Annotated in this window: 49 protein-coding genes (1 of these 49 only partly in view); 12 read left to right on the forward strand and 37 right to left on the reverse strand. The window is 61.0% G+C overall.

The annotated features are described in order from the left end of the window. Positions 1 to 316 precede the first annotated feature (316 nt). On the reverse strand, positions 317 to 763 hold the full coding sequence (locus tag CQ012_RS05055; RefSeq protein WP_105657580.1) for an NUDIX domain-containing protein: 447 nt from the start codon (positions 761 to 763) through the stop codon (positions 317 to 319). Between the two features lie 807 nt (positions 764 to 1,570). On the opposite strand from CQ012_RS05055, the gene CQ012_RS05060 reads away from it, so the two are divergent. Both CQ012_RS05060 and CQ012_RS05065 read left to right on the forward strand, forming a co-directional pair. Beyond that, positions 1,571 to 1,816: a hypothetical protein gene (locus tag CQ012_RS05060; protein ID WP_105657581.1), complete on the forward strand. Its 246-nt coding sequence runs from the start codon at positions 1,571 to 1,573 to the stop codon at positions 1,814 to 1,816. Next, complete coding sequence (locus tag CQ012_RS05065) at positions 1,813 to 2,802, forward strand: SRPBCC domain-containing protein (RefSeq protein WP_105657582.1); 990 nt, start codon at positions 1,813 to 1,815, stop codon at positions 2,800 to 2,802. The genes CQ012_RS05060 and CQ012_RS05065 overlap by 4 nt, the downstream gene beginning before the upstream one ends. Before the next feature lie 102 nt (positions 2,803 to 2,904). Here the strand turns inward: CQ012_RS05065 and ychF are convergent, their stop codons facing one another. The 3 genes from ychF to CQ012_RS05080 form a co-directional block, all read right to left on the reverse strand. After that, positions 2,905 to 3,990, reverse strand: a complete 1,086-nt coding sequence (ychF, locus tag CQ012_RS05070) for a redox-regulated ATPase YchF (protein ID WP_105657583.1) — start codon at positions 3,988 to 3,990, stop codon at positions 2,905 to 2,907. 72 nt (positions 3,991 to 4,062) lie between these two features. Next, on the reverse strand, positions 4,063 to 5,154 hold the full coding sequence (locus CQ012_RS05075; RefSeq protein WP_105657584.1) for a 4-hydroxy-3-methylbut-2-enyl diphosphate reductase: 1,092 nt from the start codon (positions 5,152 to 5,154) through the stop codon (positions 4,063 to 4,065). A 100-nt stretch (positions 5,155 to 5,254) separates the two neighbouring features. Continuing rightward, positions 5,255 to 6,448 (reverse strand): SH3 domain-containing protein, encoded by a 1,194-nt coding sequence (locus CQ012_RS05080; RefSeq protein WP_166650720.1) that lies wholly within the window; start codon positions 6,446 to 6,448, stop codon positions 5,255 to 5,257. A 277-nt stretch (positions 6,449 to 6,725) separates the two neighbouring features. On the opposite strand from CQ012_RS05080, the gene xseA reads away from it, so the two are divergent. Both xseA and CQ012_RS05090 read left to right on the forward strand, forming a co-directional pair. Beyond that, positions 6,726 to 7,988: an exodeoxyribonuclease VII large subunit gene (gene xseA / locus CQ012_RS05085; protein ID WP_105657586.1), complete on the forward strand. Its 1,263-nt coding sequence runs from the start codon at positions 6,726 to 6,728 to the stop codon at positions 7,986 to 7,988. A gap of 28 nt (positions 7,989 to 8,016) precedes the next feature. Beyond that, positions 8,017 to 8,247: an exodeoxyribonuclease VII small subunit gene (locus CQ012_RS05090; protein WP_105661534.1), complete on the forward strand. Its 231-nt coding sequence runs from the start codon at positions 8,017 to 8,019 to the stop codon at positions 8,245 to 8,247. Between the two features lie 17 nt (positions 8,248 to 8,264). Here CQ012_RS05090 and CQ012_RS05095 read toward each other — a convergent pair whose 3' ends face one another. The 4 genes from CQ012_RS05095 to CQ012_RS05110 all read right to left on the reverse strand — a co-directional run bounded on the left by CQ012_RS05095 (position 8,265) and on the right by CQ012_RS05110 (position 12,161). After that, positions 8,265 to 9,128, reverse strand: coding sequence for a PPK2 family polyphosphate kinase (locus CQ012_RS05095; protein ID WP_105657588.1), 864 nt, complete (start codon positions 9,126 to 9,128; stop codon positions 8,265 to 8,267). A gap of 303 nt (positions 9,129 to 9,431) precedes the next feature. Next, complete coding sequence (locus CQ012_RS05100) at positions 9,432 to 10,652, reverse strand: pyridoxal phosphate-dependent aminotransferase (RefSeq protein WP_105657589.1); 1,221 nt, start codon at positions 10,650 to 10,652, stop codon at positions 9,432 to 9,434. Between the two features lie 92 nt (positions 10,653 to 10,744). Continuing rightward, complete coding sequence (locus tag CQ012_RS05105) at positions 10,745 to 11,650, reverse strand: glycine betaine ABC transporter substrate-binding protein (protein ID WP_105657590.1); 906 nt, start codon at positions 11,648 to 11,650, stop codon at positions 10,745 to 10,747. A 40-nt stretch (positions 11,651 to 11,690) separates the two neighbouring features. After that, a complete protein-coding gene (locus tag CQ012_RS05110; protein ID WP_105657591.1) occupies positions 11,691 to 12,161 on the reverse strand; it encodes an NUDIX hydrolase in 471 nt (156 codons plus the stop codon). Positions 12,162 to 12,273: 112 nt separating this feature from the next. On the opposite strand from CQ012_RS05110, the gene CQ012_RS05115 reads away from it, so the two are divergent. After that, entirely contained in the window at positions 12,274 to 12,780 is a 507-nt protein-coding gene (locus tag CQ012_RS05115) for an Lrp/AsnC family transcriptional regulator (RefSeq protein ID WP_105657592.1), read from the forward strand. A gap of 68 nt (positions 12,781 to 12,848) precedes the next feature. Here the strand turns inward: CQ012_RS05115 and CQ012_RS05120 are convergent, their stop codons facing one another. Together CQ012_RS05120 and CQ012_RS05125 are read right to left on the reverse strand one after the other, a co-directional pair. After that, a complete protein-coding gene (locus CQ012_RS05120) occupies positions 12,849 to 13,682 on the reverse strand; it encodes a hypothetical protein (protein ID WP_105657593.1) in 834 nt (277 codons plus the stop codon). A gap of 180 nt (positions 13,683 to 13,862) precedes the next feature. Next, complete coding sequence (locus CQ012_RS05125) at positions 13,863 to 14,483, reverse strand: GNAT family N-acetyltransferase (RefSeq protein WP_105657594.1); 621 nt, start codon at positions 14,481 to 14,483, stop codon at positions 13,863 to 13,865. An 85-nt stretch (positions 14,484 to 14,568) separates the two neighbouring features. On the opposite strand from CQ012_RS05125, the gene CQ012_RS05130 reads away from it, so the two are divergent. Continuing rightward, entirely contained in the window at positions 14,569 to 15,183 is a 615-nt protein-coding gene (locus CQ012_RS05130) for a 5-formyltetrahydrofolate cyclo-ligase (RefSeq protein WP_105657595.1), read from the forward strand. Positions 15,184 to 15,244: 61 nt separating this feature from the next. Then, positions 15,245 to 15,955, forward strand: a complete 711-nt coding sequence (locus CQ012_RS05135) for an RcpC/CpaB family pilus assembly protein (RefSeq protein WP_105661535.1) — start codon at positions 15,245 to 15,247, stop codon at positions 15,953 to 15,955. Positions 15,956 to 15,959: 4 nt separating this feature from the next. Here the strand turns inward: CQ012_RS05135 and CQ012_RS05140 are convergent, their stop codons facing one another. The 11 genes from CQ012_RS05140 to CQ012_RS05190 form a co-directional block, all read right to left on the reverse strand. Then, the gene (locus tag CQ012_RS05140) at positions 15,960 to 16,277 is read right to left on the reverse strand and encodes a hypothetical protein (protein ID WP_105657597.1); all 318 of its coding nucleotides are present in this window, start codon (positions 16,275 to 16,277) and stop codon (positions 15,960 to 15,962) included. Further along, on the reverse strand, positions 16,277 to 20,500 hold the full coding sequence (locus tag CQ012_RS05145) for a DUF4011 domain-containing protein (protein WP_286134193.1): 4,224 nt from the start codon (positions 20,498 to 20,500) through the stop codon (positions 16,277 to 16,279). Before CQ012_RS05145 ends, CQ012_RS05140 begins: the two co-directional genes overlap by 1 nt. Before the next feature lie 185 nt (positions 20,501 to 20,685). Beyond that, positions 20,686 to 22,272, reverse strand: a complete 1,587-nt coding sequence (gene guaA, locus CQ012_RS05150; RefSeq protein ID WP_105657599.1) for a glutamine-hydrolyzing GMP synthase — start codon at positions 22,270 to 22,272, stop codon at positions 20,686 to 20,688. A 146-nt stretch (positions 22,273 to 22,418) separates the two neighbouring features. Beyond that, complete coding sequence (locus CQ012_RS05155) at positions 22,419 to 22,883, reverse strand: DUF3817 domain-containing protein (protein WP_105657600.1); 465 nt, start codon at positions 22,881 to 22,883, stop codon at positions 22,419 to 22,421. Between the two features lie 50 nt (positions 22,884 to 22,933). Beyond that, entirely contained in the window at positions 22,934 to 23,743 is an 810-nt protein-coding gene (locus tag CQ012_RS05160) for an SURF1 family cytochrome oxidase biogenesis protein (protein WP_105657601.1), read from the reverse strand. Positions 23,744 to 23,917: 174 nt separating this feature from the next. Continuing rightward, the gene (locus tag CQ012_RS05165; RefSeq protein WP_105657602.1) at positions 23,918 to 25,069 is read right to left on the reverse strand and encodes a GuaB3 family IMP dehydrogenase-related protein; all 1,152 of its coding nucleotides are present in this window, start codon (positions 25,067 to 25,069) and stop codon (positions 23,918 to 23,920) included. 174 nt (positions 25,070 to 25,243) lie between these two features. Beyond that, on the reverse strand, positions 25,244 to 26,560 hold the full coding sequence (locus CQ012_RS05170) for a BtrH N-terminal domain-containing protein (RefSeq protein WP_105657603.1): 1,317 nt from the start codon (positions 26,558 to 26,560) through the stop codon (positions 25,244 to 25,246). Positions 26,561 to 26,831: 271 nt separating this feature from the next. Then, positions 26,832 to 27,764: a 3,5-dioxohexanoate:acetyl-CoA acetone transferase gene (gene kce / locus CQ012_RS05175; protein ID WP_181148847.1), complete on the reverse strand. Its 933-nt coding sequence runs from the start codon at positions 27,762 to 27,764 to the stop codon at positions 26,832 to 26,834. Between the two features lie 11 nt (positions 27,765 to 27,775). Then, positions 27,776 to 28,561, reverse strand: a complete 786-nt coding sequence (locus tag CQ012_RS05180; RefSeq protein ID WP_286134194.1) for an SDR family oxidoreductase — start codon at positions 28,559 to 28,561, stop codon at positions 27,776 to 27,778. Positions 28,562 to 28,589: 28 nt separating this feature from the next. Then, positions 28,590 to 29,912, reverse strand: coding sequence for an MFS transporter (locus CQ012_RS05185; RefSeq protein WP_286134195.1), 1,323 nt, complete (start codon positions 29,910 to 29,912; stop codon positions 28,590 to 28,592). Between the two features lie 76 nt (positions 29,913 to 29,988). After that, entirely contained in the window at positions 29,989 to 31,050 is a 1,062-nt protein-coding gene (locus CQ012_RS05190) for a LacI family DNA-binding transcriptional regulator (protein WP_286134196.1), read from the reverse strand. Between the two features lie 292 nt (positions 31,051 to 31,342). Here CQ012_RS05190 and CQ012_RS05195 point away from each other — a divergent pair, with 292 nt between their 5' ends. Continuing rightward, the gene (locus CQ012_RS05195) at positions 31,343 to 32,677 is read left to right on the forward strand and encodes a short-chain fatty acid transporter (RefSeq protein ID WP_105657684.1); all 1,335 of its coding nucleotides are present in this window, start codon (positions 31,343 to 31,345) and stop codon (positions 32,675 to 32,677) included. Between the two features lie 24 nt (positions 32,678 to 32,701). Beyond that, positions 32,702 to 33,469 carry an SDR family NAD(P)-dependent oxidoreductase gene (locus CQ012_RS05200; protein ID WP_105657607.1) on the forward strand — a complete coding sequence of 256 codons (768 nt, stop codon included), beginning with the start codon at positions 32,702 to 32,704 and terminating at the stop codon, positions 33,467 to 33,469. Between the two features lie 81 nt (positions 33,470 to 33,550). Here the strand turns inward: CQ012_RS05200 and guaB are convergent, their stop codons facing one another. Together guaB and CQ012_RS05210 are read right to left on the reverse strand one after the other, a co-directional pair. After that, entirely contained in the window at positions 33,551 to 35,056 is a 1,506-nt protein-coding gene (guaB, locus tag CQ012_RS05205) for an IMP dehydrogenase (protein WP_105657608.1), read from the reverse strand. A gap of 121 nt (positions 35,057 to 35,177) precedes the next feature. Then, positions 35,178 to 37,331 (reverse strand): acyltransferase family protein, encoded by a 2,154-nt coding sequence (locus CQ012_RS05210; RefSeq protein WP_146112273.1) that lies wholly within the window; start codon positions 37,329 to 37,331, stop codon positions 35,178 to 35,180. Positions 37,332 to 37,629: 298 nt separating this feature from the next. On the opposite strand from CQ012_RS05210, the gene CQ012_RS05215 reads away from it, so the two are divergent. Further along, positions 37,630 to 38,232 carry a TetR/AcrR family transcriptional regulator gene (locus tag CQ012_RS05215; protein WP_286134576.1) on the forward strand — a complete coding sequence of 201 codons (603 nt, stop codon included), beginning with the start codon at positions 37,630 to 37,632 and terminating at the stop codon, positions 38,230 to 38,232. A gap of 40 nt (positions 38,233 to 38,272) precedes the next feature. Here the strand turns inward: CQ012_RS05215 and CQ012_RS05220 are convergent, their stop codons facing one another. The 4 genes from CQ012_RS05220 to CQ012_RS05235 form a co-directional block, all read right to left on the reverse strand. Further along, positions 38,273 to 39,274, reverse strand: a complete 1,002-nt coding sequence (locus tag CQ012_RS05220) for an NADP-dependent oxidoreductase (protein WP_105657611.1) — start codon at positions 39,272 to 39,274, stop codon at positions 38,273 to 38,275. A gap of 207 nt (positions 39,275 to 39,481) precedes the next feature. Next, positions 39,482 to 41,083, reverse strand: coding sequence for a chaperonin GroEL (groL, locus tag CQ012_RS05225; protein ID WP_105657612.1), 1,602 nt, complete (start codon positions 41,081 to 41,083; stop codon positions 39,482 to 39,484). A gap of 33 nt (positions 41,084 to 41,116) precedes the next feature. Next, entirely contained in the window at positions 41,117 to 41,413 is a 297-nt protein-coding gene (gene groES / locus CQ012_RS05230; protein WP_105657613.1) for a co-chaperone GroES, read from the reverse strand. Between the two features lie 204 nt (positions 41,414 to 41,617). Beyond that, a complete protein-coding gene (locus CQ012_RS05235; protein ID WP_483561937.1) occupies positions 41,618 to 43,159 on the reverse strand; it encodes an amino acid permease in 1,542 nt (513 codons plus the stop codon). A 455-nt stretch (positions 43,160 to 43,614) separates the two neighbouring features. On the opposite strand from CQ012_RS05235, the gene CQ012_RS05240 reads away from it, so the two are divergent. Then, positions 43,615 to 44,856: a THUMP-like domain-containing protein gene (locus CQ012_RS05240; RefSeq protein WP_105657615.1), complete on the forward strand. Its 1,242-nt coding sequence runs from the start codon at positions 43,615 to 43,617 to the stop codon at positions 44,854 to 44,856. A gap of 155 nt (positions 44,857 to 45,011) precedes the next feature. Further along, positions 45,012 to 46,154: a glutamate--cysteine ligase gene (locus CQ012_RS05245; RefSeq protein WP_105657616.1), complete on the forward strand. Its 1,143-nt coding sequence runs from the start codon at positions 45,012 to 45,014 to the stop codon at positions 46,152 to 46,154. Between the two features lie 27 nt (positions 46,155 to 46,181). Here CQ012_RS05245 and CQ012_RS05250 read toward each other — a convergent pair whose 3' ends face one another. The 10 genes from CQ012_RS05250 to CQ012_RS05295 form a co-directional block, all read right to left on the reverse strand. Then, complete coding sequence (locus CQ012_RS05250; RefSeq protein ID WP_105657617.1) at positions 46,182 to 46,856, reverse strand: FadR/GntR family transcriptional regulator; 675 nt, start codon at positions 46,854 to 46,856, stop codon at positions 46,182 to 46,184. Further along, a complete protein-coding gene (locus CQ012_RS05255) occupies positions 46,853 to 48,124 on the reverse strand; it encodes an MFS transporter (RefSeq protein WP_105657618.1) in 1,272 nt (423 codons plus the stop codon). Before CQ012_RS05255 ends, CQ012_RS05250 begins: the two co-directional genes overlap by 4 nt. Positions 48,125 to 48,338: 214 nt before the next feature. After that, positions 48,339 to 49,919 (reverse strand): glycoside hydrolase family 32 protein, encoded by a 1,581-nt coding sequence (locus CQ012_RS05260; protein WP_181149017.1) that lies wholly within the window; start codon positions 49,917 to 49,919, stop codon positions 48,339 to 48,341. Between the two features lie 8 nt (positions 49,920 to 49,927). Further along, on the reverse strand, positions 49,928 to 50,875 hold the full coding sequence (locus CQ012_RS05265) for an ABC transporter ATP-binding protein (protein ID WP_105657619.1): 948 nt from the start codon (positions 50,873 to 50,875) through the stop codon (positions 49,928 to 49,930). Continuing rightward, complete coding sequence (locus CQ012_RS05270) at positions 50,872 to 51,789, reverse strand: ABC transporter ATP-binding protein (protein ID WP_105657620.1); 918 nt, start codon at positions 51,787 to 51,789, stop codon at positions 50,872 to 50,874. The genes CQ012_RS05265 and CQ012_RS05270 overlap by 4 nt, the downstream gene beginning before the upstream one ends. Then, on the reverse strand, positions 51,786 to 52,760 hold the full coding sequence (locus CQ012_RS05275) for an ABC transporter permease (RefSeq protein ID WP_105657621.1): 975 nt from the start codon (positions 52,758 to 52,760) through the stop codon (positions 51,786 to 51,788). Before CQ012_RS05275 ends, CQ012_RS05270 begins: the two co-directional genes overlap by 4 nt. Before the next feature lie 5 nt (positions 52,761 to 52,765). Next, positions 52,766 to 53,743 carry an ABC transporter permease gene (locus tag CQ012_RS05280; protein ID WP_105657622.1) on the reverse strand — a complete coding sequence of 326 codons (978 nt, stop codon included), beginning with the start codon at positions 53,741 to 53,743 and terminating at the stop codon, positions 52,766 to 52,768. Positions 53,744 to 53,816: 73 nt separating this feature from the next. Then, entirely contained in the window at positions 53,817 to 55,493 is a 1,677-nt protein-coding gene (locus CQ012_RS05285) for an ABC transporter substrate-binding protein (RefSeq protein WP_105657623.1), read from the reverse strand. A 44-nt stretch (positions 55,494 to 55,537) separates the two neighbouring features. Beyond that, a complete protein-coding gene (locus CQ012_RS05290) occupies positions 55,538 to 56,563 on the reverse strand; it encodes a LacI family DNA-binding transcriptional regulator (RefSeq protein WP_105657624.1) in 1,026 nt (341 codons plus the stop codon). 370 nt (positions 56,564 to 56,933) lie between these two features. Beyond that, a protein-coding gene (locus CQ012_RS05295; protein ID WP_286134199.1) for a LacI family DNA-binding transcriptional regulator crosses the window boundary here: on the reverse strand, positions 56,934 to 57,671 show its 3' portion. The gene runs 291 nt beyond the window's last position; the window shows 738 of its 1,029 coding nt (coding positions 292-1,029); its start codon lies off the right edge, out of view; its stop codon occupies positions 56,934 to 56,936.

Below are 57,671 nucleotides of genomic sequence, written 5' to 3' on the forward strand. Positions count from 1 at the left end.
AGTAAGAGCTCTAGAGCGCACGGCGGAGTCCGACCGGAATGCCTCGCGGATCCGGCTCCCAGACAGTCGGTTAGATCGCCGTAACGCGGGGCCTGGTGCCTTAGCCTGCTTGCGGCGTTGCCCCATAAGGGAAATGGCCCATGCACCTTGAACGGCATCGCTAATGTGGAGGAGCTTTCCTTCCGGCGCCACTTCGTGATGAATCAAGGGCACGATGCAAAAAATCGCCCCCGGCTCCAAGAGAAACCGAGGGCGATTGAGACATGAGAATTACACGTTGAAGCGGAACTCCACCGAGTTCTGGCACGAAGTAACCTTAGAGATCGCCATCGATACCGATGCTGCCAAGTCGCGCGCCAAAGCCAGCACAGAGAACGTGGGCATCGCTCAGCTTCATCCACCAGCACGTCCAGCTGACCGGTTGCCCGCCGTCAGATGCATCGTTCTCACCGCACTTCCACCTAACTTGAACGTCCGAGTCCACCAGCTCAAGTTGAAAGAAGTGCCGTTCGTGCACCTCAGGCTTCGCAGGCCACATGTCGTACGACTCGACGCCCAGCGAGCGAACGATCCTGGCTGCGAGGCCGGTCTCTTCCCCCACCTCGCGCACGACGGCATGCGCAGGCGACTCGCCCTCGGCGATTGACCCAGCGGGCACCTGCACACCAGTGACTTCCACCGGGTAATCGTCGTGTGTGAACACGAGCAGGTTTCCGTCGTGGACGACGTACCCGACTGCCTTTTTGACCGAACGTCTACTCATGCTCACGATGGTACAGCTTGTTGTACGGCAGACCACACCGTGCGTTTGAATCCCCTAGATTTGGGGCAGCCTTTGTTCTCGACTTCCGATTTACCCGACGATACGCGTTGGACTCTGAGATCAGACCAGCGAGAGTGGGATCACTTCATTCGCCTGCTAGGCAAAGCACTGTCGGAGAATCTCAGACATTCGGCTTTCGATGCAGCGGGCGTTCCAGGGAAAAACGACACGAGCCAGCATCCATTCGGGACTATTGGACGTCTTCAAGAACTCATGACCATGAATCATGTGACTCCGGAACAAACGGAGCGGGCTGTCACGCCTCGCAAGTTGGTGAGGTCGGCTCGCCAGAAACCGGCGCACGCGCTACGCAAGAACGTGACTGACCGCACTCTAGTTCGGAAGTAGGCGGATCTGCTCCGATTCGTAAATGAAGTTCTGGTCAACATACGACAGTGGCTATCGAGTCAACCCAAGAATAAGGACTGGGAAGAAAACTGGCCGGACGCTAACGACTACTTCCTCTGACGCCTTCAGCCAGCGATCAACGCCGATCTTTGGCACAGACATGGCGCAAAGGGCAGTTTGACACATTTATTTTGTGTCAAACTGCCCTCAAAAAGCGCGGGATTGCGCGCAACTACACGTTGAAGCGGAACTCAACCACGTCGCCGTCCTTACCAACCTCTCAGTACCCGGCGAATCCCCGAAGCGTCGACCCTCTCCTGGCCCAGCGAACACCAAACTCGCCGAGCAATTAGGCAACCCAGGTTGACATCCGGCCACTTAGCAACATAGGTTGACGACATGGAGTCTCCGCGGATCGCAGCAGTAGCAGCCGATACCAGCGACCCGAAAGCAGGATTGCGGGCCGTAGCGTCCTTGCGCGTGCTCGCTGACACCTTGGAACTCCGGCAGGTCGAGGCCGCGTTGCGTTCGGGCATGAGTTGGCAGGAGATCGCCGACGCGCTCGGAGTGACGCGACAAGCTGCCCACAAGAAGCACTCCAAAAGAATTGACCCCGCGATCTCGACACCCAGGAGGAACAAATGAACAAACTCGTCCGCGCCGCTCAGACCAGCCAATCGCTTTCCCTGGCCGCCATGGAGGAAGCATCCCGGCTCGGGCTCCGCGAAGCCGACATCGACCACCTGTTCCTCGCATTGGTCATCAACGACCAGTCTGCCGGCTGCGCACTGCGCGAGCTGGGTATCGACATTGACAGCGCCCGTCTCGCCGTCGAGGACCAACGTGATGCACAGCTGACTTCACTCGGCATCGAGGCGTCGTTCCCCGAGGCCGGGCGCATCGTGTTCCATGAGACGGATGGGTACGAGTGGACTCGTCGCGCTCGGGACCTCATCGCGAAATCCAGCAGCAAAGGCAAGTCGGGCGACGCTGCCGCCGTTCTCCGGGAACTCGTCGCAGAGCCCAGCGGCCTGATCACGGATATCCTCGGCCGCCTTGGCACGACATCCGATGCGCTCATCGAACGCCTCGATCGGGCCGTCTCGCCCTCTATGAAGTCCATGCCCCTCGCAGCGAAAGTGAAGGGACGGACCACGGGAACGATTGAGACTTTCGTATCCGCACCACTGGACGAAGTGTGGGCGTACCTCACAGATCCCGCACGTATCCCCGACTGGGAACCGAGCATCGGCACCCTCGACCAGACCGCTCAAGAAGCGATGCCGGGTACGGTCTGGGAGGGCACGGCACCCGCAATCTATCCAGACGGCAAACCTGTGAAGATCAAGCCTCAGTTTCGTCGACGCAGTGTTGAGCTCATCGCAATTCACCAACCGGACAGGATCGCATGGAGCTTTGGCTATCCCGACGTCGCGCAGGGTAATTCGATTCTGACTGAATTCACCTTGGCGAACGCGACCGGTGGCACACAGCTGCGGATCAGCAGGTCCTGGTCGCGACGCCAAGGGTGGCGAGGACTTGTCGCATGGCCGCTGCGTCCAGTCCAGAAGTTCCTGGTGTGGATCACCCTGTTCCAGACCGGCAGCGCGATCAGCCGAACATTTCGCTAGTCCCAGGCACGGCGACTCGCCTGCTGGTCGCACATAGATCAAGTGCCCGGATCTCCACAGGGAGATCCGGGCACTCGAGCGGGACACTGAAGCGGAACGCGACTACACGTTGAAGCGGAACTCCACGACGTCGCCGTCCTTCATGATGTATTCCTTGCCTTCGATGCGGGCCTTGCCCGCAGACTTGGCATTAGCCACCGAACCAGCGGCAACGAGGTCTTCGAAGCCGATGACCTCGGCCTTGATGAAGCCGCGCTGGAAGTCGGTGTGGATGACACCGGCTGCCTCAGGCGCGGTGGCGCCCTTGGCGATGGTCCATGCGCGGGTTTCCTTCGGGCCAGCGGTCAGGTAGGTCTGCAGGCCCAGGGTGTCGAAGCCGACGCGGGCCAGCTTGCCCAGGCCGGACTCGACGATGCCGGCATCTTCCATCATTTCGGCCGCTTCGTCTTCTTCCAGTTCAGCCAGTTCGGATTCGAACTGGGCATCCAGGAAGATCGCCTCGGCAGGGGCAACCAGCTCGGAGAGCTTGGCCTGCATCTCGGTATCGGCCAGGCCAGCCTCATCGGTGTTGAACACGTAGATGAATGGCTTGGTGGTCATCAGCTGCATCGGCGCGAGCTCTTCAAGGTCCACGCCCTTGGTCTTCGCGGCGGCGAACAAGGTGATGCCTTCTTCGAGCACCTTCTGCGCGTTGAGCACTGCGTCCAGGAACGACTTCTCGATCTTCTTGGTGCGCAGTTCCTTTTCCAGGCGAGGCAGCTGGTTCTCGATGGTCTGCAGGTCCGCGAGGATCAGCTCGGTAGCGATGGTCTCGATATCCGAGGCCGGGTCCACCTTGCCGTTCACATGGATCACGTCGTCATTCACGAATGCGCGGGTGACCTGGCAGATCGCATCAGCTTCGCGGATGGTCGCCAGGAACTTATTGCCCAGGCCTTCGCCTTCCGAAGCGCCCTTGACGATGCCGGCGATATCCACGAAGGAGACGGTCGCAGGCAGGATGCGCTCGGAATTGAAGATTCCGGCGAGCACCTTCAGCCGCGAGTCAGGCAACGGCACGACACCCACATTGGGTTCGATGGTTGCGAACGGGTAGTTGGCTGCCAGCACCTGGGCACGGGTCAGCGCGTTGAACATGGTGGACTTGCCGACGTTTGGCAGTCCGACGATTCCGATAGTAAGAGCCACGGGAGGAAATTCTACCTTTTACTAGTGATGAGCGCGCAATGGTGTACTGGCGCTTGAATTCTTATGGAGAAATCAGGCCTGCGGGCGGGCGTGTCCGCCCAGGGCACGTTCCTCGTCCCCGGCTTCCTTGAGCTTTCCGCGGATTTCCTTGGGCAGCGAGAAGATGATGTCTTCCTGCGCGGTGGTGACCTCGGAAACGTCGGTGAAGCCGTACTCTGCCAGCAGCGCCACGACTTCGCGGACCAGCACCTCTGGCACCGAGGCACCGGAGGTCACGCCGACGGTGGAGACGCCCTCGAACCAGGCCTCGTCCACTTCGTTGGCGAAGTCCACGCGGTAGGAAGCCTTTGCCCCGTGGTCCAGTGCCACCTCGACCAGGCGCACCGAGTTCGAGGAGTTCGCCGAACCGACCACGATCACCAGATCCGACTGCGGCGCAATGTTCTTGATCGCGGCCTGGCGGTTGGTGGTTGCGTAGCAGATGTCATCGCTGGGTGGATCCTGCAGGTTCGGGAAGCGCTCGCGCAGCCGGCGCACGGTTTCCATGGTCTCGTCCACGCTCAGGGTGGTCTGCGAGAGCCAGATCAGCTTGTCCGGGTTCTTCACCTGGACGGTGTCGGCTTCCTCGGGGTTGTTCACGATGGTGGTGACCTCCGGGGCTTCGCCGTAGGTGCCCTCGACCTCTTCATGGCCTTCGTGGCCGATCAGCAGGATCTCGTAGTCGTTCTTGGCGAAGCGCACGGCTTCGCGGTGCACCTTGGTGACCAGCGGGCAGGTGGCATCGATGGTCTGCAGGTTGCGGTCCGCCGCGGACTGCACCACGGCCGGGGAGACGCCGTGGGCGGAGAAGACCACCAGGGCGCCCTCGGGCACTTCCTCGTTCTCCTCGACGAAAATCGCGCCGCGGGATTCCAGCTCGGAGACCACGTGCAGGTTGTGCACGATCTGCTTGCGCACGTACACCGGCGGGCCGTAGTGCTCCAGCGCCTTTTCAACGGCAACCACTGCCCGGTCCACGCCTGCGCAGTAGCCGCGAGGAGCGGCCAGCAGGACCTTGCGCTCGGTGACCGTTGGGGAGGCAGCTGCAATCTCGGCCGGGGTGCGGCGCACCCGCGGGATCCGAGGCATTGACAGCGAGACCGTAGTGGAAGTGGAAGTAGCCATACCTCTAGTCTACGAAGTGCATGCAAGTTAGCCCATGCTCATATGATGCGCGCCACCCTCCGGGGACTGTGAGATCTGCCTCCGAAGGGTGCATGCCGGTTCAGCAGGGCAGCGAACTGGGCAGCAGCACCGGGGTGCGCACCACCGCGCCGGTGCCATCGGACCCGCGGTAGGCCCGGCACACGCCCACCGAGCGGGCGCCGAGGTTCGCCTTGATCTGGCGCAGCGCATCGGGCGAGAAGCCATACCACTGCATGTGCATCAGCACGGTGTCCCCGGGCACCGCGGCCGAGGCCCGCGAGATGGTGATCGACTTGGATTTCACGTCCCAGTCGCGGGTGTCGCGGGACCAGGTCCAGATGGCCATCCCGCGGCTGTCGTAGCCGCAACGCACCGAAGCGTCGATGGCTCCGAAAGGCGGGCGCCCGAAATTCGTGTGCACTCCGGAGCCGCCCAGTTGCGCACCGGCCTGCTGGCAGGACAGCGGGCGCAGATCCGGGTGGCTGATCGAATGGTTGATCACCCATTGGCCCTTGGCCCGGGCCAGCGCGGCCAGGTCCACGCCGTAGCGCGACTTGAACGAGCCGAGGCAATCGCCGGTGGGAGCGATCACCAGGCCGATGTTGCTGCTGGCGGCGTAATCCATCACCGAGGTGAAGGCGCTCAGCGTGCGCGGGCAGTCATCGAAGGTGAGCACCACCCTCGATGTCCGGTTGGGACCGGTGGACTGCGGTGCGGAGGGCGGCTTCGGATAGGTGGTCACGTAGCTGCCGCTGACCCAGCCGGTGTACCCTCCGTAACTGGCCTTGTACCATCCGTTGGAGGCGCGGGCGTACGCGGGCACCGTCTTCCCTTTCGGGATACTCAGCAGGACCCGGTAGCTGGTGGATGTGCCGGTGCGCAGATTCAGGTCATCGAGCGTGCGCACCGAAGCGGCGACCACGTAGTAGCCGCTGACGTACCCGGTGTACCCGTTGTAGCTGACCTTGTACCAGCCGTTGGAGGCACGCCCGGATACCGGAACCGAGGTCCCCGTGGGTATCTGCACCAGGATCCGGTAACTGGTCGAGGCGCCGGTGCGCATATTCAGATCCGCCGTGGTGCGCACCCGGACCGGCAAGTCGATGGATATGGCACTGGCAACGTGCACCGTTGCGGCCGGCACTGCCGCAGCCGCCAGCGCGGGCATCGAGGCCGCGGCGGAGAGCGGAATGGAACCGGCCAGCAAGCTGAGCGCTGCCACCCAAGTCCACCCCGAACGCGCAATATTCTTATTCCCCAATGCCCCACGCATGGCCCTGCATCCTTCTCGAGTGCTTCCCCAATGCTCAATAGTGTCCACCCGCACATTGCCCCTCGCAATGCCCGCAGGCAGGCTTGTCCCAATTGTTGGAAAACCCCGTTTCCCCGGGTCTTGCGGGGCCAATCGGGTATGAAAATCGCCCATTGCGATACCTGCGCTCCACCTACCGCGGCCTAGCCCCAGCCCCCCGGGGATCCGGCCAGCCGTCGGTGCCATGCGGTAGTCTCACAGATGCACCAGAGATTCGACTTTCCAAGGAGCGGCACCGATGGATCCCCAAGCCCCCGCCAGTTTGCCGGCGACCGCCGGGCAGACCACCGCGGACAATCCTTGGCCGCTGCGGCTGCTCTCGGAGAAGCTGAAAATCCATATCGAGAACTCTCCGGTGGTTTGGGTTGAAGGCCAGTTGCTGGAAGCCAATGTGCGCAACGGCCACGCCTACCTCACCCTGCGCGATGTCGATGCGGACTTCTCTTTCTCGGTGACCATTTGGGCCTCGACGATGCGCAAGCTGGATGCCACCCCGCAGGTGGGCTCCCGCGTGGTGGCCCAGGTGAAACCGAGCTTCTACGCCAAGACCGGCCGGCTTTCCTTGAATGCCACGGACCTGCGCCCAGTTGGCTTGGGCGAGCTGCTGGTGCGCCTGGAACGATTGCGCCAGGCGCTGGGAGCAGAAGGCCTCTTCTCCCCTGAGCACAAGCGCCCGCTGCCGGTTCTTCCCCACCGCATCGGCCTGATTACCGGGCGTGATTCGGATGCGGAGAAGGACGTGCTGCGCAATGCCAGCCTGCGCTGGCCATCCGTGCAATTCAAGGTCATCAATACCGCCGTGCAGGGAATGGATGCCGCCAACCAGGTCATCGCAGCCCTGCAGCAGCTGGATGCGGACCCGGACATCGATGTCATCGTCATCGCCCGTGGCGGCGGGGCCCTGGAAGACCTCTTGCCCTTCTCCAATGAGGATCTGGTGCGTGCGGTCTTCGCCGCCCAGACGCCGGTGGTTTCGGCCATCGGCCACGAAGCGGACCGCCCGATCCTGGACGATGTGGCCGATCTTCGCGCGTCGACCCCCACCGATGCAGCCAAGCGCATTGTCCCGGATCTGCAAGAAGAATTCGCCGGCTTGGAAATCGCCCGCAATCGCTTGGACCGTTCCATCAACAATCTTCTCCAGCGCGAAGCCCAGCTGCTGGCCTCGGTGCGCGAACGCCCGGTGCTGGCCAACCCGCAGGTGATGGTCACCTCCCGTGCCGAAGACCTGGAGCGCTGGAAGCAGCGCTCGACGGATCTGCTGCGCCACCGCGTGATGCGCGCCAACGACGAGATCAACCATCTGAAGAACCAGATGCGTGCCCTGTCTCCGCAGCAGACCCTGGACCGCGGCTATTCGGTCACCCAGCTGGAGGACGGAAGCATCGTGCGCGAGGCAGCCCAGGCGCCAGCAGACAGCAAGGTGCTCATCCGGGTGGCTTCCGGGCAGCTGGTTGCACGAACCCTTGAATCCCTCCCTGCCGGCGACAACGCAAGCTAATCACCACGAATACCAATTTGGAGTAATCATGACTGCACAAATCCCTGACGACATTGCCAAGCTTTCCTACGAGCAGGCTCGCGAAGAACTGCTGGCCGTGGTCAACCAGCTCGAGACCGGCGGAGTTGCGCTGGAAGCCTCGCTGGCATTGTGGGAGCGTGGCGAAGCACTGGCAGCCCACTGCGAGAACTGGCTCAACGGTGTCTCTCAGCGTCTGGAGCAGGCTCGCGCCAAGCACGAGCAGGCCGCCGGCGACTAGCCTGTCCTCACCCGGACCTACTTCGCGGCCGCCAGCCGGGCCTTCTCCTGCTCCACATCGAAGGTGGCAACGGGCCAGTCCGGAGCGACACGCTCCAGGGTAGCCAGCAGCAGCTCAGCGACGCACAAGCGGGCCTTCCACTTCTGGTCAGCGGGAACGATATGCCATGGTGCGCCCTGGTTATCGGTGCGGTTAATCGCCACCTCGTAGGCGGACTGGAAGTCATCCCACAGCAGGCGATCATCGACATCGCCCGGCGAATACTTCCAATGCTTGTCGGCACGCTCCAGGCGTGCCGAGAGGCGCTCGAATTGTTCTTCTCGGCTGATATGCAGCATCACCTTGATCGGGTGGATGCCCTGCTCGATCAGCTGCTTCTCGAAGTCGACTATTTTCCCGTAGCGGGACTCGACCGCATCCGGGGTGGCGAAGCCCTTCACTTTGGCGACCAGAACGTCTTCATAGTGGGAACGGTCAAAGACTCCCACTAGTCCCCCGGCGGGCAATTGCCTGGTGATGCGCCAGAGGAAGTCATGGGCTGCTTCTTCCTCGGTTGGCGCCTTGAAGGCATGGTGCTTGACGCCCTGCGGATCCAGCATGCCAAGGACGTGGCGAACAGTCCCTCCCTTGCCGGACGTATCCATTCCCTGCAAAATGAGCAGGACTGCTGGGCCTTGTCCGCCAGCTACCGAGGCGGCGAAGAGCCTCTCTTGCAGATCCGAGAGCAGTTCAGCCAGCTGCACCATGCGCTTCTCGGCGGCCTTCTTATCCTGCGGGGCGTCCCCGGGCCACCAATCAGCATCCTTGGTTGCGCGCTCTGAAAGCTTCACGCCCGGTTCTGCACGTAGTGCTTCTAACAGGTTGGCAGGGTAGGCGCTCATCATTAAGTCCTCACGCGTGTGTCGAAGTGATGCGATTCGTTGTTGCCAGCCTACTGCCACTGCAGGCGCCGTGAGAAGCGGTATTCGTCAACGGCGAAGCACCCATCACGGCTCGATGCTCAGGATCGCTGAGCCCCGCGAAAACGCAATTCTTCGGCTGCAGGACACCAAATTCTCCGATCGCAGTCGCTGGCAGGCGATACCCCTGAAGTTCCCGGGACCGCATTCCCCGGTGGCCGCGTTAACGCACAACCGGCCCAGAATCACGTGGGTGATTCTGGGCCGGTTGCGCATCCGGGCAGCCTATGCGCGAGCGCGCCAGTCCTCCAGGAACTGTCCGATGCGTCCAACCGCATCAGTCAGGTCGCGCACGTTGGGCAAGGTGACCAAACGGAAGTGGTCCGGACGGATCCAGTTGAAGGCGGTGCCCTGGGAGATCAGGATCTTCTGCGCCTTGAGCAGTTCAAGGGCGAAGGTCTCATCATTGTGGATCGGGTAGACCTCGGGATCCAGCTTCGGGAACATGTAGAGCGCGCCCTTGGCCTTCTGGACGCTCACGCCAGGAATCGCGCTGAGCAGGTTGTAGGCCGCATCGCGCTGTTCAAGCAGCCGTCCGCCAGGCAGGATCAAGTCATTGATCGACTGGTACCCGCCCAAGGCGGTCTGGATTGCGTGCTGCGCCGGCACATTGGCGCACAGGCGCATGTTGGTCAGCAGGTTGATGCCCTCGATGTAGTCGCCGGCCTGGTGCTTGGGACCGGAAATGGCCATCCACCCAGCACGGAAGCCGCACACGCGGTAGGCCTTGGACAGGCCGGAGAAGGTCAATATCAGCACGTCATCTGCCAACGAAGCGGTGTTGATATGCACGGCGTCTTCGTAGAGGATCTTTTCGTAGATCTCGTCCGAGAACACAATCAGGTTGTGCTTGCGCGCCAGCTCGAGGATTCCCTCCAGGGTTTCCTTGGGGTACACCGCACCGGTCGGGTTATTGGGGTTGATGATCACGATGCCCTTGGTGCGATCGGTGATCTTCGCTTCCATGTCCTGAAGATCAGGAAGCCAGCCCTCTTCCTCGGTATTCATGTAATGCACCGGGGTGCCGCCAGCCAGCGAAACCGAAGCGGTCCACAGCGGGTAGTCAGGGGCGGGAATCAGGATCTCGTCGCCGTTATTCAGCAGCGCATTCAACGAGAGGGTAATCAGCTCGGAGACACCGTTGCCCAGGTAGACGTCATCCACGCCAATGGTCTGGATGCCACGGGTCTGGTAGTACTGCGAGACGGCGGTACGTGCCGAGAGAATGCCGCGGGAGTCCGAGTATCCTTGGGCGTTAGGCAGGTTGCGAATCATGTCAACGAGCACCGCGTCGGGCGCCTCGAAGCCGAACGGCGCGGGATTGCCGATGTTCAGCTTCAGGATGCGATGTCCTTCGGACTCCATGCGCGTGGCGTGCTCAAGCAGCGGGCCGCGGATGTCGTAGAGGACGTTGTGCAGTTTCGTTGATTGTTTGAATTCTGCCATGGTTACACTTTCTCACGTCAGGTGCGATCGACACACCTTGTTACTCGACCGCTATGGTCAGCGGTCGAAATCCTGGGAGAGCTGGCTGGGGCCTACTCTTCGATGATCCATTCCCAACGGGTGGCCGCTTGCTCTGGGCTCAGTCCGTCGGCCTGGCTGACCATCCGGTTCAGGTCCACGAGGGACTGCTGCGAGAATTCGCCGGTGACCTTGTCCAGTTCTGCCCGGGCCTTGTCATCCACGTCGCCGTTGGCCAGCACCATGTACTGCTCGGCGTTGAAGAAGGCGGCGCTTCCCGGAATACTGTAGAAGCCTTCATCTGACATGACGGCATCTCCCGACCCGAGCGCCACTGCGCTGTCCACCGAGGCACGCAGCTTGCTGGCCAGTTTCGCCGGCTCCTCAGCCACGACCTTCGGCTTCCCGCAGCCAGCGTCCTCCAATGATGCCTTCAAGGATGCGGCGTTGGCTTCATCGCTAATGATCGTCAGATCTGTGCAAGCCGCAATCAGGGTTTCCACCGAATCGACCTTGTGCAAGGTTGCCTGGGCCTGGCTCATGACCAAGACCTTTCCCGCATCAGCTGGGCTGAGTTCCAAGGCAGAGAGCTCCCCCTCAGCGTCATTGATGGCGCTGCGCAGGTTCTTGGATTCCTCGACGCTCAGCAATTGATCTTCACCAGTGATGGCCGCCGGGTCAGCAACCAGGGGCAGCGCCTTGGCCGCTTGGTCCACCGCCAAATCGGCTTTTCCGTCGACCACCTGCTGGTAAGGATCAGCACTGGGCTTGTTCAACGACACCTTATAGCCTTCGGCTTTCAGCGCATTGGCATAGACATGGACCAAGGCCTGGTCTGCAGGTTGAGAACCGGCAGCAATCTGCAAGGTGATGGCCTTGCTTGGCTCGGCCGTCGGCGTTGCCTCTTCGGTGCAAGCAGACAGGGTTAGCAGCAGGGTTGCGCTGAGTGCGCCAACGGTGATGGTATTTCGCAAGTTCATGTCCCTATTGATTCTAGGGCAGGCCAGCGGCGATCCGCCGCTACTTGCCGGGTGCGGTCAGTCGCAAGATGCTCTCAACGCGTTCAATGCAGTTCAGCTTGGCGATCTCCTCGCGGGTAAACCAGGCGGCCTGGCTGGTAGAACCGTTGACTTCATGGCGCAGTTCTCCACCGGTCAGTTTGGCCCGATAGGTGACCGCCACCGTTTGCATGGCATGGCCTTCGCCCGAGTAGCGCTTGGAACCGGGAATAACTCCCGTGCTGACATCCAGGAGCCCCAGCTCGCCCACCGCGTAGCCGGTCTCTTCATAGACTTCACGGCGCGCGCCTTCTTCTATAGGCTCCCCCAAGTCGATGCCGCCGCCGGGAAGGGACCAGCGCGGGGTGAAGCGTGGATCGCGATGACGCATATCCCAGAGCGTAAGCAGTACCTTTCCTTCGTGTTCCACCAAGCAATAGGCCGCCAGCCTGGTATCAAAGGATTCACCGGTGTGCTCAGAACGACGTGTCATATCCCCAATATATCCGTTTGTTCACCGATTATTTACTCGTACGCGGACGGCATACACCGATTTTTCTGCCAAAGATCCCACTGATATCTCGCGAATATGATGAAATATTCTTATGGCCCAGCAATCAGAGCTTTCATCAAACGTCGATCTGGACGAAATCGATCGAATCATCATCGACGAATTGGTCGCTAATGCACGTATCTCCAATGCGACCCTCGCACAGCGTGCGGGCATCGCTCCATCCACCGCACTGTTGCGCACCCGTTCGCTGGTCGAGCGCGGCATCCTCACCGGCTACCACGCCGAGGTATCGCTGGGCGCTGTAGGCCGTACCGTGCAGGCACTGATCTCGGTCAAGCTGCGCGCCCACGACCGCGAGAAGATTGACGCTTTCGTGGCACGCATCCCGCAGCTGCCCGAGGTGCTGTCCATGTTCCATGTTTCCGGCGGCACCGATTACCTGCTGCATATCGCGGTCGGTTCCACCGATGCACTGCGTGACTGGGTGCTGGACAACCTCGCCACCGACGAGTCGGTGGGCCATACCGAAACCACCTTGGTCTTCGCGCACCACCGCGGCAACCGCGGCCCGCTGCCATTCGATGACATGATCAGCTAGCAGCGCTTAAGCGACTTGTGGCCTGGACCTCGCGAGGTCCGGGCCACAAGTCTTTGTGCTTGGAATGCTTATGCGCGGCGGCGCTGCATGACCGCGTCCAGGTTCAGGCGAGGCTTGGTACCCGCGGCAGCCACGGGTGCGGCTTCCGGTGCGGGGGATGGCGCTGCAACGGTTTCCTTGGCAGCTGGTGCGCTCTCGGTACGCTTGGCAACTACCGAAGCGACCGCTGCGCGCTCTTCGGCCGAAACTTCGGTGGCCAGGCGCTTTGCATCTTCCGATGCCTTCAGGCTGATCTGTTTGCTCGGACGCAGCGGTTCTTCCACCGGCAGTGCTGCCTTGTGGGTCCGCTTGGCACCCTGTTCAGCTGCCAGCTCCGCGGTCTTGGCGATGCGCTCGCTGGCTTCCACGTAAGTTGGCTTGGGCACGTGCGTTGGTTCCCAAGTACCTGGCTGCTTTACGCCGCCATAGCCGTGAGCAACTCGCAGCGCTTCGGCGCGCAGCTCTTCAGCGGTAATCGCTGGAGCGCGGCGGGACGAACCCGGGCGAGCGTCGAAGACCTCGTCATCCTCATGCTTGCGCGAGATGACCTGGTTAGCCGCGTCGTCAAAAGCGGGAGTCCGCAGCGCCTGCTGCCGGGTGGCTTCGAGGTGCTCGAGCAGCTTGCGGTTGCGGTCGCGGACAGCCAGCCCGCGCAGGGTGGCGAAGGATGCTACAGCAATCAGCGCGAACAGGCCTACGGTGCCGAAGGTCAGAGCAGTGAAAGGAGCCAGAATGAGACCGAAGACGGTCGCGAGGACTGCCAAGGCACCGACGAGCGCGACGGACAACCGGCCATAGCGCACACGAATCTTGAGTTTGGTCGCAGCACTTTCCTGCGAAGCGCTCTGTGACGTGCCAGCCATGTGGGTCCTCCATCACCGATTGAGTCGGTCAAATCCTCGTGGAACTAAATATGGTTCCTTCGAATCAACACTATGCAACCTTGGGTGCGCGCTCATGCACATCCCTTGGCGTGTCTGCATGTTTTCAATGCAGTTCTCTCATATCAGAGCTCGATTGAACGAAATAGCACGAAATCCGCCTCAGTATTCGTAGATGCGTTCGAGCAGCGTCGTTTCCACCTCTTCACGGGTCAACGCAAAGGTGCGGTGATCCCGCCACTGCCCATCGATGTGCAGATAGCCTTTGCGCAGCCCTTCATCGCGGAACCCGAGCTTGTCCACCACCCGCAGGCTGGCCGAATTCTCCGGACGGATGTTGATTTCCAGGCGGTGCAGCTGCAGTTGCTCGAAGCAATGGTCTATGACCAAGGCGCAGGCTTCGGGCATCAGGCCGAAGCCGGCATGGTTGCGATCCAGCCAGTAGCCGATGGACGCTGTGCGCGCGGCACCATATTGCACCGACGCCACGGAAACCTGCCCGATTAATGGCGGGCGCCCCTTGTGCAGCTGGGGAAGAGCCAAGGCCCAGGTGAATCCGCTGCCGTCAACTGCTGATTCATCCTTGGCCCTGAGCATCTCGCGAAAAGTCATGGCTTCTGGCGGGCCCAAGGGACTGGTGGGATCCCATGGCTTGAGCCATTTGGAATTGGCGTAGCGCAGATTGATCCACTCGGCTTCGTCACTGGCAGTCAGTTGGCGCAACAACAGCCGTTCCGAGGCCAGATCCGGAACCAGGCGCTTTGCTCGACGAGAGAAGAACATGTGCACATCGTATTACTTCGTCATGCTTGCAGCTGGCAACAGCGCTAGCAGGCAGCGTTTCGTTTCTTGCACGTAAGCTGTAGGCATGAATCCCACCGCTGATCTGAATTCTGGCGCCGGCAAGAAGGCCGCGCGTGCCGCTGTGCGCACTTGGCGCAGGGCACTTGATCCGAGCAAGCGTGAGCAGTTCGGACTGGATCTGGCGCACACGGTGATTGGCTATCTGAGCCAGAGCACCGGTGTCGTCCAGAAGGTCGCGGCCTATTGCTCGGGTCCGGATGAACCGTCCACCGAGGCGCTCTTGGATGCTTTGGCCAAGGAAGGCATTGAAGTCTACCTGCCGGTGTGCGAACCGGAGTACGCGCTCTCGTGGGTTGAGTACTCCCCCGGCATGGAATTCCAGCCAAGTACCTTGGCCCCGGTGATGGAGCCGGTGGGCAAGCGGATGGGCACAGAGCTCTTTGACGAGATCAATACGCTGATCATGCCTGCGCTGTCCATCGATTCGAACGGGCTGCGTTTAGGCCAAGGCGGTGGCTACTACGATCGCTTCCTGCCCTTGATCGACGATGCGCCGGTCCGTGTGGCGGCCGTGGTTTATGAGCACGAGTATGTTCCGGCCGGTTCCTTCCAGATCGATGAGCATGACCAACCCGTGGACTTGGTGTTCACTCCGCAGCAGGTGCATCAGATCATCTGATTTACACACAGCTCGCGGGCAGCTCGCAGTGTGCCGCTGGACCTGAAGGTTGCATGGGGTTATGAGCTTCTTCTCCAGACCGCATGCTGCCTCCCGGCCCCCGGTGATTCCCAAGCCGAAGATCCGTCCCGTGCGCAACCGCAATGAGTTGTTGCGCCGCTACCGGAAGCCTTTGGCCATCGCCTGCGCGCTGCTGGCCTTGGCGGGCGTGCTCAATGTGTTTTCCTCCGGGCAATTAGCGCAGCGCGAGGTCGTGGTGGCGCTGAGCGACATTCCTGCCGGGTCCTGCATATCCGCCAACCAGCTGACGGTGCAAACGGTGCGGCTTGCCCCGGAAGATGCCGAAGTCTTTGAAAGCATCGATGCCATCTCGGGGCAACGGGCAGCCGTGGCACTGACTGCCGGAACGGTGCTGCGCAACTATTCCTTGGTGGGGCCACAACTTTTGACCGGTTCGCCGGAAGGCACCGTGGCCGTTCCCTTGCGCTTGAGCGATCCTGCCACCGTGACGCTGCTCCATCCAGGGCAACTGGTGGATATCGTATTGACCACCGGAGATGGCTTTGAAAAGGACATCAGCTCGCAGACCATCGCCAAGGCGGTGCCGGTGCTCTGGGTTCCGGATAATGCCAGCAGCTCCGAATTCGGCATGCTCAGCGGCGCGGCTCCGACCGGTGAAGGAATTGTGGTGGTCGCGGCTGCCAGCAGCCTCTCGGATGATCTGGCCGGGGCAGTATCGCGCGGCAAGGTTTCAGCCGTCTTGGTGAATTAGGAGATCAGCCCCAGTGCGGCGGCTTCTCGCGCTTCATCATTTCAGCCAGGTCTTCCTTGGCGTCGCCCCAGTTTCTCGGGTCCTGGTCTTTGGCCAGCAACTCGGACAGCGGATCGGCGGCCGGCTGTTTGGCGCGGGACGCCGTCGCCGCAGCAGAAGTCTCGGCGGGCTGGTGGCCGGCTAACGCCCGGTTCACGGAGTCTGAATGCGGCACTGGCGCGTAGCTGCCAGTGAGTTCAACGCGAGCAGTCAGATGCTGCGGGGGTGCGACAACGCGCGGCCGCTTGCGGCGGCCGCGCGTTGGTTCTTGCTCAGAAGTCATTACTTCTTTGGCTCCGGATCCTCGTTCTTGCTGGTAGCCGGGACAGGGGCTGGAGTCAGCGGCTTATCCGCGCTGTCCTTTGCAGGTGCTTGGGCAGCTTCAGCTTTGGCACCGCTTTCAGCAGCTGGCGCTTCCTGCTTGGTCTCGGCCTTTGGTTCCAGTCGTGCCTTGGCCGACTTGAGCAGATTGGACTTTTCCTTCGGCGTTTCCGCCTCGGTGGTGACTTCACGGGCAGACACCGGCCGAGCGGCGGCCACACCGGTACGGGTCGAAGCCTGGGCTGGGGCCGCAGGCTTTTTCAACCCCAGTGCATGGGCCAGGCGATCGGTGACAGCCCCCGGATCGGTGAAGACGTCAATGGTCCACAGCGGAACATAGCGCCAGCCGTGCTTCTCGAAGAATTCCGGGCGCAGTCGGCTGCGTTCACGCACGGTCAGTCCGGCATAGTGCTCGGTGCCGTCGTAGACCACAGCCAATGGGCGGATGCCGCTGTGCGCAGAGTCGTAGGCGTGAGCCGACAGGTCCAGCACACCGCGGTAGTCCTCGGAAACGATGGCACCGCTTTCGCGCAGGCGGCGGGCCAGATCGGAGACCAATGGATCGAAGCGCGGATTGCGCATCGAGCTGACTCCGGAATCCCCTGCCTGCACGCGTCCGAACAGTTCGAAGAACTGTCGGGCACCACGGTAGACGCGGCTCAGGTCCACGTCTTCGGGCAACAGGCTGGACACCAAGGTCATGCGGGTCCGCGATCGGGTCATGGCGGCGACGAACAGCTGTTCGCCGCCCTCGCGGGACAGTGCACCGAATTCGTGCAGGGTCTTGCCGTGCGGAGTACGTCCGTAGCCCCAGGCGAAGATGACCGAGTCCCGGCGCAGGCCGATCAGCCGGTCCATGGTGGTCACCACGAATGGTTCGCGCTTGGAGCGCAGGTGCTCCATCGCGTACTTGTGGTTTGGCAGCTGGACACGGATCGCTTCGGCGATGGCCGAGGCATGGCTGCGGTTCGAGGCAATGACTGCCAGCGATTCGCCCCCGTGGTTCTTGAAGTGGCCGAAGACCAGATCCACCACGCGCGCCACTTCTGCTGCGGTGGTCTGCACACCGTCTTCGCTGCTGGACAGTGAGCCGGTGGCATCTGGCACGTATTCGCCGCGCAGCAGCGAGGAGTCGCCGGTGAGGTTCACCGCCATTGGCAGGCGCGAGAGCGCCGAATCGTAGTAGGTGGCGGACAGCTGTTCCACCAGGCCTTCGTCAATGCCGCGGTACACGGTGGACAGCGAACCGGTCACCAGGACCTTGTTCAGGGCTTCCAGCGCGGAACGGTCCACGCTCTGCTCGCGAACTCGTGCGGTCGGGTCTACGGAGACCTCGAAGCGCTTCGGACCGCCCAGCATTTCATCGCCAATGGCAATGACCTGGCCGGAGCGGCGGATCGCATCCAGGACTTCACGCAGGGTGAGGTAGTTGGCTTCCAGCAGGATGACCGCATCGAACTTCGTGTCCTCCGGCAGGGCGCTGCCCAGCAGCAGCGGAGCCGAGACGATGACCGGGGTCAGCGAATTGGCCAGCGGTGCTCCAAGATCCAGCAGCCCGGCAATGCTCGGGGTTCCGCCCTTGAGCATCTCGCGCAGCGCGCGGGAACCGGCTCGGTGGTCAGCCAGCGCTGCCTTCCAGTTGCGAGTCAGCGCCCAGCGGATGCGCTGCGGGCCGGCAGCGATGTGCGCGCCGTCAGCCAGTCGGTAGTCAGCCTCGATCTTCTCCAGCTTGGAGCCGTCATTCATGGCCAGGAAGTCGTCACCGGAGATCATGGCATCCAGCACGGACTGCCACCAGGCAAGCTCCAATTCGCTGTCTACCTGGTCGGCGTCGATCTCGCGTTCGGCGAAGTCATCGAGCAGGTCGCCCAGCCCGGCTTCAGCCAGCTGCTCGGAGATCAACGTGCGCTCGGGCAGCTCGCCCAGGTCCTCGCGGCGCTCGACCAGCGCTGCAATCACCGAGAGCAGCTCCTTGATGGGCATTTCGCGCAGGCGCGAGCCCAGGGAGGACGGCAGCATTTCGGCCAGCTTGTCGATGCGGGCACCGGCGTCGTGGTATCCGGCTTCAACATCCAGCAGGCCGCCTGGGACCTGCGGGTTGCGCTGGCTGGTGGCAATGGCTCGCCAGGCATCGCGCTGGACCGCCACCGCCTGCAGAGCGGACTGCAGGTCAGCTACGTGCATGCCCGGGCGGACGTATTCCTTGGCAATCTTGCGCAGCCGGGAACGGACAATGGAGCCCATCTCCACGCCGTGCTCGCGGCGCCATGCGCTGGTTGCGGTAGCGGCGATCAAATCATCGATGTCGCCCTCGAAGATGTCGGCCTCGAACTTGTCCAGCGATCCGCGGACGGCGACCAGCAACTGCAGCTGGTCTCCCCACTTGTCGTAGCTTTCTTCCAGGCGGATCTGCGAACGCTCGGCGATCTGCAGCATGTGCTCATGCAGGATGGGCAGGTCGCGGCCCAGCCCGCTGGCCAGGTTCAAGGCCTTTTCGGTGGCTTCGGTGTTGCGCAGCGGTGCACCATGCCATGGGCTGGTGGTGTGCATCTTGGAGAAGGCGCCAAGCTGCGCTGCGCGCTTGAGCTGTGCGGCAACATGTCCGCGCTGGCCCATGGAATCCAGCACCGAACGCTTCAGGCGCACGGTGGTGGATGGCGCTGGTTCCAGTGCGGAGAGACGTGCCAGTTCCTGCATTGCCTGGTATGGCGAGCAACCCCAACGGCTGCGCACCGAGTGCAGCGACTTCACGTGCTCGTGCAGTGCGTGGCGGGATTCGCGCAGGCGCTTGAACATGGAGCCCAGCTGCGGCTCGGCAGCGCGTTCGTTGCGCAGAATTGCCTTGGTCATCATCGCGCGCAGCGCTTCTGGATCCTCGTTGGGTTCCAGCAGCATGCTGCCTGCATCCAGGTGCTCGTTGAAGCGGGTCACGAATTCTTCGGCGGCAGAACGCTGTTCCGCAACCACCAGTACTCGCTTGCCCTGGGCGGCCAGCAGCGCGGCTGCGTTCAGCGCGGTCTGGGTAGCACCGGTACCGGCAGCGGCGTTGATGGCCACCGATTCACCGGCAGCGATGTAGTCAAGCATCTTGGACTGGGACTCATCCGCGTCCAGCAAGAACAGTTCATCTTCCGGATCACGGTCATCAGAAGACTTGGCAATGGTGGTGGTTCCGGTGTGGACCTTGCGGGCAGAAGATCCTTCGGAGGCAAGGCTCTGCTTACGCGAGCGCGCGGTTTCCTTGAGAATGTTCTTCACGCGGCTCAGGCGGGAGCCGGCAGCTTCATGGCCCTTGGCATCGGCGGCCTGCGCTTCAGGCTGCTCTTCGTCCTGCTTCTTTTCAGCGGCAGACTCGTCCTTGGCTTCTTCAGGCTTTGAGCCCTCGGTTTTGGAAGCGCCCGGCTTGGAAGCGACCAGGTTGGCCAGCGCTTCGGAGGTCTTGCTGCTTTGGCTGTTCCCAGCCTGCTTTTCCGCGGAGTCGTGACGAATTAGCGCCTCGATGACCGGGTGGGACCCATTGAGCTTGGCCGGGTCAGCTGGGTCCATCAGCTCGGAGAAGGTGGAGAGCAGCAGGCGGTGGCCCACCACTACGCCGGGAACCTCGGACATCTGGTGGCGCAGGGCATCCATTCCGCGGACCGGGTCGAAACGGGCGATGGAGTACGCTTCGGCGTCCACCGCGGCGACATCGACCTTGGCGTTGTGGTCGGCTTCGAATTGGCGCACGAAGGCCGGGGATACGGTGGCGCGGCCGACCAGCTGCAGGTCGTAGTCGTCAGCATCAACGTGCTTGGTCAGTGTGATGCGGCCGAGCATGATGGGAGCCGAGACAGGCTCGCTCTTGCCATCGTGGACCGCGCGCCAGTTGGCGACACCGGCGGCCAGGTAGCCGACGTCGATGCCGCGTTCTTCCCACAGTTCATTGATCTTGGCCGAGAGCGCACGGGCAGTGCGGCGCGCGGTAGCGTACTGGTCCGCATCGTGCAGCAGCGTGGACAGGCGGGTACGCCGTCCGGCAAGGAACTGGGCCAATCCCGATGGATTGGCATGGGTTATGTCGATGCTATTGGAGGTCGACGGAGCAAATCGCAGGGTGGTATCCGCCCCGGCACTCTGTCCCAGGGATTTCACCCAGGCAGCTACACGCTCGGCGGCAGCATTCTGTCCACTAGTCACGACAGTCATTCCCTTCACTGAACCGACCACATTCGGGCGCACCACAGGTGCAGATACGCCTCTTTCTAACGTAGTGCACGCACCGTGCAGAACCGGTGCGCGAAACACGTTTTAACTGCGGGAAGCGGAACCGGCGTACCGGATCCGCTTCCCATTCACCCGCCAAAGCGCAGTGAATTAGCAGTCTTGGGGATTTACTCCCACTCGATGGTTCCAGGTGGCTTGGAAGTAACGTCCAGCACCACGCGGTTCACCCCATCTACCTCGTTGGTGATGCGGTTGGAGATCTTCGAGAGCAGATCGTATGGCAGGTGCGACCAGTCAGCGGTCATGGCATCCTCGGAGGAAACCGGACGCAGCACGATTGGGTGGCCGTAGGTGCGGTGATCGCCCTGTACGCCTACCGAGCGTACGTCAGCGAGCAGCACTACTGGCATCTGCCAAACTTCGTCATCCAGTCCTGCAGCAGTCAGCTCGGCGCGAGCGATCGCGTCAGCCTTGCGCAGGATGGACAGGCGCTCTTCGTTGACGGCACCGATGATGCGGATGCCCAGGCCTGGGCCAGGGAATGGCTGGCGGCCAACGATTTCCTCAGGCAAGCCGAGCTCGCGGCCCACTGCACGGACCTCGTCCTTGAACAGGGTGCGCAGTGGTTCAACCAGCTCGAAGTCCAGGTCCTCTGGCAAGCCGCCCACGTTGTGGTGGCTCTTGATGTTCGAGGTGCCTTCGCCACCGCCGGATTCGACGATGTCCGGGTACAAGGTGCCCTGGACCAGGAACTTCACTGGCTCGCCCTCGGAAGCGGCCTCGGCGATGATCGCCGCTTCCGCTGCTTCGAAGGCGCGAATGAATTCGCGGCCAATGATCTTGCGCTTGGTCTCCGGGTCGGTGACACCGTCCAAAGCAGTCAGGAAGCGCTCGCGCTCGTCGGCAATGTACAGCTTGGCGCCGGTGGAAGCTACGAAGTCCTTCTCAACCTGCTCGGCTTCGCCTTCGCGCAGCAGGCCGTGGTTGACGAACACGCAGGTGAGCTGGTCGCCAATGGCGCGCTGCACCAGGGCAGCTGCAACAGCGGAGTCCACGCCGCCGGACAGGCCGCAGATGGCCTTGCCGGTGCCGACCTGGGCGCGGATGCGCTCGATCTGCTCGTCAGCGATGTTGTCAGCGGTCCAGTCGCCCTTCAGGCCAGCACCGTTGTACAGGAAATTCTCCAGGACATCCTGGCCGAACTCGCAGTGCTTCACCTCTGGGTGCCACTGCACGCCGTACAGTCGCTTTGCTTCATTTGCGAAAGCGGCAACCGGAGCACCAGCGGTGGTGGCCAGCACTTCGAAGCCTTCTGGGGCCTTGGAGACGGAGTCGCCGTGGCTCATCCAGACGGTAGGGGCCTGAGCGGCGCCTGCCAGGATGGAGCGGGCATCGCCCTCAAAGTTGGTTGCGGTGCGGCCGTACTCGCGCAGGCCGGTTTCGGCCACGGTACCGCCCAAGGCGTTAGCCATGGCCTGGAAGCCGTAGCAGATGCCCAAGACCGGCACGCCGGCTTCAAACAGGTCAGCCCCGACGGAAGGGGCGCCATCGGCGTAAACGCTGGAAGGACCACCGGAGAGGATGATCGCTGCAGGGTTCTTGGCCAGGATGGCTTCGGTGGACAGGGTGTGCGGAACGATCTCCGAGTACACACGGGCCTCACGTACGCGGCGAGCGATAAGCTGCGCGTATTGGGCCCCGTAGTCGACGACCAGAACCGGCTTATGTTCTGGATTGAGGGGAGCAGTAGTCACCGTTACAGTCTACGCGGTTCACTGCGCGCGAAACAGCCAAGGTGATGTCATCAGCGTCACCTAGTGGATTTTTGGCAAAGGCAAAGGGCAGATCTGTTCATTTTCGATGAACGGATCTGCCCTTTGGCAATGAATGCGGCCACGTGTCAGTAGCGCTTGGCGGCCTTTGGATGCGCGGCCAGCTCGCGGTCTACTTCTGCGTGCACCTTGGCTTCGGTCCAGAAGGAAAGGAACGGAACGACGCCGCCGAGCGCGATCGTAATGAAGCGCATGAATGGCCAGCGCATCAAGGTCCACAGGCGGAAGTCGGCAAAGAGGTACACCACGTATAGCCAGCCGTGGGCGATCAGGATGCCCAGCGAGAGGTTCAGTCCCCCGGCCACCTCGGCGCGGTTGTACATGCCGACGGCGTTGGAGGTGCCATCTACCAAGGTGCCACCCACGAAGAGTTCCAGGGACCAGAAGTACTTGAAAATCATTTCCAGCACGAGCAGCAGCAGCATCACGCCGGTGATGTAGGCGAAGACCTTGTAGAAGGTTGCGGCTGCACGGATCTGCTTAGGGGTGCCGCCGAATTTCCGGGGCTTCGGTGCCGGGGTGGTGCTGGACATCGTTAGTGATTCCTTCCGATTTCGGTAAGAAGTGCGGTGTGCGTGAAATGCTATTCGTTGCTGTTTCCAGCTTGGGTGGCGTTGCCGCCCTTGATATGTGTTTCGGCAGCGAGCTCAGCAATCTCGTCAAGATCCCGCTGGTAATCATCGCGCACCATGCGGTACCAGAGGAAGATGGCGAACCCTGCGAAGAGGACCCATTCCAAGCCGTAGAAAACGTTCAGCCAGTTGATCTGCGCTTCCTGGGGCTGCGGACCGACGTCGACAATTTCCAGGCCCGGCTGCGCTACGGTCTCGCCCTTGGCAGTGGTGATTTCGTGGGCCGTGACGAATCCTTCAAAGAGGACCGAATCCCAGATGTTCGCCAGCTGTGCCGAGGCGAGAGTTGGCAGCGTTGCGCTGCGCAGGTCTTCGCGGAATTCCGGGCCTTCGCTAGGCAGCAGGCGCCCGGTGATCTCCAGTTCGCCTTCAGGTGCCGGAGCTGGCTTGGTTGCTTCAGGCTGCCAGCCGCGTACCACCGCAATACCGGCGTCCTGGGCCGCGCCCTCGACCTTGAATTGGGTGATGACCCAGACACCGCGCTGATCGCCATTAAGCCGAGGCGCAATCAGCTGATCGGTGCCGGGGACGAATTCGCCCTCCATGGTGACGATCTGGTCTGCCTTGATGCCCAGCAGCTCCTTACCGACTTCCTGATGCTCGATCAGCGCGACCGGCTTCTCGGTCTTGTCGATCTTGACCGGCGGCTCGGTTTCGGAGGCGCCGAACTGCCATCCGGACAAGAGAACGAATCCGGTGGCGAGAGCTAGCGCGGCAAAGAGGGCGCCGATCCATTTGGGCTTCAGAGCGGTTTTAAGCACACTCTAACGGTACTTCTATTTGGCGTAGAACTCGAAATGCGATGGCGTGAGATTAGCCCTGTTGCCTTATTTTCCGCTGGTGGAACCAACTTGCTTATTCATTCGTTGAGACCAAGCGCTTAAACGACACTGGCCCCACCCTTCGAAAGAAGAGCAGGGCCAGATCAGGATCCGCTAGAAGCGATCGGATTCGTACGGGGACAGCACGACGTCGACGCGCTGGAATTCCTTGAGGGTCGAGTAGCCGGTGGTGGCCATCGAGCGGCGCAGTGCGCCAACCAGGTTCGAGGTGCCGTTGGTCTCGTGCGATGGGCCGTGCAGGACCTTCTCCAGCGAGCCGACGGTGCCGACCTTGGCGCGGTCGCCACGTGGGCTGGCCTCGTGAACTGCTTCCATGCCCCAGTGGTAGCCGGCGCCTGGTGCTTCATCGGCACGGGCCAGTGCGGTACCGAGCATCACTGCGTCGGCGCCCATGGCGATGGCCTTGACGATGTCGCCGGAGTTCCCCATGCCGCCATCGGCGATGACGTGGACATAGCGTCCGCCGGACTCTTCGATGTAGTCGCGGCGTGCGGCTGCAACGTCGGCGATGGCAGTAGCCATCGGTGCGTGGATGCCCAGGGTGCGGCGGGTGGTGGAGGACGCGCCGCCACCGAAGCCAACGAGCACGCCGGCTGCACCGGTGCGCATCAGGTGCATGGCCGGGGTGTATCCTGCTGCGCCGCCCACGATCACTGGGACATCGAGTTCGTAGATGAACTGCTTGAGGTTCAGCGGTTCGGTGGTCTTCGAGACGTGCTCAGCCGAAACGGTGGTGCCGCGGATGACGAAGATGTCCACGCCGGCAGCGACAACGGTCTTGTAGTGCTCCTGGGTGCGCTGCGGGGTCAACGAGCCTGCAACGACAACGCCGGAGTCGCGGATCTCGGAGATGCGCGAGGTGATCAGCTCAGGCTGGATGGGAGCCGAGTACAGTTCCTGCAGCTTTGCGGTGATCTTCGGGTCGTTGCGGGTTGCCGCCTCGGACTTCAGGCTGGCAATTTCAGCCAGCACTGCTTCCGGGTCCTCGTAGCGGGTCCACAGGCCTTCGAGGTTCAGCACGCCCAGGCCGCCGAGCTTGCCCAAGGCGATTGCAGTAGACGGGGAGGTCACCGAATCCATTGGTGCGCCCAGGATAGGGGTGTCGAACTGGAAGGCGTCGATCTGCCAGGACACCGATACGTCCTTCGGATCACGGGTACGGCGATTCGGTACGATCGCTACGTCGTCCAGGGAATATGCCTTAGTTGCCCGCTTGCCGCGGCCGATCTCAATCTCGTTACTCACCTAACTAGGTTATCAAGATTCCCGGATAATCCCGCTTTTGATAGCGCATTGGCTTTAGGCGATGTTTCTGCGCTGGCTCTGGTGCATGGGGCCGCAAGTGGCACACCGGGACAACAATGCCCTGCCATCCGGTGAGTAAGATCACCGGATGGCAGGGCCTATGTTGAGCTAGGTTTACCTGGCTGCCTTGGATGCAAGCTTCTTGGCGGTCACGGCCAAGGAGGTGGCGGCTTGCTCTTCATAATCGGCAATGCGCTCAATCGCGTCAGCCAATACGGCGAAGTGCTCAGCACGCTTGGCGAACTCGGTCTCTGGATCAATCAGGTCCGCGAACGCATCCCACTGGGTGGTGAGCTGCTGGTAAGCATCTACGTGAGCTGCCAGCGCCGCCAAGCCTGGAAGTTCCGCCGCTTCCGAAAGGAACTCCGCGTACAGGCCGCGCAACGCGCCCTCGCCGCTGAAACGCGTGTCGGAGAAGAAACCTGCGAGCTGGTCCAAGCCGTTGGCCAGCGCTTGCTGGCTTGCGAAGATCTGGGACCAACCGGTCTTGGACTCGTTATCGCGCAGTCGCGTGGCCAAGGTGCGCATGCCGGTAATGCCGAAGTTCTTGGCAAAGTGCACTGGAACCCCGGAAAGCTCGCTGGTGCCCAGCAGGCGAGCGGTGGTTTCCCCAATCGCCTCGACAGCATTGGCGGCCAGGGTCTCGGCCTTCGGCGAGCGCGAGGACGGGATCCATGCCTGCCAGTGCTTTTCCTTCTTGCGCATCGCACGGGCGATGGCCAGTTCCTTGGGGCTAATAAGGTTCAGCGCACCTGAACCGTCATCTACCATCAGGTCTTTCTTGTGCTCGCCAACGACGACGAGATCCAGGGTCTCGGCCTCATCAACCGTGTTGCCGTCAATCCATGGCAGCGCGCTGATTGCCACGCGAACCACCACGGTGCGGCCTGCGTCCAGGGCAGCGTCCATGTATTCGACAGCGCGTTCGGCTGAGCCGGTGGTACGTTCGGTCACCGTAGCACCGCAACGAGCCAGCAGGTTCTGTGTATAGGGTTCCGGGTTGTGGCGGGTCACCAAGGTTACTGCAGTCTCTTCGCCGCCTTCATGGGTAAAAGCCATGAAGCCGATACCGCCGGCAAGGCCAGCGAGCAATGCCTGGCTCAGCGGTTCGCCGGTGTGCTTGTTGGTGACGCCAGCTTGGACTAGGACTCGGTGCCAGAGCGCAGCATCGTACTGGATGACATCTTTTGGCGCTGGGTACTCAGGCAGTTCGTCAGCTGGCGAAGCAGCCGGAGCGTTCTTGCCTTTCTGCTCCTGCGCCTTGGCCTTTTCGCGTGCTTCCTTGGCGTAGTCGCGTGCGGCGGCAGCGCGAGCGGCCCGAGGGCTTTCAGGCTTGCCGGCCAAGATGTTCTTGCGCGCGGTGGTGTAGCTCTCCCCCGTGCGTTCCATACGCTGTCGGGTTTGCTTCTTCAGGTTGGCTGGCTGGCCCATGTACTGATTGTCCTTCCGTCACCGGCGCATTGGCGCGAGGTTTCCCGCACGCGCAGGGAAGCGCCGCCATCGAACAAGTCTACGTGTCCGCGGCGAGCGAGTCCCGCGATGTTCTAGTGGGATTGGATACGCCACGGCGCGCGCCAATGCGCGGCGTCAAACTGGGACTAGGACAAAACAAGGCTCCATCTATGCCTGCATGGGGCAGGACAGATGGAGCCTCGAGTCTGTTTGATTTTGTGCTGCTATTCAGGCCGAAGGCATTTGGCGCCTAGAAACCGACTTTGTCGCGCCCCTTGAGCTCCAGCATCTCCCGGGCTTCCTCGGGAGTCGCGACCTCGAAATTCAGTGCTTCCAGTATGGTCCGGATACGGGTCACTTGCTCGGCATTGGAAGCGGCGAGCTGCCCCGGTCCGATCCACAAGGAATCTTCCAGCCCAACACGTACATGCGATCCCATGGCCGCTCCAATGGTAGCTAACGGCATCTGGTTCTTGCCTGCACCGAGGATGGACCATTCGTAGTTCTCTCCCAGCAGGCGGTCAGCCGTGCGGCGCATATGCATCAAGTCTTCCGGATGCGCCCCGATGCCGCCGAGCAGACCGAAAACCGACTGCACGAAAAGCGGGCCACGGGCCAGGTCGCGCTGGTGGAAATGACTCAGGTTATTTAGGTGGGAAATGTCGTAGCATTCGAATTCGAACCGGGTGTCATTGGCGTTACCGATTTCCAGGATCCTCTGGATATCGGCAAAGGTGTTCTTGAAGACCAGATCCCGTGAATTTTCCAGGCCTTCTCGTTCCCAATCGTGTTCGAACTCCGTGAACCGGTCCAGCATGGGATACAGTCCGAAGTTCATTGATCCCATATTGAGCGAAGCGAGTTCAGGTTCGAAGGTTGCCACCGGAAGCATGCGTTCTTCGACGGTCATATGCGGGGAGCCACCGGTGGTGATGTTGACGATGGCGTCGGTGCCGTTCTTGAGCTTCTCCAAGATCGGTTCGAAATGCTTGGGATCCTGAGATGGGCGGCCGTCCTTGGGATCACGCGCGTGCATGTGGACTATGGCCGCGCCAGCCTTGGCGGCGCCAAGCGCAGCTTCGGCAATCTCATCGGCGCTCACCGGCAGGTGCGGCGACATGCTGGGGGTATGGATAGCGCCGGTGACAGCGCTGGTAATGATGACTTTTCGCTTGTTTTTCAAAATACGCCTTCCTAGTACAGTTTCTCGGTGTTGCCATCGACTGCCATGGCCTGGCCGTTGATCCGAAGTGCCATCGGGCTGGCCAGGAACACCGCCATATTGGCGATGTCCTCGGCCTCGACCAGCTTGTTGAGCGATGACTGCGCGTGGTACAGATCGGAGACTTCGTCCACCGGACGCTGGAGCATTCGCGCCTTCGCCTCGATGACGGATTGGATGCGCGGGCCATTGACTGCCCCCGGGCAGATGGCATTGACCCTGATTCCTTCACCGCCGAGCTCGATGGCAAGCGTCTTGGTCAGCCCGATCACTGCCCATTTCGATGCCGAGTACGGACTGCGACCTGCCATGCCCAGACGGCCAGCGGCCGAGGACAAGTTGATGATGGATCCGCGGGTGGACTGGCGCAGCAACGGGAGCAAGTGCTTGATGCAGAAGAATTGTCCGTGGACATTAATATCGAAAGTCGTCATCCAATCTTCGGATTCAAGAGTCTCGATAGGCCCGGTAGGACCGGCGATTCCGGCATTGTTCACCAGGACGTCCAGTCCCCCTAGAGACTGCTGGATCTGATCGGGCAATCCACGTACCTGATCTTCATCCGACACGTCGCTCACGGAGGCGGCAAAACCCGCCGACGCGGCGGCACGCACTGCTTCAGGATTGATATCCGTAACGAAGACTTGTGCGCCATGGTTCCTGAACTCTTGAGCGATCGCCAGGCCGATGCCCGCAGCTCCAGCCGTGACGAGAACCCGGAGTCCGTCAAAGTCCATTTTCATGTTATGGGTATTCATTAGAGTTCGTTGCTCCTTAGTTAGATGCCTAGTGGCCGGACACAGCGGCTTTAGCGGGATCCTCGGTGCCTTGCTTGAGCTTGAGAGTGAGCAGTGCGCCAACGGCGCAGATCGCGACAATGAACCAGAGGCCCGACATCTTGCTTCCAGTAGCTTCTTCCATCAGCCCCATGATGTAGGGACCAAGGAATCCGCCGAACAGCCCGACGGTGTTCACGAAAGCAATGCCGCCAGCCAGAGTCGCACCGGAAAGGCGGGTTGCCGGGTAGGTGAACAGGATCGGCTGCAACGCGAAGAAGTTGAACGCGGCTAGCGAGAAGCCGATCAGTCCGAGCACCGGTCCGCCAAGCGCACCGAGGGTGAACCCGGCAACGATGCCGGTCATGGTTGCGCTGGCAACGATCCGCGATCGCGAGCCATTGGTGGCAAGCTTGGGGATCAGCAAGGCGCCTGCGGCAGAGAAGACCCACGGTATCGAGGTGAGCAAGCCGATCTGGATGGTGGATAGCTCCCCGTATGTACCGATGATCGAAGGCAAGAAGAAGCTCAATGCGTAGACTGCGATCTGGTGGGAGAAGTAGATCGCAACGACCAACAGGATCTGCTTGTCCTTGAGAACATGGAGAAGCTTGGAATTTCCAGCAGCCTTCGCGCCGGCGATTTCCTCAGCCGCGATTCGCGCTTCCAAGTCCTCGGCCTCGGCCTGGGTGAGGAATTTAGCTTCGGTGGGCTTGTTGGGCAGGAGTTTCCAAACTGCGATAGCCAAGAAGCACGCTGGCAACCCCTCGATGATGAACATCCACTGCCATCCGTGCAACCCGCCAACGCCGTCCATAGTCAGCAGCAGGCCGCTCAGTGGCGCCCCGATGACGTTCGCCAGGGCTACGCCGAGCAAGAAGAGTCCGTTGGCCCGGGCGCGGTCTTTGACGACAAACCACTGGGTGATGAAGTAGATGACTCCCGGGAATAGGCCCGCCTCAGCGATGCCCAGCAGCATGCGCAGGATATAGAAGGACCACTCCCCCTGGACCAGTGCCATGCAGGCAGACAGGATTCCCCAAGTGATCATGATCCTCATGATCCAGAACCGTGCGCCGACCTTGTGCATGATCAGGTTTGAGGGAATCTCCGAAAGCGCGTAGGTCAAGAAGAACAGCCCGGCACCCACGCCGTACGCTGTAGCCGAGATTCCCAGATCGATTTCCAACCGGTCTTTGGCCATGCCGATATTCGTGCGATCAATGAAAGCCATGACATAGGCTGCGATCAGCAGCGGCATGATGCGCCGGAAAATCAGCTTGTTGAGCATTTCCGGTGAGCGCATCCGACGTGTCGCGTTGGTAGTTTGCACGGTCAGTTCCTTCCGCATGCAGGCATGACGAGTAGAGGGCACCAGGCCCTTGGCTTTGAGAATGTCTAGTGGTGAGCTAGAGGGCAGGCATTCGCCCTGTAGCAGGGCACCCGCAAGTCCTACCGATATGGAGGCTGTGCTCGCAGATCGTGTGCTTGTAGGTGTTCCGCGGCTCGACGATCTGTTCCAGGAGTAGCTCGAAGGACCTTTCCGCCATGTCTTTCACCGGCTGGACAATTGTTGTCAGCCCGATGATTTTCGAGCGGCTGTGCCTGAGTCCGTCACAGCCGACGATCGCGACATCCTGTGGAATGCGCAGGCCCAGCGACAGCGCATGCTCCATGACACCAATGGCAATTTCATCCGATCCGCAGACCACAGCCCGTGGCGGATGCGCCGAGCTGAACAATCTTTTGGCGGCCAGCTGCCCGCCTTCCGAACTGAGCTTGGTACTGATCAGGCGTTCTCCCGCAACCCGGACACCCCTTTGTTGGGCAACCCGGACAAAAGCCTGTTCGCGCAACAAAGACGCAGTAGAGGAACGCGGCCCGATGACAGTGGCCACCTCCGAATAGCCGTGATCCAGAACGTGGGACATGAGTTCCCCCGCAGCCGCGTCGTCATCGATCCCGACGAAATCACCAGGCAGATGCTCGGAATTGCGCGACAGGCAGACATAGGGAATTCGTTTCTGGCGAAAGGTCCTCAGAGAACGCGAATCTTCCTTGATTGCAGCGGCGATAATGACGCCATCAACATTCCGGGCAGCCAGGGTACGAGCAACTTGATCCAGCGCCTCGGGGTCGTCCCCCGTTGTTGCGACAAAGACATCGAACCCGGCCGCGGCGGTGGCATTGATGATGTGCTGTGCCCAGATCGTATACATCTGGTTCACGATGTTCGGCAGCACTAGGCCGACCACGCGGGTCAGAAGCGGGTCCTGCTGCTGCCCATGGTTGGCGGGACGGTAGCCAAGTTCGTTCGCCACCTTCAGCACATGGCGCCGGGTCTCAGGCGAGGCACCGGGTCGACCGTTCATGATGTAGCTGACCGTTGCAGAAGAGACCCCTGCAGCTCGGGCAACAGCAGCAGCAGAGACACGCGCTGGCCGAAGCGATAAATGCGACTGCGTGGTCAACGCGCACCTCCATTGGTGAAATCGGATAAGAACCTGCGAATGCTTGTGATCACCATTACATGGCATGGAAATACGTTAAGCAACATTAAGCTTTAAAAGCTAAATCACCTGAATCACCTTATTCATGCACCTGAAGCACCGGGTGCAACCGGAGATAGGACGCCTAGCCACTTACGATTGCTTAATGCCGAACCGCACTAGTAGCGTCCTCGAAAGGATGTGACGGTAGTCATATTCTTCTCCAGCAAATTGATCGGCCTACTCTTGGAGGTGCACGATGCTCACAACCGCAATGAAGCCTGTGACTCGTCTTGTCGAACGATGGATGCCATCAGCAATGGTATTCGCCGTCCTGCTGACGTTGATCGTGATGCTCATGGCATTGACGATGACCGATTCGTCTCCGATCGCCGTGGTAAACGCTTGGGGCGAAGGATTGACAGGGCTACTGGCCTTCATCACGCAGATGTGCCTGGCCCTGCTCTTCGGGCATGCACTGGCCCATACCCGCCAGGTCCAGGGGGTGCTGTCGAAAGTATCAAGCATTCCAAAGAACGCGGTGCAGGCCTACGCCTGGGTCACCCTGCTGACCTGCTTGGTGTCCTGGGCCCAGTGGAGCCTGGGACTAATCGTCGGAGCGATTCTGGCCAAGAGTATCGCCACCAGCTGCCGCGAACGCGGCATCAAAGTCCACTTCCCTTTGTTGGTCGCTGCCGCCTACACCGGCTTCATTCCCTACCATATGGGATATTCAGGGGCAGCCCCGCTGACTTCGGCCACTCCTGGCAGCTTCATCGAGGAATTCCTGGGTGCTCCGGTCCCGGTCACGGAAACGGTCTTCAGCTGGTGGAATATGACTGGCCTGCTCATCATGATTCCCGCGCTGGTCATCGGCATGGTGATGTCCCGGCCTAAGACCGACGAGGAGATCCTGGAGATCCCGCTCAGCAACCCGGATTCCCAGACGGAGGCCCGTCAAGCTGGGAAACCGGGAAGCCCGGCAGATTGGATTGAATCCAAGCGCTACGTCACGACCGGACTGGGACTACTGCTCAGCGTCTTCATCGTCGGGCACTTCATGCGCCTGGGCTTCGTTTTGACCTTCGACATCGTGAACTGGTCGATGCTCGCGATCATCCTCTTGCTGGTTGACTCCCCTGTAGCGTTGGCCGGGCTGATCAAGAACGCTTCGACAGTCACCGGCGAAGTGCTGCTGCAGTATCCGCTGTACGCCGGCATCCTGGGGATCGTGACAACGACGGGACTGATCACCGTGCTCAGCGATGCGTTCATCTCGATGTCCAACGCGAACTCATTGCCGATTGTCGCCTTCCTCGCCGCCGGCTTGGTAAACATCTTCGTGCCCAGTGGTGGCGGCCAATTCGCCATTCAGGGACCGATTTTCATCGAAGCGGCCAACGCCTTGGGCACGGATCCCGCCTTGATCATCATGGCAATCGGTTACGGCGACACCTGGACCAACATGATCCAGCCGTTCTTCGCATTGCCGATCTTGGCGATCGCGGGGCTCGGAGTGAGATCCATCTTGAAGTACACCTTTGTTTCATTGGTCATCAGCGGTGCGGTATTCCTCTTCATCTTGCTGTTGCCCACCTACATTTTCTAACGAGCACGCAAACAAGGAATTCCCATGAGTCTTGAACAGTTTTCACTGGCCAACCGTCACGTTTTGGTGACCGGAGCTGGCCGCGGCATCGGGCAGGCTATGGCACTGGCAGCCGTCAAAGCCGGCGCACGTGTCAGCGCAGTGTCCCGCACGGAGTCCCAGCTGGAGCAAACACGGCAGCTTGCCGGACTCGATGGGCAACGCCTGCACACCTATACCTGGGATGTAGCGCAAACCGGCAAAGCCAATGAACTTGTAGACCTTGCCGAAGGCAACGGTCCGGTTGATTCCGTGATCCATGCTGCGGGTGTGCAGCTGCGCAAGCAGGCCATCGATTTGGATCCTGAGGAATGGCGATGGGTACAGAAGGTCAATGCCGAAGCCCCTCTGTTCCTCAGCACCGAGATCGCGCGGCGGGAGATCTCCCGCGGCAGCGCGGTCGGAAGCCACGTCTTCCTCTGCTCCCTGGCAAGCACCATTGGGCTGCCCAATGTCGCACCATACGTCATGTCGAAGTCAGCCGTACTCGGAGCTGTCCGCGCGCTGTCCCGGGAATGGTCGCAACAAGGCATCCGCGTGAACGGCATTGCTCCCGGATACGTCCAAACGCAGCTCACTTCAGATCTCCTGGCCAAACCGGCAGACAGAGAACGAATTCTCTCACGGATCCCGATGAATAGGCTGGGGCACACTGATGACTTTGCCGGACCGGTGGTTTTCTTGCTTTCGGAAGCATCCCGGTACATCACTGGACAGATGCTCAACGTCGACGGTGGCTGGCTGGCCTCCTGAATCAGCTAGCAGAGATGCGAAAAACCCCATCACCTCTGGCAATGCGCCAGTGGTGATGGGGTTTTCCGCATCAGATGAGCCTTAGCGCGAACGGTAGTTCGGTGCCTCAACGGTCATCATGATGTCGTGCGGGTGCGATTCCTTCAGGCCTGCTGCGGTGATGCGGACGAACTTGCCGCGTGCCTTCAGCTCGGGAACGGTGCGTCCGCCAACGTAGAACATGGTCTGGCGCAGGCCGCCCACGAGCTGGTGGGTGACAGCCGACAGCGGGCCGCGGTAAGGGACCTGGCCTTCGATGCCTTCAGGGATCAGCTTCTCGTTCGATGGCGCGTCAGCCTGGAAGTAGCGGTCCTTGGAGTACGAGGTGTTCTTGCCACGGGTTTCCATTGCGCCCAGCGAGCCCATGCCGCGGTAGGCCTTGAACTGCTTGCCGCCCATGAAGACCAGATCGCCTGGGGACTCAGCGGTACCTGCCAGCAGGGAGCCGAGCATGACCGAGTCGGCGCCGGCCACCAGGGCCTTGCCGATATCGCCCGAGTGCTGCAGGCCGCCGTCAGCGATCAATGGAACGCCAGCTGGAATAGCTGCCTTGGCTGCTTCGTAGATAGCGGTAACCTGGGGAACGCCCACGCCGGCAACGATGCGGGTGGTGCAGATGGAGCCCGGGCCAACGCCGACCTTGATGGCGTCAGCGCCAGCATCGATCAGTGCCTTGGCACCGTCATAGGTGGCTGCCTGGCCGCCGATGATGTCCACGTGCGCAGCCGCTGGATCCTTCTTCAGGCGTGCAATCATCTCCAGCACGCCCTGCGAGTGGCCATTGGCGGTGTCGACAACCAGTGCGTCAACGCCGGCGTCGATCAGGGTCATGGCACGCTCGTAGCCTTCGCCGAAGAATCCAACAGCAGCTGCAACACGCAGACGGCCTTCGTCGTCCTTGGTCGCCAGAGGATACTGCTCGGCCTTGTCGAAGTCCTTGACGGTGATCAAGCCGGTGAGCTTGCCGTCGTTATCGATGAGTGGAAGCTTCTCGATGCGGTTCTTGGACAGGAGCTCGATTACCTTCTCTGGAGCTACACCGTCATGAGCGGTCACCAGCGGCATGCCGGTCATCACTTCGTAGACCTTGGTGGTCATGTAGCGTTCGCGAGGAACAAAGCGGGTGTCGCGGTTGGTGATGATGCCCAACAGCTTGCGGTTCTCATCTACCACTGGCAGACCGGAGACGCGGTACTGAGCGCACAGCTCATCCCATTCAGCCAAGGTGGCACCCGGGTGCACGGTGACTGGGTCGGTGATCATGCCCGACTCGCTGCGCTTAACCTGGTCAACCTGCTTGGCCTGGGACTCAATGGAAAGGTTGCGGTGGATCACGCCGATACCGCCCTGGCGTGCCAGCGCGATTGCCATGGGTGCTTCGGTCACCGTGTCCATTGCAGCGGAGCTGATGGGCACCTGGATGTTGATGCGCTTGGTGAAGCGGGTGGTGGTGTCCGCCTCCGAAGGAATCACATCCGTCGGGCCAGGCAACAGCAGAACGTCGTCGTAGGTGAGTCCTTCAAAGGCAAAGGGGTTGAACTCAGTCACGGGGGAACCTTTCGGGGCGACAGCGGAGGTTGATTAAATGGTAGAGCTCTTTTGGCGTTCCGGTTATTCCTTCGTGGCGCACTGTGTTCAACCTCATGCCCCATCCCGCATCAGGGGTGACTTATTCCCAGTTTGTTGCTTCCTTGAAAGAAGAAGCGAACTGGCGCTTGGCACTGAGCACGAAGGTCTTGGACAGGTGCGAATCATCCAGGTACGTCAAGACGTTGCCAATGACAGCTTTGCAGACCCCCTCGGGGCAGAGCAACCCCGTCATGTCCAGGGAAACAACCTGGTCGCCATAATCATTGGAATCCAGGAATTGCTCCACTGGATTCACGCTGTTCAATGCGTAGCCGGCCGAACCATCGCAGTTGGCAGGGAGTCCCTTGTTCGAATCCACGCATTCCGGAATGGAGTAGGTATAGCGCGGGGTATCGCGCATCGCGATGACCCGGCTTCCGGCATCGAGCAGCGGCTGGATCATCTCGGCGTAGTTGTCCACCAGGATCTCCTGCTCCCCCGGGCTGCGAAGCATGTCATCAGGGTCCGCTACGGTCTTGCTGGCCGTGGTCAGCACCATCTGCGGAGCCAGGTCCGCTACATATTCCTGCGCCGCGTCCTGGAAGCCGGAGCAGGCTTCTTCCCCGCGGTCCGCATCGGAGCCGTAGCGGCAACCCGGTTCGTACACCAGGATCCAGCTGCCGCCAGCTTCCTCGATCATTGCCGAAGCCGCCGCGGACCAGTGCTGCATGTGCGAATCGCCCAGCAGTACCAGGTCCGGCGCTCCCCCGTCGAAAGTGCCGCCCTGCTCGCAGAAGTGGATGCGCTCGTCATCTGGAGCGTTCGCCCCTTCGCAGACATCGCCGGGAGTCTGCCATTCGCTATCCAGTTCGGTCGCCAGCGGCAGGGTCAAAGCCGCAGGTGACGGATCCCAGTCATCTTCGGCGTTGGCCCCGGGGTTGTCGGTGGCGGTCTGCGCCGCGGCCATGGCCCTGCGGTGCTCGACGTTGTTCTCCCAGGCCATCACCGGAAGGCTGGCTACGCCAAGCCCCACAGCGACCACGGCAAACTGGGCAATGAGCTTGAACCCGGTTTGCGGAATCAGGCGCGAGAAGCTGGCACTGGCTTGCCAGGCGATGGCCGGTTTCTCGACGAACTTGGTGGTGGCCCATGAAGCGAGGATCGAGGCAAGAATCAAGACACTGCCGGCAGCGAAGGAGGCCTTCTCGTTCCCGGAGACCTCAAGGTAGAAGACCAGCAACGGCCAGTGCCACAGGTACATGCCGTAGGACAGGTCGCCCAGCTTTACCAGCGGGGGCAAGGAAAGCAGGCCCGACGGGTTGGCCCAGCTGCGCGGTGCCGGAGCCGAGATCACCAAGGCGGCGGCGACCGTGGGCACCAAAGCCATGAAGCCCGGGAACTGCCCCTGCACATCCAGTACGGCGCCACTGCCTATGACGGTGGCCAGGCCGGCCCAGCCTCCGATGCGGCGGATCTTCTCGGGCAGGCTGGAGAGCCACGGCAATGCCAAGGCGAGCAGCGAACCGAGGGCGAATTCCCATAGGCGCGCGCCCGTGTGGAAGTAGGCCACCTGCTGGTTGGTGGCGGTGATGTGAATGGAATACGCGAGCGAGCCGAGGAAGATGGCTCCGAAGGCGCCGCCTGCTACGGCGGCGAAGCTGTGCCGGGAGAAGAGCTTCTTCCAGAGCAGTGCGCTGCCGGCAAGAACCAGCGGCCAGATGATGAAGATCTGTCCCTGGACAGACAGGGACCAGAAGTGCTGCAGCGGCGAGGCGGCGGCTGTGTTGAAGGCGTAGTAGTCCACCTGGTGATCCGAGAGGTACCAGTTCTGCCAGTAGAACAGCGCGGCATTGGACTGGTCGATCAGCTCCAGCCAGCGCGTACTAGGCAGGATGATCCATGCCGCGATGACCACGCCAATGATGACTACCGCCGCTTGCGGTATCAGGCGCGAGAATCGATGCAGCCAGCCGTCGAGCAGAGGCGGGCGCTGCCCGCGGGCGATGCGCCGTGCGGTGGAAGAAGTGAGGAAGAAGGCGGAGAGCATCAAGAAGATGTCCACACCGCCGGAGACCCGGGAGAACCAGATGTGATAGCACATCACCAGCAGGACTGCGAGGGCGCGAAGTCCCTGCAAATCAACTCGGAAACCGGCACGCTGGGTGCTTGTCCGAGACTGATCCAACGTATGGCTCACTGGCTGCGCTTTCTTCGGGGACAGGTAATTGTCCTCGGCGTTTTCTACTTGATTCACGTCAGACAACCAACCATCTTATCAATTCGCCATGGCCACACCGTGCGAGTTGACGCTGCTGCCGCTGTAAAGCAGCGTATATAGATTGACCGTATTGGCCTGACCTGCTCAGGATTAGCTGTCGAAATTCGAGAACTGGCGCAAAGTTCCACGGCGGTTTGCCGCCCAGCCATCGTCGGCACGGCGGCAAATTGTTGCTTGGCCAGGTGAGCGAAGTCAATCCGCGCATTCTGAAACAACAGCTTTCTTGATTAGACTCATGAATAACTCTGATCAGTTCTAGCCGAGGGGCTCCCGGGTGACGTCTTCAACTCCTATGCCAGGACGACGCGAACGCAACAAGCAGGCGAAGCTTGAACGGATCATCTCCGCGGCCAGCGAACTCTTCGCGGCACACGGTGTCGATGAGGTCACCACGCAGCAGATCGCCGACGCGGCGGATATCGGAACCGGAACCCTTTTCCTCTACGCCAAGTCCAAATCCGAGCTGCTGCTCATGGTGCAGACCCACCGCTACGAACGCTCCTTGGAGCAAGGCATCGAGGCCTCTAAATCAGCAAAGACCGCGCTGGAGGCAACCATGGCCCTTTTGGTACCGATCATCGACTGCAATCGGAAGCATGTCGACAACGGGCGCTTTTATCTGCGCGAAATGGTTTTTGGCGATTCGGCGGAACCGCATCATGCCGAAGCCCTGCGCATAGCGGCGTTGACCGAACAGGCGATTGCCGAGCTCCTGGGCACGCATAGGAATCTGGAGGCGCCGGAGGCAGCCACGATTGCGCGGGCCATCACTTCCATCCAGTTCCTGGCGATGGCTACTGCTGCGGACCCGGCACTGGCCACAGCTGAAGTCGCCCGGGGCATCCGCGCTCAGATTGCTGCAATCCTCCCCCACTGACGAGCAAAGCGCGCCCACCGCCCAGGCGAACGCGCTCGCTTTACTTCTGCTGCATGGTGATGACGGTCTTGCCGCGCCGGCCACCAGCCTCCATCGATTCAAGGGCCTCTGCAGTTTGCGCAAAACCGAAGACCTGGCCCACCACGGGCGTCAGGACCCCGGAGTCCACCAGTTCGGCAATGCCTCGCAGCTGCTGGCCGCTGGGCTTCATGAAGAGGAACTCGTACCCGACACCCAGCTTCTTGGCCTTCTTGAGAACTGACCGGCTTAGCGCGCGGACCGCCAAGCCCATCACCGGATTCAGCCCTGCTTCCTTGGCGAATGCCGGAGTCGGCGGACCCGAGATGCCGATGACCTTCCCTCCAGGGCGCAGAACTCCCAGCGACTTGGCAAGCGTTTCGCCGCCCAGGCTGTCAAGCACCAGGTCATAGCCCGAGATACTTACCTGGAAATCCTCGGTCTTGTAGTCGATGACTTCATCGGCTCCGAGATCCTGCAAGAATTCGGCGTTCGTCGCCGACGCTGTTGTCGCGACGTAAGCGCCCAGGTGCTTGGCCAGCTGGATGGCGATGGTTCCGACGCCGCCAGCGCCAGCGTGGATGAGTACTCGCTGCCCCGGCTGCAGATTTCCCCGCTCAACTAGTACCTGCCACGCAGTCAGTGCAACCAGGGGCAGCGAGGCCGCTTGCACCAGGTCGATGGAGACAGGTGCCTTCGCAATATCCATTTCATTCACGGCCATGCGCTGGGCGAAAGCTCCGATCCGATGATCTCGAGGGCGGGCAAAAATCTGGTCCCCTACCGTAAAGCCGCGGACTCCTGAGCCGAGCCCGATCACGGTCCCTGCGACGTCGTGGCCGAGAACCAGCGGCATCTTGTAGGGCAGGATTGCCTTGAATTCGCCTGCGCGGATCTTCTCGTCAAGCTGGTTGACGCCAGCGGCCGCAATCTCGATGAGTACCTCCCGCTCCCCCAACTCAGGTTCAGCGACCTCGGCCTGCACCAGGGCACCCTTGTAGTTTTCGAGAACGAACGCGTGCATGGAAGATCTCCTGTACGGATATGAAATGGGCATCAATCTTTGACTGAGTTCAATTATGAGCGCACTCATTTATCGTGTCAATGAGCTGGGTCACCCCGGGTGGATCGTTTTCTGAGAACAAAAAGCCGCCGCTGGATCCAGGAGATAAATCCTGGATCCAACGGCGGCTTTCGCTCACGAAGCAATGCTTCGGTGACGGGCTAAACCCTAGTGGCCGTGCGCCTCTTCAGCTTCTTCAGCCTTCTCTGCCACCAAGGTCTCGGTGGTCAGAACCAAGGCCGCGATCGATGCTGCGTTGCGCAGTGCCGAGCGGGTTACCTTGACTGGGTCGATGACGCCTGCGTGCAGCAGGTTCTCGTAGACACCGGTCTTGGCGTTGAAGCCTTCGTTGGCTGGGGACTCCGCCACCTTGGAAGCAACTACCGCACCGTCGAAGCCGGCGTTGGTAGCGATCCAGAAGAGCGGCTGCACCAGCGCGCGGCGGACAATCGCAACGCCTGCTGCTACGTCGCCTTCGGTGGCTGCGATGCGGGCATCGGTATCCAGCGAAGCCAGCGCGTCGACCAGGGCGGTACCGCCGCCGGCAACGATGCCCTCTTCCAGGGCAGCACGGGTGGAGGACACAGCATCCTCGATGCGGTGCTTGCGTTCCTTCAGCTCGACCTCGGTGGAAGCGCCCACCTTGATCACGCCGATGCCGCCGGACAGCTTGGCCAGGCGCTCGGACAGCTTCTCGCGGTCCCACTCCGAATCGGTGCGGTTCAGCTCAGCCTTCAGCTGGGCTACGCGCTCTGCGACATCTTCCTCGGTGCCAGCGCCATCAACGATGGTGGTGGAATCCTTGGTGATGGTCACGCGGCGTGCCGAGCCGAGTACCTCGGTGCCAACCTGGTCCAGGGACAGGCCCAGTTCCGGGGAGACAACCTGGGCACCGGTGAGGATAGCCAGATCCTGCATCATTGCCTTGCGGCGGTCGCCGAAGCCTGGAGCCTTGACGGCTACCACGTTCAGCAGGCCTCGCAGCTTGTTGACCACCAGAGTGGAAAGGGCTTCGCCCTCGACATCCTCGGCGATGATCAGCAGCGGCTTCTTCGCTTCCAGGACCTTTTCCAGCAGTGGCAGGAATTCTGCCACGGTGGAGATCTTGGCTGGGTTGATCAGGATCAGTGCGTCTTCCAGGACAACTTCCTGGCGCTCCTGGTCGGTGATGAACTGTGGCGAGAGGTAGCCCTTGTCGAACTGCATGCCTTCGGTCAGGACCAGCTCGGTAGCGGTAGTCGAGGACTCCTCGATGGTGATCACGCCATCGGTGCCCACGGTCTTGAAGGCCTTGGCCAGCAATTCGCCGATTTCATCCGACTGCGCGGAGATCGCGGCTACGTTAGCAACCTTGTCCTCTACGGCAACGGCGTTAGCGGCCAATGCGTCCGAAACGATCTCCACAGCCAGTTCAATGCCCTTGCGGACATCGCCCGGAGCGGCGCCTGCGGCGACGTTCTTCAGGCCTTCCTTGACCAGGGCCTGAGCGAGCACGGTGGCGGTGGTGGTGCCGTCGCCTGCTACGTCATTGGTCTTGGTGGCTACTTCCTTGGCCAGCTGCGCGCCAAGGTTCTCGTATGGATCTTCCAGATCGATCTCACGCGCAATGGTGACACCGTCATTGGTGATGGTCGGGGCGCCCCAGGTCTTGGCAAGCACCACATTGCGGCCGAGTGGGCCGAGGGTGACCTTCACCGTGTTTGCGAGCTTATCAATGCCCGCTTCGAGGGCGCGTCGCGCTTCCTCGTTGAATGCTAGCTGCTTAGCCATGCATTTTCTCCTGAAACTTTAGAGAGGTTGGCGTTACTTTACGACGACTGCCAGTACGTCGCGAGCCGAGAGCACCAGGTACTCTTCGTTGCCGACCTTGACCTCGGTTCCGCCGTACTTCGAGTACAGGACTACGTCGCCTTCTGAAACGTCCAGGGGAATGCGGTTGCCGTTGTCATCGATGCGGCCTGGGCCTACGGCGACTACGGCGCCTTCCTGTGGCTTTTCCTTAGCGGAGTCTGGGATGACCAGGCCCGAAGCGGTGGTGGTTACGGCTTCGACCTGCTTGATGACAATGCGGTCTTCGAGCGGCTTGATGGAGACAGACATGGTCTCTCCTTTTCGTGTATGAACCAATGGTTGTAGGGGTGCGCCCTATGGCATTGGACCAACCGTCGTCGCGGTGCCAGTTGGTGGTATCCAGTCAGGCGGTGTGTAACGCTGCAAGCTGCAGATGCAACTTCCATCGTGACACCCACACATGACTTTAGGACGAGCTTTAGCACTCGGTCAAGGCGAGTGCTAATCATTGCCCTACTTCTTCACACCGGTTCGCGCAGAGCGCACAGCCGCAGACTCTTCGATATCCTCCGGAGCGTCCAGATCCATCTCGGTGAGCTTGACCATCTTGGACTTGGTCACCATGCGGTGCACCAGCCACAGTCCGAGGAACAGCGGCAGCCCGATATAGGCCGAGAGCACTTCCAGCCCGTGGCCGGCCAGCACCGCTTGGTAGTTCTGACCGACGATCACGGCAATCAGCATCAGGAAGGCCACGATGGGTCCTAGCGGGAAGAGCGGGGCCAAGTAGGGCAGGTCCTTCACGCTGTAGCCCTGGGCGAGATAACCGCGGCGGAAGCGGTAGTGGGATACGGCAATACCCACCCAGACGATGAACCCGCACAGCCCCGAGACATTCAGCAGCCAGGTATAGGCCGCACCCTGGCCCACCAGGGCGGTGAGGAACCCGAAGAGGCCTACCGCAGCGGTGGCCAGCAGAGCCATGATCGGCACGCCGCGGGAGTTGGTGCGCCCGAAGATCTTCGGAGCCTTGCCATCGTGGGCCATGGAGTAGAGCATGCGGGTTGAGGCGTAGAGCCCCGAGTTGCCAGCCGAGAGGATGGCGGTGAGAATGACCGCGTTCATGGCAGCAGCAGCAAAAGCGATGCCGGCCCGCTCGAAGACCAGGGTGAAGGGCGAGGAAGCCACGTCGGCTTCGCCGCTGGCCAGCAGGCTCGGGTCGGTGAGCGGAATCAGGCAGCCGATGATGAAGATGGCACCGATGTAGAAGAGCATGATGCGCCAGAACACCCGGCGGATGGCCTTGGGCACTTCGCGGCGCGGATCCTTGGCTTCGCCTGCGGCGACACCCACCAGCTCGGTGCCCTGGAAGGAGAATCCGGCAATCATGAAGACCGAGACGATGGACAGCCAGCCGCCATGGAAGACATCCTTGCCTTCGCGCCAGTTGGCCAGCGGATCGGTGTGCGCGCCGAGCACCCCGAAGATCATCAGCACGCCGGCGGCCAGGAAGGCGATGACGGTGACCACCTTGATCATGGCCAGCCAGAACTCGCCTTCGCCGAAGGCCTTGGCGGACAAAGCATTCAAGGCGGTCAAGGCCACCAGGAAAGAGCCGGCCCAGACCCAACCGGGGACATCAGGCAACCAGAAGCTCATCACGATGCCAGCGGCCACCAGTTCCGCTGCAACAGTGATGGCCCAGTTGAACCAGTAGTTCCAGCCGATGGCGAAGCCGAAGGAGGGGGAAACGAAGCGGGTAGCGAAGGTCTGGAAGGATCCGGCCACCGGGATCTTCGCGGTCATCTCGCCCAGGGACTGCATGAGCAGGTACACCATGAGACCCACCGCGGCGTAGGCCAGCAGCGCGCCGCCGGGACCCGCCTGGGCAATAGTGCCGCCGGAGGCCACGAACAGCCCGGTGCCGATGGAACCGCCAATGGCGATCATCTGCAGGTGGCGGCTGCTCATGCCGCGCTTAAGCTGGTTCTGCACCAGGGGTGCGGGATCCACGGCCTTTGGACCGGTTGTCGACGTCACTGTCGTTCGCTGCATAGGTTTCATCACAGGTGCCATACAACACCAGTTCCACAGGGGAATGCGACGTGGATCACTTCATGTCTTGCGGAGGACATGCAGCCGCTTGCAGCAAGCGGGGCAACTTGGTCCAGCGAACCGCTTCCTAGTGGCGGAGAACTGTAAAACAGCGATAGGGCTACTCGTTAGCCAGACGATCCAATTAGCAACAAGCATTACTCTCTCTAACCAAATCAATGCCCATGAGATAGCGATACTTAGTCTTTTGGTTTCAGGGCTTCACATCTCCCGGCTTCGAACTGCTCTTGGCGCAACTGCTGGGCGCCCGGATCCCGGAGCTTGGCGGAGCCCGCTTGGCGATTCTGTGAATTCTGAATGTGACGCGTTTTTGTCACATAGATCACTGGCCCTGCGGGCTGGGCACACCGAGAGGGCCAGTCTGTTCCAAGACGCATCAACGATAGTCTTGGATCATGGCCCAGGCTTCAAATGACTCAACGCTCAATGAACAATTCGCCGCCCTGCTTTCGGAAGACGGCTGGAAGCTGCTTTCCACCATCGACCCGTCCATGGTGGCCACCAAGGATGCTGCTTGGTCGCTGAATGAGAAGCTGCGCAAGGAAGGCCACGACGCCCAGGTGGTTCGCGCCGTCATGGCGCAGGCCGAGCTGCGTTTCCGGGCGAGGGTGAAATTCGGCCCCTTTGCAGACTCGTTGATCTTGACCCCGGCCGGACTGGAGCAGGCCACGCGCCTGACCATCGCCGGGCTGCATGCCCGCCGCTACACCAATGCCGGTTCCACCCACGTCGCAGACCTCGGATGCGGCATCGGCACCGACTCCATTGCGCTGGCCAGCGCTGGCCTGCAGGTCACCGCAGTAGAGATGGATGAAACCACCGCGGCAGCCACAACCTTGAACCTGATGCCCTTCGACAATGCCACCGTGATCCACGGCAGCGCCGAGGACACCGATCTGACCGGGATTGACGGCGTCTGGCTGGATCCAGCCCGGCGTACCGACGTGAAGGGAAGCACCCGCCGACTCTTCGACCCCGAGGCGTTTTCCCCGCCCCTGTCTTTCGTGGAGAAGCTGGTGGACTCCGGGCTGGACGTCGGAGTGAAACTCGGTCCGGGCCTGCCCCATGAAGCGATTCCGGTGAACGCCGAGGCTGTCTGGATTTCGGACCACGGCTCGGTCATCGAGGCCTGCCTCTGGTTCGGCAAGCTCAAGCGCAAGGACATCGCCCGTGCCGCGCTGGTCATCGACAAGGACGGCGCCCACGAGTTGGCCAGTGCAGCAGCCGCGGCAAATGACCAGCCGGCCCCGGTAGGCGAACTGGAAGCGCACATCTACGAACCCGATGGCGCAGTGATCCGTTCCCACCTGATCTCGACCTTGCTGGAGCGCACTGGCGGCCACCTGCTCGATGAGCACATCGCCTACTTCACCCATGACCAGCAGATTTCCACGCCGTTTGCCCGCGGCTACAAAGTCATGGCAGTGCATGACTACAACGTGAAGAAGCTGCGCAGCTGGGTGAAATCCAACGGCATCGGCACATTGGATATCAAGAAGCGCGGAGTCGACGTCACGCCCGAAGAATTGCGCCGCATTTTGCTGGCAGGCTCCCCCAAGAGCGCCAAGAACAAGGCAACGCTGATCCTGGCTCGCCTCGGCGACAAACGCGTAGCTTTCGAGGTCATCCCGCACTAGTCTGGGGTGACGCAGGTCCCACCGGAGCATTGTCCCGGCAGGAGCGGCGCAATACATACAATGAGTATGGAGAAACATCGAGGAATCGGTGGACGCTCCATCCACTTTGTTCGGCTCCGGAGCATTCCGTCCGAGACGTCATCAATAGGAGCGCCGTGCAGAAAATCGAGTTCGCCCACTCTTCCCAATCCACTATCGGTGTCGAATGGGAAATCGCCTTGGTCAATCGCGAAAGTGCGGACTTGTGCTCGGTTGCCGAGAGTATCCTTGACCAGCTCAAGGATGAGGCCGGTCTTGACCGCGAAGATGAGCATCCGACAGTGAAGCCGGAATTGTTGATGAATACCGTGGAGGTGGTCACCGGTGTCCATACCAACGTGGCAGACGCGGCTGAGGAACTGCGCACCAACGTGCGCATGCTCAACGAGGTCGCCGGAAACCACGGCGTGGACCTGTATTCCGCGGGCTCCCATCCTTTTGCCGCGCCGACCTTGCAGCCGGTGACGGACAAGGACCGCTATGCCAAGCTGATTGACCGCACCCAGTGGTGGGGCCGCCAGATGGTGATCTACGGCGTGCACGTGCACGTGGGCTTGGACGATCGCGAAAAAGCGCTTCCAATCACTGACGGTTTGATCAACTACCAGCCGCATTTCCAAGCACTCAGCGCCTCCTCCCCGTACTGGGGCGGGGAAGACACCGGCTACGCTTCGCAGCGTTCGCTGATGTTCCAGCAACTGCCAGCTGCCGGGATCCCCTTCCACTTCGATTCATGGTCCGAATACGAATCCCACGTTGCAGACATGCTGCATACCGGGGTTATTGATGATGTCTCCGAGATCCGCTGGGATGTGCGTCCGGTACCTCGTTTGGGCACCGTGGAAATGCGCATCTGCGATGGCGTGAGCTCTCTGGATGACATTGCCGCTTTTACCGCACTGACCCAGTGCCTGGTGCACGACATGTCGCTATCCATCGAAGCCGGCTACAAGATTCCTGTTATGCCGGCCTGGTTCCGAGTGGAGAACAAGTGGCGCGCCGCCCGCTACGGGCTGGATGCCATCATCATCCTCAACGCCCAAGGCGACGAGATGCTGGTGACTGACCACCTGCGCTCAGAGGTCAAGCGCCTGGCACCGATTGCCGAGCAGCTGGGATGCGCCGAGGAACTGCAGGGCATAATCCGTTTGATCGAACGCGGGGCGGAATACCAGTTGCAGCGCAATACCTTTGCGGCTTCGGGCGGGGACTTCAAGGCAGTGGTGCAGGAAAACGTCCGGCGCATGAAGGCTGTCTAGTCCGGGCAGCGCCCTCGAAGTCAGGAATTAAGGCATCCAGCTCATGCAGTAATCAAGATTCTTGATAACAGTTCGAGCTGCTGCCTCGGGATCGCCTGCTTCGATTGCGTCTACCAGTGATTCGTGGCCCTCGTGCAGGCAGCCATCGAATCCGTCGGCAAGCCTCTGGACCATCTTGGTTCCGTGGAAAACATCCCCGAAGCTCTCATAGATCTCATGCATCAGCGGAACACCGGAAGCCCGCGCTACTTCCAGATGGAATTTCCAGTCGGCTTTCGCCCACGCAGGATAATCCCGGTTTCCCCATGCTTCGCTTCGCTGGCCCAGCAAAGCGCGCAGCTGTTCGACTACTTTTGCATCAGCGGCTTTGGCAGCGAGCCGGGCCGACTGGGTATCCAGGGCGAATCGCACCTGGAGCACGTCCTGGTCGGAGTGGTCGCGGTACACCCGTTGGGCGGTGCCGCTGATCTCGCTGGTCGCGCGCACATAGGTGCCATCTCCACGGCGGACCTCGAAGATCCCCGTGCTGGCCAGCGCCTTGATGGCTTCGCGCAAGGTCCCGCGGGAGACGCCCATTTCCGCCATCAGCTCGGGTTCAGCCGGAATGCGGTCCCCCACCTTCCAGCGGCCCTTCGCTACGGCGCTCTGCAGCTTCGCCACAACCTCTTCGGACAAGGGCGGACGCAATGGGGTCTTGCTCATGGCCGCTCCGCTTCAGCCGAGCCGTCCACTTCGATCAACGGATGCGAATCGGCTTCGGTACGCAGGCCGCCCAGCTTGTAGCAGAACAGAAGCTGCACCACAGCGAAGGCGAGGATGATCACCAAGCCAACCGTCCAAGATCCCAATGCGCCCTGCATGAGCCCCAGGGCGAAGGGTCCAATGGCTGCAATCAGGTAGCCGACAGATTGGGCCACCGTGGACATTGCTGTCGTTTCTTCTGCGCTGCCGCCACTGCGGCTGAGCATGAGCATCACCAGCGGGAACACCCCGAAGCCCAGGCCAATGAAGACCGAGCTGATCAAGGACAGTTCTACCGGCAAGAGCAGCAGAGCGATAAAACCGAGTACCGAGCAGCTGGTAGTCAGCACGAAGGCACTGCGCAGCAGGGCCGGCTTCGAAGCCATCCAGAGCATGATCATGACTGCCGGGATGCTGACTCCCTGCACGATGCCCAGCATCAAGCCGGCATCAACTGGCTCCAGCCCGCGCGAAATGAGGATATGCGGCAACCAGCTGACCACGGTATAGACCAGCAGCGACTGGATGCCGAAAACAGTGGTGAACAGCAAGCCCTTGCGCGTGGCCAGTAGCGGCCATGGAGAAACATGCGTGCCCTTCTGAACAGCGGAACGCTTCCCGGAGATGGACAGCGGCACAAAGACCAGCAAAGCCAGGCCGGCGGGAATCGCCCACAAAGCCAATGCCGTCGTCGGCGAACCCGCCTTCACCGCCAGCGGGACGCTGATTGCGGAGGCCAGCGTCGCGCCGATGGACATGGTGGTCGTGTAGGCCGCGGTCATCGACGCGGCGCGGTTCCCGTGGTGCTCTCGAATAAATGAGGGCATGGCCACATTGCAGATGGCCAAGCCGCACATGCCTACCACGGTGCCGGCCAGCAAGGCCCAAGTTGAATCGACAATGCGCAAGGCCAGCCCAGCGGTGAGCAGCAGCAAGGACAGGGCGATGCCCAGTTCCAGTCCGGTCCTGCCGATCACCAAGCTCGTTGCCGCGCCAGCCACGGCAAAGCACAAAACTGGGATCGTCGGCAGCAGCGAAGCGATGAACGTGCCGTACCCCATCATCTCCTGCAGGTCATGGAAGAGCGGAGATGCCGAGGCAATACCCATGCGCAGGTTCAGCCCGACGAGGATCACCGCCGCAACTGCCAGTGCGCTTGCCCGCCAGGGATGCTTGGCGGCTTTGCTGGCAGGAGGCGGGGCCGCGGATTCTGATGCGTTGTCGATCACGTTTAAACATTAGACGTTTGATGTTTCACGCGGCGAATCCTGTGATCCAGCGCACCAGAACCTCGCGGCGTGCCCGCTTCTGTCCGCCAAGTACTGCTGCTCGGGGCCGAACTCCGGCTACGTCGTGCACTTGGCAAGCACCGCAGGATGGCCCGCGACCCGATTTACCCCAAGCCACCCTCGGGCTTCCTGGATCCTGGCAGCAGCCAGCCTCCTATGCGAAGCCCAGCTCGCGCGCCGTGAGATTCTTGTATGACGCTTTCCCGCCGGAGACAAAGAGCTTGATCCCGGCATCAGTGGACAGCGGGAACACGCGATGAGAGTGGACGAGCCGCCCGTCGCCGAAGAACACCTCGACGCTAGAGCGATCCACCAGGATGCGCACGTCGAGTTTCCCGCTCGGTACCTCCAATGGGCTCTTGGATTCGCCCTTATCCCCCGGATGGAAGCCCGGCTTGCGATTCACATAGGCGAACCCGCCGGCCAAATAGAGCCCGGTTGCCACATGGCGCGTTCCGGATACGGCCCGGCACAGCTCGAAACCGATGTTTTCCGGCGGGTTGGCCGGGTCCCACTGCAATTCGCACTGCAGCACATAAGCACTGCTGGAGAACGGGAGAATCTTCTCCCCCGAAACCACAGGGCTGCCGAACTTGGTGGTTGCACGGGCTAGCCTGTCCAGCTGCGCCACCGGAACAGAAGCGAGGTAATTGCCATTCGGTCCGGCAACCATCCGCACCTCGCGCACAATCATGTCGTCTCCGTTGTAGCCATCGGTGGCCATGCTCGGAGCATTATGCGGATAATCCCAGAAGTTGTTCCAGCCAATGGCGCGGCGCATTCCGGGATTTTCGCTGCCATCGGCGTGGTGGTCCGGATAGGTCACCGCGCCGTAGAAGTCGAAGCCCCAATCCAGCCATTGCGGCTCGGCTTGCGAAGCAGTGAAGGCCTTTCCGTCGAAGTCGCCAATCCAGTAGGCGTAGGTAGCGGGCAAATCGCGGGGCTTGCCGTTAGCGCTGGTTCCCAGCACCCAATGCCTGGAGCCATCCGAAGCCTGGATCTGGAAGAGATCCGGGCATTCAAGAATGCCCAGAGTGGTGCGCACGAATTCGCTGGTTCTCGTCCACTGCTTCAGATCCGCCGAAGCATAGATTCCGATGCGGTCTCCCTCGGCATTGAGCAGGACCCACTGAGAGCTCTGCTCATGCCAGATCACCTTCGGGTCGCGGAAGGCATCGGTGCCCGGGTTGGCCAGAACCGGTTCGGTCCCTCCGGGTATGAAGCTGCGTCCCTTGTCGGTGGAGTACCAGAGGTACTGGGCCTGCACGCCATTGGGGGCTTGGGTGACCAAAGCAATCAACGTGCCCTTCCCGTATCCTGCGGTGTTTTGCTGGTCGATGACAATTGATCCGGACCAGCAGTCCCCGTTGGGGCTCTCATGCTTGCTGATAGCTACGCCGCGGTCAGTGAAATTGACGTGGTCAGTGGTACTCGCCATGCGCCAGCTGGTCCCAATGCCGCCGAGAATGTAGTCCTCGTTGTAGAGGTAGTAGTACAGGTATTCGCCATCAAGATACACCGGACGCTGCGGGTCGTTCTTCCAATTGTCGGGGACGCTGAAGTGGTAGCTGGGACGGTAGCTCATGGCCGGGGAAACGCCCTTCTTGGTCTTGGAGCTGCCTGCGGGAGCGGCATGGGCTGCATCTGGGCCAACCCCGGCCAGCCCCAAAGCGGTGGCTGCAGCCAGGGTTTTGACAACATTTCTCCGGGAGGCGCTGCCGTAGGCGGCATTCATATCCAGATTCAATTCATTTCGCTTTCGCCGGCCAGCACCCAGTGCTGGCGTGATTCATCGATCATGTGCTTTTTCAGGGTGGTGCTGGCCGACCAGCGGTGGATCTGTTCACGCAGGGCCGCGCGCTTCGACGCATCCTGGCTGCTGTCGCGGTCCGGGTCGGGTACCGCGCCCACCAGCAGCCGGGTGTATGGATGCCGGGGATTGTCCAGCAGCTGCACGGACTCGCCCGACTCGACTATTCGCCCCTCGTTAAGTACCGCGATCCGGTCCGAGAGATAGCGGGCGGATGCCAAGTCGTGGGTGACATAGAGGATGCAGATCCCATGCTCATCGCGCAGCTTGTGCAGCAGATTCAGCACGCCGATCCGCACCGAGACATCCAGCATGGAGGTCGGCTCATCGGCCAGGATGACTTTCGGCTTGGCTGCCAGCACGCGGGCGATTGCAATGCGCTGGCGCTGTCCGCCGGAGAGCTCGTGCGGGAATGAGGACAACACATCCGGGCTCAGCCCGACGGTGGACACCAGCTTGGCCATTTCTGCGCGCTTGGACTTGATGCTTGGTTGGTGCAGCGCCAAGGCGCGTTCCAGGATGTGCTCCACTCGGAAGGCCGGGTTCAACGAACCGAAAGGGTCTTGGAACACCATTTGCACTTCGCTGCGGTAGTTCCGGGCCGCTGATCCCTTGAGCCCGGATATGTCCTTTCCATTGACCAGCATTTCCCCGGAATCCGGTGCCTCAAGCAATGCCAAGCAGCGGGCCAACGTCGATTTACCGGAACCTGATTCGCCCACCAGCGCCACGATTTCACCGCGGTGCAGATCCAGGTCGATACCCCTCAGGGCCGGAACCTTCGTGCGACGGAACAGTGCGGTGCTGGTGAAAGATTTGCTCAGCGAACGGATACGCACCACTGGCACCATAGAGGCGTGCTTGGCAGCTGTCGAGGTCATGGCAGTTCTCCTTGAGTGAGGACCGGGGCTTGGGTCGGGGCGACCCAATGGCCTTCGCCTACCTGCCTAAGGTCCTTGATGTTGGTGAATCTGGTGCCTTCGGCCAAGCCGGTGAGCTTGACTTTCGGTCCGTGCAGGGGCGGGAACGCCCCGAGCAGCGCCTGCGTATAGGGGTGCTTCGAACCATGGCGCAACGACGGCGCCGGTGCCAGCTCCACGATGCGCCCTCCGTACATGATGCCAATGCGATCGGAGAGCTCAAGCATCAGCGACATGTCATGGGTGATGAACAGGATGGCGAATCCGAGTTCGCTTTGCAGTTCCCTGATCTGCTCCAGGATTTCTTGCTGAACCACTACGTCCAGCGCCGTGGTGGGCTCATCCAGGATCAGCAACCGCGGGTTCAGCGCACAGGCCATGGCAATGACAATGCGCTGGCGCTGTCCGCCTGAAAGCTGGTGCGGATAGGCCCGCAATCGCGCCGGATCGATGCGCACCATGGTGAGCAGCTCTTCGGCGCGCTGCACCGCGGCAGCACGGGTGCCGCCACGGTGCGTGCGGATCACGTCGACAAACTGCTCGCCAATTCGGGTGACCGGGTTCAATGAGTTCATCGCCGACTGGAATACCATGGCGACGTTGTTCCAGCGCCAGGCGCGCAGTTCCGCTTCGTCCATGCCCAGCACATCTTGGCCTTCAAAGAGGATCTTGCCGTGGGTGATCCGCGCAGGATCTTTCAGCAAGCGCATGATCGAGTTGGCAATGGTGGACTTGCCGCAGCCGGACTCCCCCGCCAAACCGAAGATTTCACCGGAGTGGATGGCGAAGCTGACCCGGTCAGCGCCGCGCACAGCTCTCTCGTCGCTGACGTACTCGACGGTCAGGTCCTGGACTTCCAATACCGGGACGCTCATTTTTCTTCCTTTCGCACCACGGTAGTCGCCGCGGTGCTTTTCGTTGCATGCTTCGGGCGGCGCAGGCGCGGATTGGTGATTTCATCCACCGCGTAGTTGCACAGGGCCAAGGCGAAGGCGACCAAGGCGATGGCCAGGCCCGATGGCACGAAAATCCACCATTGGCCCAGCATCAGCGATCCGTCGCTGGTCGCCCAGAACAGGTTGGTACCCCAGGAGATGGTGTTCACGTCGCCCAAGCCCAGGAATTCAAGCCCAGCCTGTGCGCCGATGGAGCCGATGATGCAGCCAAGCAGCGTGGTCATGACGACCGAGGCCATATTGGGGAGCATTTCGCGGACCATGATGCGCAGCGGGCGCTCGCCCGATACCAAAGCCGCGGCAACATAGTCTTTTCCGCGGATGGACATGGCCTGGGAACGCATGACGCGTGCGCTGCCTGCCCATCCGGTAATCATCAGCACCACGATCACCGTGCCAAGACCAGGCGGCATGAATGCCGCCAGGATCACCAGCAACGGCAGGCCGGGCACCAGCAGGAAGACGTTGGTAACCAGGGAGAGCACCTCGTCCAGGCCGCGGCCGAAGTAGGCCCCGCTCAACCCGACCAGCACGCCGACAATGGTGGAGAGGATGCCGGCGGCGAAGCCGACGAAGAGCGACGAGCGGGCACCCCACAGGGTCAGCCCCAAAACGTCTTGGCCCTTGCTGGTGGTACCCAGCCAATGCTCCATGCTTGGTGCGCTGGCACCGGCCGAGGTAATCCGCGACGGATCCCCGGGGAAGAGCGCCGGGGCAAGCAAGGCCAGGATGATAAAGGCAAGCAGGATGCTGAGCCCAGCCACGGCCTTGCCGTTGCGGAGCAAAGTCCGCAGCAACCGGGTAGCACTGACTCTGGCACGCGCGGAGCCGCTTTCCTCCGCTGGTTGCGAGGCAGCCAGAGTCTGTGGATCTGTAGCATTCTGGGTCATGGCGATCAGCCTTTCCGCACGCGAGGGTCGAGTCGGACGTAGACAAGGTCTACGAGGAAGTTGGCTATCAGCACCGCGGCAGTAATGGTCAGGAACATGCCCTGCATCAGCGGGTAGTCAAGGCCTTGGACAGCGCCGAGCAGCTGGTAGCCGACGCCTGGGTAGGCGAATACCACTTCGGTCAGCAGTGCGCCGCCGACGATGAAGCCGATGCTCATGCCCATGCTGGTGACCGATGGCAGCATCGCGTTGCGTGCCGCGTAGTTCAGCATGATGCGGTGCGGTCGCAGCCCCTTGGCCTCGGCCATCAAAATATAGTCTTCGGAGTTGGTGGCAATCATGGTGTTGCGCATGCCCAGCATCCAGCCGCCCAGGGAAACCAGCACGATGGTCAGCGCGGGCAGGACCAGGTGCGCTGCAACGTCCAGGATGAATTCGAGATTGAATCCGGGAACCAGGCCTACGGAGAAGGCATGGCGCATCGGGGCGACGCCCATGTTGATGCCGAAGATGTACAAGGCCCCCATGGCTAGCCAGAAATACGGGAAAGAACCGATGAACACCAGCAGCGGTGGAGCAACCGAGTCCAAGAAGCCGCCACGGCGCCAGGCGGCAAGGATGCCCAGGAGGTTTCCGAGGATCACGGCGAAAATCAATGAAGTCAGTCCCAGCAGCAAGGTCCACGGCAGCTGCGAGGCGATGACCTCGGAGACTGGAGTGGGGAAACGGGAAATCGACATCCCAAAGTCGCCGGTCAAGACACGGCTAAGATAGCCAAAGTATTCGGGGATGATGGGGCCGCCGTCCACTCCCATCAGGGTTCGAAGTGCTTCGACTTGTTGTGGCTCAAGCCGTTGCTGCGAGCGGGACAGCATGCGGGTGACGGGATCGCCTGGCATCAGCCGCGGTAGAAGGAAATTCAGGGTGATTGACGCCCAGAAGGCTAGGAGATAAAAGCCCAAGCGCCGTAGGAGGAAACTCATGTTGTGTGTCCTTGGCTAAGGATCGCAACGCAGCGGGCGGACGGTATCCGCCCGCTGCGAAGGGAAAATGTTGCTAGTTCGCTGGTTCCAGGCTGGTGAGCACCAGAACGGTGGTCGGGGCCCGGTTGCTCAACGTGGCATACGGGTTATCTTCGGTTGGCCAACCCACGAAGTTCTCAGTGGTGTAGGCACCCCATTCCGGGCCGGCGAATAGCGGTACTACCGGTGCCAGTTCGCTGTAGCGAGCCTGCAGGTCGTTAACGATCTGCTTCTGTTCTCCCTCATCGCCGGCAGCCACGAACTTGTTCAACAGCTCATCTGCTTTTTTATCGCTGAACCGGTGGTAGTTGTCAAAGGTCTGCTTGCCCACGGGCTTGACGTTCTGGCTGCCCATGAGGTTGAGGTAGTACTGGTAAGGAGTCGGAGCGTTAGCGGTCCAAACGATTCCGGTGTCGAATTCACCGGTTTCGTAGCTTGCGGTCACCGCGGCCCAATCCGGCGAATCAACAGTGGCCTTGATGCCCACGTCCTGGAGGTTTTGGGCGATGATATTCGCTACCGAAAGCCAATCCGAGGAGGTTGAACCCACGGAGATATCGAAGGTGAATGGCTTGCCAGCGGCGGTGGTGCGCTGCCCCTGTGCATTCTCCTTGAAGCCTGCTTCATCAAGAAGCTTCTTTGCGCCTTCCACATCCCGCGTGGTCCAGTCGCACTGTTCGACGACCGCAGTGTCGCGCCACTTGTCATAGTTGCCGGACAGTCCGGTGCAGTCCGCTGGTTTGGCGTAGTCGGACATGCCGACCTTGACAACCTGTTCGCGGTCTACGGCCATGCTCAACGCCTTGCGTACGCGAACATCCGAGAATTCTTTCTTGGTAGTGTTCAGCTGCCAGTTGATTTCGGCGCCAGTGGTCGGGAACCAGAAATGACGGTGCTCCGGATCCTTGTCCACGTAGGTCGATTGGATATCCGGCATGTAGGTTTGCGTCCAGTCAACATCGCCGGAGATGGCGGCGAGGTTGGCTCCGTCGTTGCCGGCGAAAGCGAGCATGCGGATGCCGCCGATATTCTGCTTCTCGGGTTGCCAATAGTATGGGTTCTTGCCCAATTCGAAGGACTGCGCCTGGAAATTGGCTACTTCGGTGTATGGTCCGGTGCCTACCGGTTTCGGGTTCTCTTCATTTCCGGGCTTGTCGAACTTGGACCAGATGTGGGCCGGGACAATCACCTGCTGGCCCAGTTCGTAGAGGGCCGGGGTGAATGCCTGCTTGAAGTGGAACTCGATGGTCGAGTCATCGAGAGTCTTGATGGACTTCAGGTAGTCATAGCCGCCGAGCAGTTCCTTTTGCAGTTCAACTGAGAGCTTGACGTCCTTGGACGTCAGCGGGGTGCCATCGGAGAATCTAACGCCCGGACGCAGATTGAAGGCCAGCGACTTTCCGTCTTTGCCTGCACTCCACTCCGTGGCCAGCCAAGGCACGGTGTCGCCGCCTGCCGGGTTGTAGACCAGCATGGATTCGTAAATGGACTGCCCGGTCATTGGCGCAGCATTGGGCGAGAAGGGGTTGAAGTTTTTTGAGAAGGTTCCCATGTCCTCGCGCGGAATGGTCAGGAACGCGGCGTTGGCTGATCCGTCGCCCCCTTCAGTTCCGCCTGGATTCGATGCGACGCATCCGCTCAAGGCGAGGGTGCCGGCCACAGCGGTCGCGGCCACGGCAAGGTGCGCGCGACGTAAGTATTTGATTATCATTGAAGTTCCTCATCCATTCATGTGATGTGTAGCGGAGGGGAAGTTCATCTGCGGCCGTGCATGGCCACAGACGAACGAATGCGTGGGGGGCAGCCGATGGTAATTTGGCGATTCTCGATCGGCGAGCCCTCTACCATTTGATTCAATAGGGACACCCCCGCCATGCCCAGTTCTTCGAAGGGCAAGGCAATGGTTGTCAGCTTTGGCCGCATATGCGGTGCCAGAATTTCCTGATCATCGAATCCGACGATTGAAATGTCTTTTCCCACCTGCAATCCGCGTTCCTTGATTGCGTCATAGGCGCCCATGGCGATCCGGTCATTTCCGCAAAAAATTGCGGTAGGCGGATCCAGTTGGCTTAGCAGCGTTTGCGTACCGTGGTACCCGCTGTCGGCAGTTCCATCACCAGGCACGATCCGGGAATCATCGAATTCAATTCCGTGATCGCGCAGGGCCTGCTTCATACCGGCTTGGCGTCCGATTTGCGCAGGAATTCCTGTTTTGAGAGTGATGTGCCCGATGCTGGTGTGCCCGGCCTTGGCCAGGATTTCAGCGGCAGCGTATCCGCCGCCGAATTCATCCGGAACAATTGATGGCAATTGGCCTCCGGCGTCGAAGCAGTTGACCAGTACGCAGGGAACTGATTTTGCATTTTCCGGCACCGTGATTTGGCGGTGCCAGGAAGTCGCGATGATCAATCCGCCAACCTGCTGTTCAAGCAGCTTCTCAACGGCGAGGTTGTCCATGCCTGGATCATCGTCGCTGGGTGCGATAAGGAGGAAGTTGCCGTCTTTCCATGCTGCCTGCTGCGCTCCCTTGATCACGTCAGTGGCAAAGGGCGAGGTGGCAATTTCGGTCACCAGCCCGAACCAGGAGCTGCGTTTGCTGGCCAAGGTTCGTGCGGCTGCGTTGGGGCGGTAGCCCAGTTCGCGCGCCGTTTGGTTGATTCGTTCTCTTGTGGTTTCGGGGATGCTTGATTCCATCCGGCCGTTGAGTACGAATGAGACGGTTGTTCGGCTCACCCCGGCTGCTTTGGCAACGTCGGCCATGGTCACTGACTGCTGAGACATGCCCCTCCTCCCCTTCGAGATCAGTGCGTTTCGCGTCGTGCCAACGGTTTGCTAACACGATTCAGTAACGCGCGTTACTACGCTGTGAAATAAGGTAACCTACATCACTTACGGCTGTCAAGGAAGAAGTTTTGCGGCAGTGAAAATCATTGACAGGATCGATTCCTGACCGTCAAGGCCATGGATCCAAGACATGGGAATCCCTTGCTTCATTCAGCTGAGTAGGGCAAATGGGGCACGATGCCACAGGGCAGAGGCGTAATCAGCACCCCGAAGCATGGCAGCCATTCCCCGAAATGGCACTGGTAGACACAAAGGAAATCGTGGAAATCAGGTTCGCGGAACCGGCCGGCTCGGTTGCGCCCGCGAGTCAGCGGGATTTCATGGACTCGCGCTCGATGAGCGGCATGTCGATCTGATGCTCCCCGGGCTCCAGCTTTCCATCGAGCAGAAGCTCAACGGCCAGAGCACCCATCCCCTCATATGGAAGTCGAATAGAGGTCAATTGCGGGCGAAGGTAGCTGGCAATGATCTCGTCATCGAAAGACAGCACGGACAGGTCCGTTCCTGGCTTCAGGCCATTTTCGGCGAGCGCTTGGAAGACACCCATGGCCACGCGGTCATTGGCGCAAATGATGGCGTCAGGGTTGTACCCGTCGGCTAGCATCCGGATTGTTGCTTCATATCCGTCGGTGGGGTTCCAGTCGTCGAGCACCCAGTGGCCCAGTACTTCGAGGTTTGATTCCGCCAAGGCTCTGCGCAGGGAGCCGAAGCGGCGAGAGATACTTGGATAGGTTCGCGGATCCTTTTCGGCGTTTTCAAGTTCACCGATGACCGCAACACTCTTCGCCCCGGATTCGATAACCCTCTGCACGGCTTTAGCCCCCGAATCCATCTCATTGGGAAGCACTGCGACGCAAGGGCTGTCGTCAATGCCGTTGACCAGCACGGTGGGCAATCCAGTTTTCGGGATCTTCAAATCACGTTGGCGAGAATCCATGAACCCAAGAATCAGCCCGTCAACGTCCCGGTGGGTCATCTGCGTTATTGCTTCAGCCATTTGTTCTGGCTTGCCGAAGGTCTCAGCAATGAGCACCGTATGGTCTCG

The sequence above is a fragment of the Arthrobacter sp. MYb214 genome, from assembly GCF_002979865.1.
Classification (GTDB): domain Bacteria; phylum Actinomycetota; class Actinomycetes; order Actinomycetales; family Micrococcaceae; genus Glutamicibacter.

Excerpts from the sequence above, each read along its gene's own strand:
- CQ012_RS05285 (WP_105657623.1), bottom strand. The coding sequence starts at position 55,493 with ATGATAATCAAATACTTACGTCGCGCGCACCTTGCCGTGGCCGCGACC.
- CQ012_RS05140 (WP_105657597.1), bottom strand. The coding sequence starts at position 16,277 with ATGACTTCTGAGCAAGAACCAACGCGCGGCCGCCGCAAGCGGCCGCGC.
- groL (WP_105657612.1), bottom strand. The coding sequence starts at position 41,083 with ATGGCTAAGCAGCTAGCATTCAACGAGGAAGCGCGACGCGCCCTCGAA.
- CQ012_RS05290 (WP_105657624.1), bottom strand. The coding sequence starts at position 56,563 with ATGTCTCAGCAGTCAGTGACCATGGCCGACGTTGCCAAAGCAGCCGGG.
- CQ012_RS05055 (WP_105657580.1), bottom strand. The coding sequence starts at position 763 with ATGAGTAGACGTTCGGTCAAAAAGGCAGTCGGGTACGTCGTCCACGAC.
- CQ012_RS05115 (WP_105657592.1), top strand. The coding sequence starts at position 12,274 with ATGGCCCAGCAATCAGAGCTTTCATCAAACGTCGATCTGGACGAAATC.
- CQ012_RS05080 (WP_166650720.1), bottom strand. The coding sequence starts at position 6,448 with ATGCGTGGGGCATTGGGGAATAAGAATATTGCGCGTTCGGGGTGGACT.
- CQ012_RS05095 (WP_105657588.1), bottom strand. The coding sequence starts at position 9,128 with ATGAGCGCCTACCCTGCCAACCTGTTAGAAGCACTACGTGCAGAACCG.
- CQ012_RS05100 (WP_105657589.1), bottom strand. The coding sequence starts at position 10,652 with ATGGCAGAATTCAAACAATCAACGAAACTGCACAACGTCCTCTACGAC.
- CQ012_RS05110 (WP_105657591.1), bottom strand. The coding sequence starts at position 12,161 with ATGACACGTCGTTCTGAGCACACCGGTGAATCCTTTGATACCAGGCTG.
- xseA (WP_105657586.1), top strand. The coding sequence starts at position 6,726 with ATGGATCCCCAAGCCCCCGCCAGTTTGCCGGCGACCGCCGGGCAGACC.
- CQ012_RS05170 (WP_105657603.1), bottom strand. The coding sequence starts at position 26,560 with ATGGGCCAGCCAGCCAACCTGAAGAAGCAAACCCGACAGCGTATGGAA.
- CQ012_RS05105 (WP_105657590.1), bottom strand. The coding sequence starts at position 11,650 with ATGAACTTGCGAAATACCATCACCGTTGGCGCACTCAGCGCAACCCTG.
- CQ012_RS05195 (WP_105657684.1), top strand. The coding sequence starts at position 31,343 with ATGAAGCCTGTGACTCGTCTTGTCGAACGATGGATGCCATCAGCAATG.
- CQ012_RS05265 (WP_105657619.1), bottom strand. The coding sequence starts at position 50,875 with ATGACCTCGACAGCTGCCAAGCACGCCTCTATGGTGCCAGTGGTGCGT.
- CQ012_RS05065 (WP_105657582.1), top strand. The coding sequence starts at position 1,813 with ATGAACAAACTCGTCCGCGCCGCTCAGACCAGCCAATCGCTTTCCCTG.
- CQ012_RS05250 (WP_105657617.1), bottom strand. The coding sequence starts at position 46,856 with ATGAGCAAGACCCCATTGCGTCCGCCCTTGTCCGAAGAGGTTGTGGCG.
- CQ012_RS05220 (WP_105657611.1), bottom strand. The coding sequence starts at position 39,274 with ATGCACGCGTTCGTTCTCGAAAACTACAAGGGTGCCCTGGTGCAGGCC.
- CQ012_RS05145 (WP_286134193.1), bottom strand. The coding sequence starts at position 20,500 with ATGACTGTCGTGACTAGTGGACAGAATGCTGCCGCCGAGCGTGTAGCT.
- groES (WP_105657613.1), bottom strand. The coding sequence starts at position 41,413 with ATGTCTGTCTCCATCAAGCCGCTCGAAGACCGCATTGTCATCAAGCAG.
- CQ012_RS05280 (WP_105657622.1), bottom strand. The coding sequence starts at position 53,743 with ATGAGTTTCCTCCTACGGCGCTTGGGCTTTTATCTCCTAGCCTTCTGG.
- CQ012_RS05135 (WP_105661535.1), top strand. The coding sequence starts at position 15,245 with ATGAGCTTCTTCTCCAGACCGCATGCTGCCTCCCGGCCCCCGGTGATT.
- CQ012_RS05075 (WP_105657584.1), bottom strand. The coding sequence starts at position 5,154 with ATGGCTACTTCCACTTCCACTACGGTCTCGCTGTCAATGCCTCGGATC.
- CQ012_RS05090 (WP_105661534.1), top strand. The coding sequence starts at position 8,017 with ATGACTGCACAAATCCCTGACGACATTGCCAAGCTTTCCTACGAGCAG.
- CQ012_RS05270 (WP_105657620.1), bottom strand. The coding sequence starts at position 51,789 with ATGAGCGTCCCGGTATTGGAAGTCCAGGACCTGACCGTCGAGTACGTC.
- CQ012_RS05155 (WP_105657600.1), bottom strand. The coding sequence starts at position 22,883 with ATGTCCAGCACCACCCCGGCACCGAAGCCCCGGAAATTCGGCGGCACC.
- CQ012_RS05130 (WP_105657595.1), top strand. The coding sequence starts at position 14,569 with ATGAATCCCACCGCTGATCTGAATTCTGGCGCCGGCAAGAAGGCCGCG.
- CQ012_RS05125 (WP_105657594.1), bottom strand. The coding sequence starts at position 14,483 with ATGTTCTTCTCTCGTCGAGCAAAGCGCCTGGTTCCGGATCTGGCCTCG.
- CQ012_RS05260 (WP_181149017.1), bottom strand. The coding sequence starts at position 49,919 with ATGAATGCCGCCTACGGCAGCGCCTCCCGGAGAAATGTTGTCAAAACC.
- CQ012_RS05200 (WP_105657607.1), top strand. The coding sequence starts at position 32,702 with ATGAGTCTTGAACAGTTTTCACTGGCCAACCGTCACGTTTTGGTGACC.
- CQ012_RS05275 (WP_105657621.1), bottom strand. The coding sequence starts at position 52,760 with ATGACCCAGAATGCTACAGATCCACAGACTCTGGCTGCCTCGCAACCA.
- CQ012_RS05180 (WP_286134194.1), bottom strand. The coding sequence starts at position 28,561 with ATGAATACCCATAACATGAAAATGGACTTTGACGGACTCCGGGTTCTC.
- CQ012_RS05060 (WP_105657581.1), top strand. The coding sequence starts at position 1,571 with ATGGAGTCTCCGCGGATCGCAGCAGTAGCAGCCGATACCAGCGACCCG.
- CQ012_RS05120 (WP_105657593.1), bottom strand. The coding sequence starts at position 13,682 with ATGGCTGGCACGTCACAGAGCGCTTCGCAGGAAAGTGCTGCGACCAAA.
- CQ012_RS05240 (WP_105657615.1), top strand. The coding sequence starts at position 43,615 with ATGGCCCAGGCTTCAAATGACTCAACGCTCAATGAACAATTCGCCGCC.
- CQ012_RS05235 (WP_483561937.1), bottom strand. The coding sequence starts at position 43,159 with ATGCAGCGAACGACAGTGACGTCGACAACCGGTCCAAAGGCCGTGGAT.